This window comes from Bosea beijingensis, from assembly GCF_030758975.1.
GTDB classification, from domain to species: Bacteria; Pseudomonadota; Alphaproteobacteria; order Rhizobiales; family Beijerinckiaceae; genus Allobosea; species Allobosea beijingensis.
In genome coordinates this window covers 4,608,191-4,662,406 of record NZ_CP132359.1, presented here as the reverse complement: position 1 = coordinate 4,662,406, position 54,216 = coordinate 4,608,191, and the positions used below count along the sequence as shown (strand labels likewise).

At 67.2% G+C, this 54,216-nt stretch carries 56 protein-coding genes and 3 pseudogenes (2 of these 59 only partly in view); 43 read left to right on the top strand and 16 right to left on the bottom strand.

The window, feature by feature from the left end:
* A protein-coding gene (locus Q9235_RS22235) for an ATP-binding protein (RefSeq protein WP_306223960.1) crosses the window boundary here: on the top strand, window positions 1–797 show its 3' end. The gene continues 1,189 nt to the left of window position 1, outside the view; the window shows 797 of its 1,986 coding nt (coding positions 1,190–1,986); its start codon lies beyond the left edge, outside the window; it ends in the stop codon at window positions 795–797.
* Between the two features lie 154 nt (window positions 798–951).
* Here the strand turns inward: Q9235_RS22235 and Q9235_RS22230 are convergent, their stop codons facing one another.
* Entirely contained in the window at window positions 952–1,797 is an 846-nt protein-coding gene (locus Q9235_RS22230) for an aminoglycoside phosphotransferase family protein (protein WP_306223959.1), read from the bottom strand.
* On the bottom strand, window positions 1,794–2,561 hold the full coding sequence (locus Q9235_RS22225; protein ID WP_306223958.1) for an SDR family oxidoreductase: 768 nt from the start codon (window positions 2,559–2,561) through the stop codon (window positions 1,794–1,796). The genes Q9235_RS22230 and Q9235_RS22225 overlap by 4 nt, the downstream gene beginning before the upstream one ends.
* 213 nt (window positions 2,562–2,774) lie before the next feature.
* Here Q9235_RS22225 and Q9235_RS22220 point away from each other — a divergent pair, with 213 nt between their 5' ends.
* Window positions 2,775–3,212, top strand: coding sequence for a DUF1489 family protein (locus Q9235_RS22220; protein ID WP_306223956.1), 438 nt, complete (start codon window positions 2,775–2,777; stop codon window positions 3,210–3,212).
* 5 nt (window positions 3,213–3,217) lie between these two features.
* On the opposite strand, the gene panC is transcribed toward Q9235_RS22220, so the two are convergent.
* On the bottom strand, window positions 3,218–4,066 hold the full coding sequence (panC, locus tag Q9235_RS22215; RefSeq protein ID WP_306223954.1) for a pantoate--beta-alanine ligase: 849 nt from the start codon (window positions 4,064–4,066) through the stop codon (window positions 3,218–3,220).
* A 92-nt stretch (window positions 4,067–4,158) separates the two neighbouring features.
* On the opposite strand from panC, the gene Q9235_RS22210 reads away from it, so the two are divergent.
* Window positions 4,159–4,911, top strand: coding sequence for a VWA domain-containing protein (locus Q9235_RS22210; protein ID WP_306223953.1), 753 nt, complete (start codon window positions 4,159–4,161; stop codon window positions 4,909–4,911).
* Window positions 4,908–5,627: a J domain-containing protein gene (locus tag Q9235_RS22205; RefSeq protein WP_306223951.1), complete on the top strand. Its 720-nt coding sequence runs from the start codon at window positions 4,908–4,910 to the stop codon at window positions 5,625–5,627. The genes Q9235_RS22210 and Q9235_RS22205 overlap by 4 nt, the downstream gene beginning before the upstream one ends.
* A 58-nt stretch (window positions 5,628–5,685) precedes the next feature.
* Here Q9235_RS22205 and Q9235_RS22200 read toward each other — a convergent pair whose 3' ends face one another.
* Window positions 5,686–7,338: an SPOR domain-containing protein gene (locus Q9235_RS22200; protein ID WP_306223950.1), complete on the bottom strand. Its 1,653-nt coding sequence runs from the start codon at window positions 7,336–7,338 to the stop codon at window positions 5,686–5,688.
* Window positions 7,339–7,633: 295 nt separating this feature from the next.
* Between Q9235_RS22200 and Q9235_RS22195 the strand changes: the two genes are divergently transcribed.
* Both Q9235_RS22195 and Q9235_RS22190 read left to right on the top strand, forming a co-directional pair.
* Complete coding sequence (locus Q9235_RS22195; RefSeq protein ID WP_257735153.1) at window positions 7,634–7,981, top strand: phasin family protein; 348 nt, start codon at window positions 7,634–7,636, stop codon at window positions 7,979–7,981.
* A 190-nt stretch (window positions 7,982–8,171) separates the two neighbouring features.
* Window positions 8,172–8,798: a LysE family translocator gene (locus tag Q9235_RS22190; protein WP_306223949.1), complete on the top strand. Its 627-nt coding sequence runs from the start codon at window positions 8,172–8,174 to the stop codon at window positions 8,796–8,798.
* A gap of 200 nt (window positions 8,799–8,998) precedes the next feature.
* Here the strand turns inward: Q9235_RS22190 and Q9235_RS22185 are convergent, their stop codons facing one another.
* The 3 genes from Q9235_RS22185 to Q9235_RS22175 form a co-directional block, all read right to left on the bottom strand.
* Entirely contained in the window at window positions 8,999–9,697 is a 699-nt protein-coding gene (locus tag Q9235_RS22185; protein WP_306223948.1) for a L,D-transpeptidase, read from the bottom strand.
* A 161-nt stretch (window positions 9,698–9,858) separates the two neighbouring features.
* Window positions 9,859–10,569: a L,D-transpeptidase gene (locus Q9235_RS22180; protein ID WP_306223946.1), complete on the bottom strand. Its 711-nt coding sequence runs from the start codon at window positions 10,567–10,569 to the stop codon at window positions 9,859–9,861.
* 94 nt (window positions 10,570–10,663) lie between these two features.
* On the bottom strand, window positions 10,664–10,885 hold the full coding sequence (locus tag Q9235_RS22175) for a GDCCVxC domain-containing (seleno)protein (protein ID WP_306223945.1): 222 nt from the start codon (window positions 10,883–10,885) through the stop codon (window positions 10,664–10,666).
* 221 nt (window positions 10,886–11,106) lie between these two features.
* On the opposite strand from Q9235_RS22175, the gene Q9235_RS22170 reads away from it, so the two are divergent.
* Complete coding sequence (locus Q9235_RS22170; protein ID WP_306223944.1) at window positions 11,107–12,636, top strand: UxaA family hydrolase; 1,530 nt, start codon at window positions 11,107–11,109, stop codon at window positions 12,634–12,636.
* 18 nt (window positions 12,637–12,654) lie between these two features.
* On the opposite strand, the gene Q9235_RS22165 is transcribed toward Q9235_RS22170, so the two are convergent.
* Window positions 12,655–13,629: a VOC family protein gene (locus tag Q9235_RS22165; RefSeq protein WP_306223943.1), complete on the bottom strand. Its 975-nt coding sequence runs from the start codon at window positions 13,627–13,629 to the stop codon at window positions 12,655–12,657.
* Window positions 13,630–13,840: 211 nt separating this feature from the next.
* Here Q9235_RS22165 and Q9235_RS22160 point away from each other — a divergent pair, with 211 nt between their 5' ends.
* Window positions 13,841–14,233, top strand: a complete 393-nt coding sequence (locus tag Q9235_RS22160) for a hypothetical protein (protein ID WP_306223942.1) — start codon at window positions 13,841–13,843, stop codon at window positions 14,231–14,233.
* Between the two features lie 134 nt (window positions 14,234–14,367).
* Here the strand turns inward: Q9235_RS22160 and Q9235_RS22155 are convergent, their stop codons facing one another.
* On the bottom strand, window positions 14,368–15,552 hold the full coding sequence (locus Q9235_RS22155; RefSeq protein ID WP_306223941.1) for an aminotransferase: 1,185 nt from the start codon (window positions 15,550–15,552) through the stop codon (window positions 14,368–14,370).
* Window positions 15,553–15,659: 107 nt separating this feature from the next.
* On the opposite strand from Q9235_RS22155, the gene Q9235_RS22150 reads away from it, so the two are divergent.
* Complete coding sequence (locus Q9235_RS22150) at window positions 15,660–16,415, top strand: SIR2 family NAD-dependent protein deacylase (RefSeq protein ID WP_306223940.1); 756 nt, start codon at window positions 15,660–15,662, stop codon at window positions 16,413–16,415.
* Here Q9235_RS22150 and Q9235_RS22145 read toward each other — a convergent pair.
* Window positions 16,412–17,041, bottom strand: a complete 630-nt coding sequence (locus Q9235_RS22145; RefSeq protein WP_306223939.1) for a LysE family translocator — start codon at window positions 17,039–17,041, stop codon at window positions 16,412–16,414. The two genes, Q9235_RS22150 and Q9235_RS22145, sit on opposite strands and share 4 nt — an antisense overlap.
* Window positions 17,042–17,239: 198 nt before the next feature.
* Here Q9235_RS22145 and Q9235_RS22140 point away from each other — a divergent pair, with 198 nt between their 5' ends.
* Together Q9235_RS22140 and Q9235_RS22135 are read left to right on the top strand one after the other, a co-directional pair.
* Window positions 17,240–17,857, top strand: a complete 618-nt coding sequence (locus Q9235_RS22140) for a cold-shock protein (protein ID WP_306223938.1) — start codon at window positions 17,240–17,242, stop codon at window positions 17,855–17,857.
* A 234-nt stretch (window positions 17,858–18,091) separates the two neighbouring features.
* Window positions 18,092–19,129: an HD-GYP domain-containing protein gene (locus Q9235_RS22135; RefSeq protein ID WP_306223937.1), complete on the top strand. Its 1,038-nt coding sequence runs from the start codon at window positions 18,092–18,094 to the stop codon at window positions 19,127–19,129.
* A gap of 49 nt (window positions 19,130–19,178) precedes the next feature.
* Here the strand turns inward: Q9235_RS22135 and Q9235_RS22130 are convergent, their stop codons facing one another.
* Window positions 19,179–19,529, bottom strand: coding sequence for a HesB/IscA family protein (locus Q9235_RS22130; protein WP_306223936.1), 351 nt, complete (start codon window positions 19,527–19,529; stop codon window positions 19,179–19,181).
* An 86-nt stretch (window positions 19,530–19,615) separates the two neighbouring features.
* Between Q9235_RS22130 and Q9235_RS22125 the strand changes: the two genes are divergently transcribed.
* From Q9235_RS22125 to Q9235_RS22055, 15 genes are all read left to right on the top strand, one after another.
* Window positions 19,616–20,869 carry a deoxyguanosinetriphosphate triphosphohydrolase gene (locus Q9235_RS22125; protein ID WP_306223935.1) on the top strand — a complete coding sequence of 418 codons (1,254 nt, stop codon included), beginning with the start codon at window positions 19,616–19,618 and terminating at the stop codon, window positions 20,867–20,869.
* Window positions 20,870–21,045: 176 nt separating this feature from the next.
* Entirely contained in the window at window positions 21,046–22,812 is a 1,767-nt protein-coding gene (gene argS / locus Q9235_RS22120; protein WP_306228403.1) for an arginine--tRNA ligase, read from the top strand.
* Window positions 22,813–22,911: 99 nt separating this feature from the next.
* Entirely contained in the window at window positions 22,912–24,486 is a 1,575-nt protein-coding gene (locus Q9235_RS22115) for an SPOR domain-containing protein (RefSeq protein WP_306223934.1), read from the top strand.
* 183 nt (window positions 24,487–24,669) lie between these two features.
* The gene (locus Q9235_RS22110; RefSeq protein ID WP_306223933.1) at window positions 24,670–25,764 is read left to right on the top strand and encodes a TRAP transporter substrate-binding protein; all 1,095 of its coding nucleotides are present in this window, start codon (window positions 24,670–24,672) and stop codon (window positions 25,762–25,764) included.
* Window positions 25,765–25,881: 117 nt separating this feature from the next.
* Complete coding sequence (gene nagZ, locus Q9235_RS22105; RefSeq protein ID WP_306223932.1) at window positions 25,882–26,892, top strand: beta-N-acetylhexosaminidase; 1,011 nt, start codon at window positions 25,882–25,884, stop codon at window positions 26,890–26,892.
* A 48-nt stretch (window positions 26,893–26,940) separates the two neighbouring features.
* Window positions 26,941–27,771: a segregation and condensation protein A gene (locus tag Q9235_RS22100; protein ID WP_306223931.1), complete on the top strand. Its 831-nt coding sequence runs from the start codon at window positions 26,941–26,943 to the stop codon at window positions 27,769–27,771.
* Window positions 27,772–27,776: 5 nt separating this feature from the next.
* Complete coding sequence (scpB, locus tag Q9235_RS22095) at window positions 27,777–28,466, top strand: SMC-Scp complex subunit ScpB (protein WP_306228401.1); 690 nt, start codon at window positions 27,777–27,779, stop codon at window positions 28,464–28,466.
* A 113-nt stretch (window positions 28,467–28,579) separates the two neighbouring features.
* Window positions 28,580–29,620: an ABC transporter ATP-binding protein gene (locus tag Q9235_RS22090; RefSeq protein WP_422678393.1), complete on the top strand. Its 1,041-nt coding sequence runs from the start codon at window positions 28,580–28,582 to the stop codon at window positions 29,618–29,620.
* An 81-nt stretch (window positions 29,621–29,701) separates the two neighbouring features.
* Window positions 29,702–29,950 carry a twin-arginine translocase TatA/TatE family subunit gene (locus tag Q9235_RS22085; protein ID WP_047577664.1) on the top strand — a complete coding sequence of 83 codons (249 nt, stop codon included), beginning with the start codon at window positions 29,702–29,704 and terminating at the stop codon, window positions 29,948–29,950.
* Window positions 29,951–29,994: 44 nt separating this feature from the next.
* The gene (gene tatB, locus Q9235_RS22080; protein ID WP_306223928.1) at window positions 29,995–30,690 is read left to right on the top strand and encodes a Sec-independent protein translocase protein TatB; all 696 of its coding nucleotides are present in this window, start codon (window positions 29,995–29,997) and stop codon (window positions 30,688–30,690) included.
* Window positions 30,687–31,499, top strand: coding sequence for a twin-arginine translocase subunit TatC (gene tatC / locus Q9235_RS22075; RefSeq protein WP_306223927.1), 813 nt, complete (start codon window positions 30,687–30,689; stop codon window positions 31,497–31,499). Before tatB ends, tatC begins: the two co-directional genes overlap by 4 nt.
* Window positions 31,500–31,697: 198 nt before the next feature.
* Window positions 31,698–32,999 carry a serine--tRNA ligase gene (gene serS / locus Q9235_RS22070; protein WP_306223926.1) on the top strand — a complete coding sequence of 434 codons (1,302 nt, stop codon included), beginning with the start codon at window positions 31,698–31,700 and terminating at the stop codon, window positions 32,997–32,999.
* Window positions 33,000–33,002: 3 nt separating this feature from the next.
* On the top strand, window positions 33,003–33,764 hold the full coding sequence (surE, locus tag Q9235_RS22065; protein ID WP_306223925.1) for a 5'/3'-nucleotidase SurE: 762 nt from the start codon (window positions 33,003–33,005) through the stop codon (window positions 33,762–33,764).
* Window positions 33,765–33,783: 19 nt separating this feature from the next.
* Complete coding sequence (locus Q9235_RS22060; RefSeq protein ID WP_306223924.1) at window positions 33,784–34,446, top strand: protein-L-isoaspartate O-methyltransferase family protein; 663 nt, start codon at window positions 33,784–33,786, stop codon at window positions 34,444–34,446.
* Between the two features lie 281 nt (window positions 34,447–34,727).
* A complete protein-coding gene (locus Q9235_RS22055; protein WP_306223923.1) occupies window positions 34,728–35,987 on the top strand; it encodes a LysM peptidoglycan-binding domain-containing M23 family metallopeptidase in 1,260 nt (419 codons plus the stop codon).
* 214 nt (window positions 35,988–36,201) lie between these two features.
* Here the strand turns inward: Q9235_RS22055 and Q9235_RS22050 are convergent, their stop codons facing one another.
* Window positions 36,202–37,080 carry an ATP-binding protein gene (locus Q9235_RS22050; RefSeq protein ID WP_306223922.1) on the bottom strand — a complete coding sequence of 293 codons (879 nt, stop codon included), beginning with the start codon at window positions 37,078–37,080 and terminating at the stop codon, window positions 36,202–36,204.
* A 340-nt stretch (window positions 37,081–37,420) separates the two neighbouring features.
* On the opposite strand from Q9235_RS22050, the gene yajC reads away from it, so the two are divergent.
* The 5 genes from yajC (at window position 37,421) to Q9235_RS22025 (ending at window position 41,744) form a co-directional block, all read left to right on the top strand.
* On the top strand, window positions 37,421–37,696 hold the full coding sequence (yajC, locus tag Q9235_RS22045; protein ID WP_306228400.1) for a preprotein translocase subunit YajC: 276 nt from the start codon (window positions 37,421–37,423) through the stop codon (window positions 37,694–37,696).
* 63 nt (window positions 37,697–37,759) lie between these two features.
* Complete coding sequence (gene secD, locus Q9235_RS22040; RefSeq protein WP_306223921.1) at window positions 37,760–39,370, top strand: protein translocase subunit SecD; 1,611 nt, start codon at window positions 37,760–37,762, stop codon at window positions 39,368–39,370.
* A gap of 33 nt (window positions 39,371–39,403) precedes the next feature.
* Window positions 39,404–40,363: a protein translocase subunit SecF gene (gene secF / locus Q9235_RS22035; protein ID WP_306228398.1), complete on the top strand. Its 960-nt coding sequence runs from the start codon at window positions 39,404–39,406 to the stop codon at window positions 40,361–40,363.
* Window positions 40,364–40,372: 9 nt separating this feature from the next.
* The gene (locus Q9235_RS22030) at window positions 40,373–40,750 is read left to right on the top strand and encodes an Mth938-like domain-containing protein (RefSeq protein WP_306223920.1); all 378 of its coding nucleotides are present in this window, start codon (window positions 40,373–40,375) and stop codon (window positions 40,748–40,750) included.
* Window positions 40,751–40,856: 106 nt separating this feature from the next.
* Window positions 40,857–41,744, top strand: coding sequence for a phytoene/squalene synthase family protein (locus Q9235_RS22025; protein WP_422678392.1), 888 nt, complete (start codon window positions 40,857–40,859; stop codon window positions 41,742–41,744).
* 45 nt (window positions 41,745–41,789) lie between these two features.
* Here the strand turns inward: Q9235_RS22025 and trmFO are convergent, their stop codons facing one another.
* Window positions 41,790–43,196, bottom strand: coding sequence for a methylenetetrahydrofolate--tRNA-(uracil(54)-C(5))-methyltransferase (FADH(2)-oxidizing) TrmFO (gene trmFO, locus Q9235_RS22020; RefSeq protein WP_306223918.1), 1,407 nt, complete (start codon window positions 43,194–43,196; stop codon window positions 41,790–41,792).
* 185 nt (window positions 43,197–43,381) lie between these two features.
* Window positions 43,382–43,537: a DUF1127 domain-containing protein gene (locus Q9235_RS22015; RefSeq protein WP_082009515.1), complete on the bottom strand. Its 156-nt coding sequence runs from the start codon at window positions 43,535–43,537 to the stop codon at window positions 43,382–43,384.
* Between the two features lie 561 nt (window positions 43,538–44,098).
* Between Q9235_RS22015 and Q9235_RS22010 the strand changes: the two genes are divergently transcribed.
* Entirely contained in the window at window positions 44,099–44,452 is a 354-nt protein-coding gene (locus Q9235_RS22010) for a hypothetical protein (RefSeq protein ID WP_306223916.1), read from the top strand.
* A 153-nt stretch (window positions 44,453–44,605) separates the two neighbouring features.
* On the opposite strand, the pseudogene Q9235_RS22005 reads toward Q9235_RS22010, so the two are convergent.
* A pseudogene (locus Q9235_RS22005) lies at window positions 44,606–44,809 on the bottom strand (hypothetical protein); the annotation flags it as partial.
* Between Q9235_RS22005 and Q9235_RS22000 the strand changes: the two are divergent.
* The 7 genes and pseudogenes from Q9235_RS22000 to pcaF all read left to right on the top strand — a co-directional run.
* Window positions 44,771–45,202: pseudogene (locus Q9235_RS22000) on the top strand (CoA-transferase); the annotation flags it as partial. The pseudogenes Q9235_RS22005 and Q9235_RS22000 overlap by 39 nt on opposite strands.
* Window positions 45,199–45,285: pseudogene (locus tag Q9235_RS26915) on the top strand (hypothetical protein); the annotation flags it as partial. The pseudogenes Q9235_RS22000 and Q9235_RS26915, both read left to right, overlap by 4 nt.
* A gap of 139 nt (window positions 45,286–45,424) precedes the next feature.
* A complete protein-coding gene (locus tag Q9235_RS21995) occupies window positions 45,425–46,012 on the top strand; it encodes a dioxygenase family protein (protein WP_465248467.1) in 588 nt (195 codons plus the stop codon).
* The gene (pcaG, locus tag Q9235_RS21990; protein ID WP_055727178.1) at window positions 45,996–46,712 is read left to right on the top strand and encodes a protocatechuate 3,4-dioxygenase subunit alpha; all 717 of its coding nucleotides are present in this window, start codon (window positions 45,996–45,998) and stop codon (window positions 46,710–46,712) included. Before Q9235_RS21995 ends, pcaG begins: the two co-directional genes overlap by 17 nt.
* 55 nt (window positions 46,713–46,767) lie before the next feature.
* Window positions 46,768–47,865 carry a lyase family protein gene (locus Q9235_RS21985; RefSeq protein WP_306223915.1) on the top strand — a complete coding sequence of 366 codons (1,098 nt, stop codon included), beginning with the start codon at window positions 46,768–46,770 and terminating at the stop codon, window positions 47,863–47,865.
* A gap of 9 nt (window positions 47,866–47,874) precedes the next feature.
* Window positions 47,875–49,065: a bifunctional 3-oxoadipate enol-lactonase/4-carboxymuconolactone decarboxylase PcaDC gene (gene pcaDC / locus Q9235_RS21980; protein ID WP_055727179.1), complete on the top strand. Its 1,191-nt coding sequence runs from the start codon at window positions 47,875–47,877 to the stop codon at window positions 49,063–49,065.
* A gap of 18 nt (window positions 49,066–49,083) precedes the next feature.
* Window positions 49,084–50,292, top strand: a complete 1,209-nt coding sequence (gene pcaF / locus Q9235_RS21975) for a 3-oxoadipyl-CoA thiolase (protein WP_055727338.1) — start codon at window positions 49,084–49,086, stop codon at window positions 50,290–50,292.
* A 74-nt stretch (window positions 50,293–50,366) separates the two neighbouring features.
* On the opposite strand, the gene Q9235_RS21970 is transcribed toward pcaF, so the two are convergent.
* Complete coding sequence (locus tag Q9235_RS21970) at window positions 50,367–50,870, bottom strand: MarR family winged helix-turn-helix transcriptional regulator (protein ID WP_306223914.1); 504 nt, start codon at window positions 50,868–50,870, stop codon at window positions 50,367–50,369.
* Window positions 50,871–51,186: 316 nt separating this feature from the next.
* On the opposite strand from Q9235_RS21970, the gene Q9235_RS21965 reads away from it, so the two are divergent.
* The 4 genes in view from Q9235_RS21965 to Q9235_RS21950 are tightly spaced (at most 1 nt apart) and all read left to right on the top strand, a layout consistent with a single transcriptional unit that may run on beyond the window.
* Window positions 51,187–52,122 (top strand): ABC transporter permease, encoded by a 936-nt coding sequence (locus Q9235_RS21965; RefSeq protein WP_055727181.1) that lies wholly within the window; start codon window positions 51,187–51,189, stop codon window positions 52,120–52,122.
* 1 nt (window position 52,123) lies between these two features.
* Window positions 52,124–52,981 carry an ABC transporter permease gene (locus Q9235_RS21960; protein ID WP_055727182.1) on the top strand — a complete coding sequence of 286 codons (858 nt, stop codon included), beginning with the start codon at window positions 52,124–52,126 and terminating at the stop codon, window positions 52,979–52,981.
* Window positions 52,978–53,976 (top strand): ABC transporter ATP-binding protein, encoded by a 999-nt coding sequence (locus tag Q9235_RS21955; RefSeq protein ID WP_055727183.1) that lies wholly within the window; start codon window positions 52,978–52,980, stop codon window positions 53,974–53,976. Before Q9235_RS21960 ends, Q9235_RS21955 begins: the two co-directional genes overlap by 4 nt.
* On the top strand, window positions 53,973–54,216 hold the start of the coding sequence (locus tag Q9235_RS21950; RefSeq protein WP_055727184.1) for an ABC transporter ATP-binding protein. 815 nt of this gene lie beyond the right edge of the window; 244 of the gene's 1,059 nt are visible here — the first part of the coding sequence; the start codon lies at window positions 53,973–53,975; the stop codon falls past the right edge of the window. The genes Q9235_RS21955 and Q9235_RS21950 overlap by 4 nt, the downstream gene beginning before the upstream one ends.

The window sequence follows — 54,216 nt, the reverse complement described above, 5'->3', positions numbered from 1 at the left end:
CCAAGGTGATCGCCCACGGTCCTACGAGGGATGCGGCGCTCGACCGACTGGGCGCGGCTCTTGGCGAGACGGTAGTCGCCGGCCCCCGAACCAATCTCGCCTTCCTGAAGAAGCTGACCGAGGCGGAAGGCTTCCGGAAAGGGCCGTTCGATACCGGCTTCATCGACCGCAATATAAGCGCGCTCGGCGCCGAGCCGCAGCCGCTCGATGCGGCGGCGGTGGCGGCGGCCGCCTTGCAACTCGAGGAGGAGCGGCAGGCGGCAGGCATGATCGCGGCGGCCGGCCGGACGGAAGGCGAAGCGCGCTCGCCCTGGCTCGACCCGGACGCCTTCTCGCTGATGCCGCGCCAGCCGCTGGGGTTGCCGCTGACGGTCGATGGAGAGCGCATCGACGCCCGGATCGAATGGCATGGCGAGGACGCGCGCGTCAGCCTGCCCGGTCACGAGATCGGCGAGGGCGAGCATGAGATCGCTCTTGCCGAGGGCGAGGGCGGGACATGGTTCGCGCTGCATCGCGGCCGGCAGACGGCGGTCTCGCTGTTCGATCCGTTCGGCGTCGATCTGGATGCGGCCGCAGGCTCGGGCGGTGTGGTCAAGGCGCCGATGCATGGCAAGCTCGTGGCGCTCTTCGTCGCGCCGGGCGAGGCCGTCACCAAGGGCCAGCGCCTCGCCATCGTCGAGGCGATGAAGATGGAGCATGTGCTGACCGCTCCGCGCGACGGCACGGTCAGCGAGGTCGCGGGAGAGCCGGGCGCGCAGGTCGCCGAGGGCGCGAAGGTGGTCGTGCTGGGGGAATAGGCGAGTCAGCCGAGTAGCTTGCGGGCGGCCATTGAGATTCTGATTCAGGCCGCTTTCGTCATGGTCGGGCTCGTCCCGGCCATCCACGTCTTCGCTGGTCGAAGCCCGTGCTCAAGGCGTGGATGCTCACCACAAGGGCGAGCATGACGGCGTACTAGGCGTCCAGCGCTGCGGCCGCCTTCGCCAGGATCGTCAGATTGATCTCCGCCAGCGGGTCATCATCGCCCATGAACCAGGCTGCCGACAAGCCACACCAGGCGATGATCCAGCGCAGCAATCGTTGCCGTTCCAGCCCCGATTTCGCCAGCACGATCTCCAGCCGGCGCTCGAAGGCGCCGGGCGCGACGGCGACCTGCGGTCGCGGATCGGCGAGATCGGGGTCGCAGAACAGGATCGTGTATTCGAAGGCGCGGTCGCCGATCACCGATTTCGGATCGATGGCGAGCCAGCCACGATCCTCGAAATCGAGGACGTTGTCGTGGTGCAGGTCGGCATGAAGCGGCAGAATTTCCTGCTGTGCGGGCAACAGTGCGTTTGCCTCCACCGCGGCACGGGCGACAAGGCCGCCATGCCGGGCCGCCGCCGGAAACAGGTCCTTGAACCAGATGTCGAGCGGGATCAGCCCGGTGGGAACCGGGCCGCGTGGCTTCTGCAGGGCCGCGATGGCGTCGCAGAGGATGGAGGTGGCTTCGTCGTCGCCCTCGGCGCCGCTGCGGGCCATGGAAGCGAGCGAGCGCCCGCCGGTGGCGCGTTCGATCAGCATGGCCTCGCCGCCGTCGCTGCGGGCGAGCAGGCGGGCGGCACCATCGCCGTTCCAGTATTCCAGCGGCAGGTAGCCGCGCCGCTCGTCCTCGACTTCCGGCAGCTTGAGCATTGCTGGCGCGCCGCTTTGCGACACAGGCAGCAGATGGCTGGCGTGGGTTCGGATCGGCTCGCCGTCGGACACAAGACCCCAGCGGGTAAGCCAGGGCTCGAAAACCTCCCGGGAAATCCAGCTCATCCGCGGCCGATCACCGGGAACTGCTCGGCCTCGTAGATCTGGCCGGAGACCGGCGCGCTGTCCTCCGAGAGCCAGAAGGCGGTGTGGGCGGCGATCTCCTCCGGCTGCATGATCCGGCCGGTCGGGGCGTCGCGCAGTGGGAGATGGTTCTGCCAGCCGGCTTCACGGCCTTCGCGCTGCTGCGTCGCGTCCTCGTTGGCGGTCCAGGTCCAGCCGACATTGAGCTGGTTGGCACGGATGCGCTCGGCGCCGAGCGTATTGGCGAGATTGCGCGTCATCGTCATCAGCGCGCCCTTCGACATCGAATAGACTGTGAGGTTCGAGAGGCCGCAATAGGCGTTGATCGAACCGACGGTGACGATGGCGCCGGGCGATTTCTGGGCGCGGAAGGCGCGGATCGCGGCCTCGGCGCAGAGCAGGGGCGCGCGGGTGTTGATCGCGAACATATAGTCGAAGAAGGCGGCGGTGGTCTCGGTCAGGATGCCGCGCGGATAGATGCCGGCATTGTTCACGAGGCCGTCGATGCGGCCGAAGGCAGCGGTCGTGGCGTCGACGATCACTTGGGCGGTCGCGGGCTCGGCGAGATCGCCGGTCGCGCCGGCCGTCGCCGCGCCGAGCTTCGCCACGGCCGCATCGACTTCCGCCGCATCGCGGCCATGGATCAGCACCTTGGCGCCCTCAGTGACGAGGCGCTCGGCCATCGCGAAGCCGATGCCGGTCGAGGAGCCGGTGACGAGAATGACCTTGCCTGCTAGTCCGCGCATGGGAAGCGTCCGTGTCTGGTTCGGGAGGTCGGAATGATCGTGAAGCGAATCGTGGCCAACATCGCAACCGCGGAACCCAAGCTGGCGCAAGCGTTCTATGGCGATCTCTTCGGCCGGCTCGTCAACGTGCCGGCCCATCGGGACTGAAGGTCGGGCTGTGGAGAAGCGCGACGGGGACTGGTCCGCCGTCGGGCGCGGGCCTATTTTGCGGCCATGTCCCTTCACTTGCTCAAGCTCTGCGTCGGCGCGGAATCGATCAGCGATCTCGAGGACTGGATCGCCGAGCGCCAGGCACAGCGCCGCGCCCGCGGCGAGCCGGCCGAGCAGTTACACACCACGCGCATGGTGCCGAAGAAGATCGAGGAGATCCTCGATGGAGGCTCGCTCTACTGGGTAATCAAGGGCCAGATCTCGGCACGCCAGCGGCTCACCGACATCCGCCCCTTCACCGATGGCGAGGGTATCGGCCGCTGCCATCTGGTGATGGAGCCGATCGTGGTGCCGGTCGAGCCGCGCCCGTTCCGCCCCTTCCAGGGCTGGCGCTACCTGCAGGCGAAGGACGCTCCGCGCGATCTCTCGGAGCATGGCGGCGATGTCGGCGAGATGCCGGAGGAGCTGCGGCGGGAGCTGGCCGGGCTGGGGCTGTTGTAGGCGGCCTAGACCGGAATATTGTCGAGCAAGCGCGTGCTGCCGATGCGGGCCGCAAGGATCAGGCGGATCGGGCCATCCGACAGCGAGGTGACCGGCGCCAGCCTCTCGGCATGGCGCGCTTCCAGATAGTCGAGCTCGAAGCCGGCGGTGATGATCTCGTTCTGGGCGTCTGCGACTGCCTTGAACAGGTCGTCGCGGTTGCGGATGCGGGCGGCGAGGTTCTGCATCACACGGTGCAGCAGCGGCGCCAGCGCGCGATGTTCGGCTGAGAGGTAGCGATTGCGCGAGGACATGGCGAGGCCGTCCGCCTCGCGGATCGTCGCGAGCGGTACGATCTCGATGCCGAGGTCGAGATCGGCGGCCATGCGGGTCACGACCTTGAGCTGCTGATAGTCCTTCTCGCCAAAGATCGCGCAGTCGGCACGTGACTGTGTGAAGAGCTTGCAGCAGATCGTCGCGACGCCCTCGAAATGCGTCGGGCGGAAGCGGTCTTCCAGGCCGACGGCAGCCGGGCCGAGCAGCAGCACGCGTGTGGCGAAGCCGGCCGGGTACATCTCCTCGACCGATGGGAAGAACGCCGCATCGGCGCCGGCCGCGACGAGCTTGGCGCAATCGTCATCGAAGGTGCGCGGGTACTTCTTGAAATCCTCATGCGGGGCGAATTGCGTCGGATTGACGAAGATCGTGACGATCACTCGCTTCGCATGGCGCTGGCCTTCGCTGACCAGCGCGATATGGCCTTCGTGCAGCGCGCCCATGGTCGGCACCAGCGCGACCTTATCACCGGCGGCGTGCCAGCCGGCGACGGCCTCACGCATCGCGGCGACCGTCTCGAAGATCGTGATGCCGGCCATTCGCGCGCCTCCGTCCGGCGCACGGGTAGCAAATGCCGGCGTCATGGCCAATATCAGGGCGTGGAGATGATTCAGGCGGATCGAAGGGGCCGATGAGCGAGAGGAAGGACCGGGCCGTCGGGAAGGTGGGAGCGACCGCGCCGGCGACGCATTCGCAGCCGGGCGAGATCGACCGTTTTCTTGGCGCCGCGAAGCAGCTCGCGCCCCTGGCAACGGGGCAGGCGGGGCGATTGGTCTTCGCGCTCGATGCCACGATGAGCCGCCAGCCGACCTGGGACCTCGCCTGCTCGCTGCAGGCCCGGATGTTCGACGTGACCTCCAGGATCCCAGAATCCGGCGGCGGCCTTGCAGTGCAGCTCGTCTACTTCCGGGGGATCGGCGAATGTCGCGCCTCAGGCTGGGTCGGTGAGCCGGCGCGCCTGACCGGCCTGATGCGCAAGATCGCCTGCGAAGGCGGGCAGACCCAGATCGCCCGCGTGTTGCGCCATGTCCGCGACGAGGCGAAAGCCGTTCCGGTCAGGGCCTTCGTCTATGTCGGCGATGCGATGGAAGAGGATGTCGATTCGCTGTCGGCGCTGGCCGGTGAGCTTGGCCTGCGCGGCATCCGCGGCTTCGTCTTCCAGGAGGGGCACGATCCGGTGGCGAGCAACGCCTTCGCGACGATCGCGCGGCTGACCGGCGGCGCCCATGCCCGCTTCGACGTGACTGCGCCGGCTTCGCTGCTCGATCTCCTGCGCGGGGCTGCCGCCTATGCGGCCGGCGGGCGCGCGGCGATGTTGCGTTTGGCCGGCTCGACCCCTGCGGTGAAGGGGCTGATCGCCGCGATGGATGGAGGCAAGCGGTGAGCCTGCTCTACGGCGCTGCCGTCCTGATCCTGGTCTGGTGGCTGGCGAAGCTTTTCGCGGGAGCCAATCCAAAGGTGCTGGCGCGCTTGGCGAAGACCGGTGGTGGCATCGCTGCGCTCGGCGTCGCCGGGCTGCTGATGGTGCGCGGCCGGATGGATATGGCGATCTTCCTCGGCGGTATCGGCGCCTGGCTGCTTGGCTGGAGTGCGACCGGACCGGGCGGCATCCGCTTTCCGTGGGCCGATCGTTCCGGCCCGACGCCGGGCGCGACCTCGAAGGTCAAGTCGGCGCTCCTGGAGGTGGAACTCGACCATGACAGCGGGGGGATGGCCGGCACCGTCGCCGCCGGCCCCTATGCGGGGCGGGCACTCGACAGCCTGGATATGGCTGAGCTTGCCGCGCTGATGCGCGACTGCCTCACGCGCGACCCGGACGGCGCGCGTTTGCTAGAGGCATATCTCGACCGCCGGACGCCCGGCTGGCGTGAAGACGCTCAGCGTGATCGCGACGCGGGGCAGCGCGGCGCGCCGGGCGCGGGCGCGATGACGCAGCAGGAGGCCTACGATATCCTGGGGCTTCAATCGGGGGCGGGCGAGGAGGCGGTCCGCGAAGCCCATCGGGCCCTGATGAAGCGCATCCACCCGGATGCCGGGGGCACCAGCGGCCTTGCCGCTCGCGTCAACCAGGCCAAGGACGTCCTTCTGAAGCAGCGCTAGCGAAGGGGTCGGGGAGTGGGTCTGCGACATGTCGTGAACTCCTTTCCCGGGTCCCTGGTCAGCTTCGGGTGGCGAAGCAGGAGAAGCCGCCGCGCTTCAACTGGTTGCAGGCGTTCTGCGCGTCCTTCGAGTCGTCGAAGCCGGCGAAGCGGGCACGGAAGAGGGTGGAGCCGCCCTTCGCGACCTTCTCGGTGAACGGCGAGGCGCTGGCGAGCGAGGTCGAGGCCCTGGCCTTGGCGCGGGCCAGGATTTCCTTGGCCTTGCCCTCGTCATCGGTGGCGCCGAGCTGGATCACCCATTTGCCGGAGGCGACGATCGCGGCCTGATGCGACATGGCGGGAACCGGCTCCTGAACCTGAGCCTTGGCGGGGGCGGCCTCGACCTTGTAGGCGACCGGGGCGGCCGGAATGTCGATCCTGGCTTCGGCGAGTTTCACAGGCTCGGCGGCGGGCTCCGGCACCTTTGCGATCGAAGAGGTGACGTCGACATTCGCCGGCGGGCGCAGGACCTTGGCATCGGCCGGCTGGGCGCCGATCGACCAGCGCATGGCGGACGGCGTCGTCGTGGCGGCGACCGGGCGCATGCCGGAAATCTGTAGCGGCTGGCCTCCGGCGACGGCGATCGGGCGCGGCGGCGCGATCGGCGTGGTGGTCGGCATCGGAGCGTAGGCGCGGGCGGCGGCCGGAAGGGCCGGCTGCTCCTCGACCTGCGGCTGCTGGCGCGGACGCGGCACCGGGATCGGCGCGGGCTCGGCCACGGCGACCTGCTGGACCGAGAGGGAGCGGGGGCGCTCCTCCGGCTCCGGGGCCTCGGCGACCATCACCGAGGAACGGCCGCTGGTCGAGGCGCGCGGCAGGCTGGCAAGCACGAGATCGGTCATGATCTGGTCGCGCGAGGCACCGGAACGGCCGCCGAGCACGATCGAGACCACATGGCGGCCTTCCGCCTTGGCCGAGGTCATCAGGTTGAAGCCGGATGCGCGGGTGTAGCCGGTCTTGATGCCGTCGACGCCCTCGACCTTGCCGAGCAGGCGGTTGTGCCCGCGGATCGTGCGGCTGCCGTACTGGAAGGCGCGCATCGAGAACAGGGGATAGTACTTCGGGAAGCGCTCCTGGATGGCGCGGGCAAGGATGGTGAGGTCGCGCGCGGTCGTCAGGTTCGGCGGGGAATGCGGCAGACCGTGCGGATTGTAGAAGCGGGTCGAGCTCATGCCGAGCGAGCGCGCCTTGCGCGTCATCTGCTCGGCGAAGGCGTCCTCGGAGCCAGCGATGTTCTCGGCGACGACGACCGAGGAGTCGTTGGCCGAGAGCGTGATCATGCTCTTGATGGCGTCCTCGACCGCGATGGTCGAGCCGGGGCGCAGACCGAGCTTGGTCGGCGGTTGCGAGGCCGCATAGGACGAGACCTTGAGTTCGGAATCCATGGTGAAGCGGCCGCGCTCCATCTGCTCGAAGAGCATGTAGAGCGTCATGACCTTGGTCAGCGAGGCCGGGATGCGGGCTGCATCCTCGTTCACCGCGTGCAGCGTGCGGCCGGTCTTCGCGTCGACCACCATCGCGGCATAAGGGGGCGTGTAGCCGCCGCCCGCGTTACGGCGCTTGCGCGCCTCGGCAGGGGAGGAGGCGATCGTGGCCGCAACGGCAACGACACCGATCAGACCCGCAACGGTTCGCAGACGCGACCGCCGCAACCCAACGCAACCAGACAACATGAACCCGCCTCGAACTCACAACCATGGGCCGATCCCGCGCCTGGCGCATCGTGGCGCAGGGGACACAGTTGGAGAGGTTAGGAGGATGCGGTTACGGAGCCGTTAAAACTTGAACGGTTGCCAGTGGAACGATCTGCGTTTGGTGCATTGCAGCGTTCTCTTGACATTCATGTTGCAATGCACAATATGCAGTCAGTCCCCGGTGGTGATCATGTTCACACAGCCTTGGGGCAGCTAACAGGCCGATCCGGCCCACTCACCTAAGGCGGCACCGCAGAGTGCCAGGAGACGACCCATGATCCAGCAGTTCGAGACCATCCAGAAGGCTTCCAAGGACAACGTCGACGCCGCTCTCAAGGCTTTCGGCACCACCTCGAAGGGTGTGCAGGCGATCGCCGTCGAGACCACCGACTATGCCAAGAAGTCCTTCGAAGCCGGCACCGCCACGCTCGAGAAGCTCGCTGGCGTGAAGACCTTCGACAAGGCCCTGGAGATCCAGGCCGACTTCATCAAGACCTCGTTCGAGGGCGCCGTCGCCCAGCTCACCAAGATGGGCGAGCTCTACACCGCTCTCGCCAAGGACGCCTACAAGCCGTTCGAAGGCATCGTCGCGAAGGCCGTCCCGACCGCCCCGAAGGCGTGATCCGGGCCGGCAGCCGACAGGCTGCCGTGCTTCCGTGAGTTGAGTTGCGTTTGCGAACCCCGGCCGCGAGGTCGGGGTTTTTCGTTTGAGCGGAGCTGGGCGGGCAGGGCTCCTGCGGATCGCTGGTCTCTTGCCGCTTGCCATTCTTTCCGGTCAGTGGCCTTGGTTCTTCGCCACGGAGAAACAGCCGATGATCGATCTCGCAACCTTGACCGCTTATGTGCTCATCGTGCTGGGCTTCGTCTTCATTCCGGGCCCGGCGACATTGCTGACGGTCGCCCGCGCGACGGCTTCGGGTTCGCGGGTCGGCATCGCGACCGGTGCTGGCATCGCGGTCGGCGACCTGATCCATACGATCACCGCGATCATCGGCATCTCGGCTGTGATCGCGGCTTCGGCGACGCTGTTCAGCGCGATCAAGTATCTCGGCGCCGCCTATCTGCTCTATCTCGGCATCCGCGCCCTGATCGAGAAAGCGCCCGTCGAGCTGGCTTCCGGAGTGCCAGCCATCTCTGCGAGCGCCGCCTTTCGCCAGGGCCTGCTGACCGAAGTCCTCAACCCGAAGACGGCCCTGTTCTTCCTCGCCTTCCTGCCGCAATTCGTGCGGCCCGAGAATGGTGCGGTGTCGCTGCAGATGGCCATTCTCGGCGGCATCTTCATTCTGCTCGGCCTCGTCAGCACGGTTGCCTTCGCGCTCGGGGCCGGCCGGCTCGGGCAGTTTCTGCGCCGCCATCCGGCCGTGCTCAAATGGCAGGGCAAGGTGGTCGGCGGCATCTATTGCGCTCTGGGTATCCGCCTTGCGATGCAGCAGCGCTAGGCGTCTGCGCCCCTGCTTCCGCTCGTCGCGGTGCCGATCGGGGCTTGAGGCTCTCGTGGCTTCAGCTTGCAGACGGGAGCTCTCGCCGCCGTTTCGAGCTCGGTCATGCCGGCAGGGACAGACCATCCCGCCGCTCATGAAAAACCCCGGCCGAGGGCCGGGGTTTTCAATGCAGCAGAATATGGCCGAGGTCTGCGGCTTCAGGCCGGAAGGACGACCACCTTCGTCTTGACCGGCGTCTGATCGTAGAGATCGATCATGTCCTGGCTGAGCAGGCCGACGCAGCCGCTGGTGATGCCGGAGCCGATCGATTCCTCGTCGCTCGAGGCATAGATCGTGTAGAGCGTGTACTTGCCGTTCTGGTAGAGATGCAGCGTGCGGGCGCCGAGCGGATTTTCGAGGCCGCCCGGCATGCCGCGCGCGTATTTGGCGGCTTCGGGCTGGCGCTTGATCATTTCCGGCGGCGGGGTCCAGGTCGCCCATTCCGACTTGCGCCCGACATAGGCATCGCCGTTCCAGCGGAAGCCGTCGCGGCCGACATTGGCGCCGTAGCGGGTGGCGTTGCCGTCGCCCTCGATGCGATAGACATAGTAATTGGCGGGATCGACGATGATCGTGCCGGGCTCTTCCTTGCTCTCGTAGCGGACGGTGCGGCGCCAGTATTTCCGATCGACCTTGGTGACGTCCGCGGCGGGAATCGCGAATTTCTTGTCGGGCACGGGCCCGTACATCTGCTGCGCTTCGGCGAGGCTCATGCCGTCGCCGGCGCAACCGCCGAGCCCCAGCGCGCCGAGGCCGACGGCCGAACCGACCAGAAACGAGCGGCGGTCGACAAGGCCGGGCCGGCGTTCCAGCGAAGCCGTCGTACCGGCGCCGCCATTCCTACCATCGATGATCATGATCGGGGATTTCCCATGTGCTACTGCCGGACGAGAGCGGTTGCCGGCATACAGTCGTTGAACGCATAGCCGGGCGGAGATTGCCGTCTCTCCGTCCGGCTGGCAAGCTTGAGGCTTCGCGGCACCCGATGTGGAAGCCCTGCGCGAAGCCGGAAACCGGCTCACACCGGAAGCACGGTCACGGGCGTGCCCAGCGATACACGCGCGTAGAGATGGGCGATGTCCTGGTTGATCATGCGGATGCAGCCGGACGAGACGTTGGTGCCGACCGTGTAGGGCTCGAAGGTGCCGTGGATGCGGTAGCCGAGGTCACGCCCCTCGCCGAAGAGATAGAGCGTGCGGGCGCCGAGCGGGTTTTTCGAGCCGCCGCGCACGCCGAGCCCGCGCGGGGTCTGCTCGAGCTGGGACCTGATCGCCGGATCGCGCGCGATCATCTCCGGCGGCGGGACCCAATCGGCCCAGTCGCGCTTCATGTTGATCCGGGCTGAGCCAGACCAGCCGAAGCCCTCGCGCCCGACGCCGACGCCGTAGCGCGTCGCGACACGCGGGGATTCCACGAAATAGAGGTGATACCCTGCCGGATCGACCACGATCGAGCCCGGCTTGTCGTCGCGCGGAAACGCGACCGTCTGCCTGAGATAGCGGGCGTCGATGCGCTGATAATCGATCGCCTGGATCGGAAAGCGCTCGCCGGGATAGTCGGTATAGACCTCGGCATAGTTCGGCCGCGAGAGCGTGCGCGTGGCGAGACCCTGCGGGGCCTGGCCGACGCCGGTATCTGGCAGCGCGACGATGCTGCGCGAGCCGCACCCGGCCAGGCCCGCTGCCGCGACGGAGAGGGCGGGAAAAGTAAACGAGCGGCGGGTCAGCATCGGGTATCTCTCAGGAAGGCCTGAGGAGATACATCGGCTTGGATGGTTACTGTTGCGTGAACCGGTGGTTCGGGCGCTCCGATCCCGGCACTGCCTAGCCGCAGCAATTCGACGGTTGCCCGGTCAGCCGGGCCTCCTGGATCGGCGGGCAGGGCATGTCGCCATAGGAGCAGTAGACGCAGCAATCGCCCGATTTCGGCCGGAGAACGGTATTGCAGCCGGCGCATTCATAGAAGAACTGGCAGGCATCGGTCGGCATCGTTTCGGTCGCTTGGTGACTGCAATGCGGGCAGGTGAGCGTGGAACGAAGCTGCATGATCACCATCCTGTCGATCGAGACCCTCTAGATAGTTCAAAGCATCGGACAAGTCTGCACGAGAGCGAGCCTGCAGCCGGAATGACATGAGCAGGCAAAGGGAGCGGGCCGGGCCGAAGCTGCCGATCTTCTGATTTGAACCGATTGAAAAGACCGCCGGTTGGGGGCATCTCTAGGAGCGCGCGCTGCCGTCGCGGCGCCGAGAGGTTCCGGTTTCCGCCATGCTCGACAAATCCGCGCCGCCCCGCACGCTGAAGCTCAACGCTGCCGACAATGTCGTCGTCGCCGTCGATCCCGTCGATCTCGGCGTGACCGCCGCCGGCGTCGAGGCGCTGAAGCGCATCCCGCGCGGGCACAAGATGGCGATCGTGCCGATCGCCAAGGACCAGCCGATACGCAAATTCGGCCAGATCATCGGCTTCGCCACAGCCGATATCGTGCCGGGCGACTGGGTTCACGAGCACAATACCGGCTTCCACGCCTTCGATCGCGATTACGCCTTCGCGCAGGAGGCCAAGCCCGAATTCGTCCTGCCGGTCGAGCAGCAGGCGACCTTCGAGGGCTTCCGCCGCGCCAATGGCAAGGCCGGCACCCGCAATTACGTGGGCATTCTGACCTCGGTGAACTGCTCGGCCTCGGCCGCGCGCTTCATGGCCGAGGAGGTCAAGCGCTCCGGGCTGCTCGCCGATTATCCGAATGTCGACGGCGTGATCGCGCTGACCCACGGCACGGGCTGCGGCATCGACTATAATGGCGAGAGCTTCGAGGTGCTGAAGCGCACCACCTGGGGCTATGCCTGCAATCCGAACATGGCAGCGGTGCTGGTCGTCGGGCTGGGCTGCGAGGGCTTCCAGATCAGCCGCATGAAGGAGGCCTATGGCGTCACCGAGAGCGACGTCTTCCGCACGCTGACGATCCAGGAGACCGGCGGCACGAAGAAGGCGGTCGCGGCCGGCATCGAGGCGCTGAAGGTGATGCTGCCGATCGCCAACAAGGCGGTACGCGAGACCGTGCCAGCCTCCGAACTGATGCTCGCGCTACAATGCGGCGGCTCGGACGGCTATTCCGGGATCACTGCCAATCCGGCGCTGGGCGCGGCTGTCGATATCCTCGTCGAGCATGGCGGCACGGCGATCCTCTCCGAGACGCCCGAGATCTATGGCGCCGAGCATCTCCTGACGCGGCGCGCCGCCACCCGCGAGGTCGGTGAGAAGCTCGTCGGCATCATCAAATGGTGGGAGGACTATACCGAGCGCGCCCGGATGAGCATGAACAACAACCCCTCGCCGGGGAACAAGGCGGGGGGCTTGACCACCATCCTTGAGAAGTCGCTGGGCGCGGCGGCCAAGGGCGGCACCAAGACGCTCTCGGCGGTCTACCATTATGCCGAGCCGGTGAAGGCGAAGGGCTTCGTCTACATGGACACGCCCGGCTACGATCCCGTCGCCGCGACGGGGCAAGTCGCCGGCGGCTCGAACATCCTCGCCTTCACCACCGGGCGCGGCTCGGCCTATGGTTGCAAGCCGACGCCCTCGGTGAAGCTCGCGACCAATACGCCGATCTACCAGAAGATGATCGACGACATGGACATCAATTGCGGCGACGTGCTCGACGGCGTCTCGCTCGAAGCGAAGGGCCGCGAGATCTTCGAGACGCTGCTCAAGATTGCCTCGGGCGAGCGGAGCAAGTCCGAGCAGCTCGGCTATGGCGATGCCGAATACGTGCCGTGGCAGATCGGCGCGACGATGTGAGGGCCGGGCAGGGCGCGCCTAGCCCTGCAGCAGTCTGACGCGTGTTCCCCAGGGATCGAGGCTCTCGAAACCGCCGGAGATTGGCGCTGCCGTCAGCTTCGCGCCGGCGAGGCGTTCGGCCTGCGCAGCCATCAGTTCCGGCTTCTGCGTCATCAGCGAGAACCAGGCGAGCCCGGTGCTGGCCTCGTCGCGCAATCCAGCGCCGGCGCTGTTCCAGGTATTGAGCGCGAGATGATGATGGTAGCCGCCTGAGGACAGGAAGCTTGCCGTGTCCCGCCGGCTGGTCGGGGCGAGCCCAAGCAGGTCCTTGTAGAATTTGTCGCCTGCATCGACGTCGCCGACGCGCAGATGGATATGCCCGATGCGAAGCCCGTCCGGCGCCTTCGCATAGTCGCTGATGCCGGTATTCGTCAGGGACAGGATGCCGTCGACATCGAGCCGGTGCGTGCCCATCACCACACGGCCGTTGTCCCAGCGCCAGTTTTCGGCCGGGCGGTCGGCATAGACCTCGATGCCGTTGCCCTCGGGGTCGTTGAGATAGACGGCCTCGCTGACGCTGTGGTCGGCGAAGCCGGTCAGCGGAGTCTGGTTGCGCGCGACATGGACCAGCCAGCGCGCGAGGTCCCGCCGGCTCGGCATCAGGAAGGCGATGTGGAAGAGGCCGGCAGCGGTCGGCGGCTCCAGGGCGGCGCCTGGCTTCGGCTCCAGTGTCAGCAGGGCGCCTTCGGCGGTGCCGAGCGTAACGGAGGCGGCGCCGCGCGCCAGCACCGATAAACCGATCACGTCGCGATAATAGCTGGTTATCCGTTCGATATCGCGCACCTTGAGCGCGGCGGCGCCGATCCGGATCGGCGTCTTGCTGGCAAAACCCGGTCCGGCCGCGGGAGCGGCGACCGGGCCGCCTTCGGCGCGAGCGGCGAGGCTGGCCGCTCCTGAGAGTGAAGCCGCCCCGGCAAGCTGAAGCAGGAAGCGGCGGGTCTGGGCGCTGTTCATCGGTCGAGGCATGGGTCTGGCGTGGCTGCTGCTGTCCTCATGAACGGGAGAGGGCGCCGACGCATCTCACAAGCGCGTGGGCGGGTTTGCTGGGCAGGCCGGAATTGTCGCCGCATCGATTGAACCGGAACGCTGCGAGCCGCGACGAAGGATGGCTCCGGCGCTGGTTACCAGCATTGCCGGGGCGCTTCTTCCATCGGCCTGGATTCCCATGAAGACCTTCTTCCTCGTCACCATCCCGCGCGTCCTGCTTGGGGTGATCTTCCTGATCAGCGCCGTCGACGGCTTCTGGTGGCTCGCTACAGGCGTGAACCTGATCCATCCGCCGACCAGCCCGCGTGGGGTCGTCTTCGAGACCGCCTTGCAGGATTCCGGCTTCATCTGGCCCTTCATCAAGGCAATCAACCTCACCGGCGCGCTGAGCCTGATCTCCAATGTCGTGCCGGCCTTCGGGCTCGCGCTGATCGCGCCTGTGATGGCGGTGATCGTGCTGTTCCACGCCACGATCAACCCGCAGGGCCTGCCGGTCGCGGTCATTCTGGTGGTGCTGGGCTCGATGCTGGTCTGGGCCTATCGCGACCGGTATGCGGAACTGTTCCGGTAGGACGGGCCTAACATCCGCACGTCATTCCGGGCGCAGCGCAGCGAAGACCCGGAATCCATCAAAGGGCGATGCGCTCTACGATGGATCCCGGATCGGCGCCGCTTCACGGCTTGTCCGGGATGACGGCGGTGAGGTCAGAGCGAAAACCCTGTCAACCGCTCGCGCAATTCTTCGATTCTGTCGGCCGTGACATTGGCGATGGCGATGCGCAGGTGGTTCTCCTGACCGGGGCCGAAATAGGGGCCGGGCAGGGCGAGCACGCCGCAATCCTCGACGAGACGGCGCGCCACCTCAGCCGCCTTCACGCCTTCGAACGGGTGGGCGACATAGGCGAAATAGGCGCCGGCCGAGAGCACGCGCCAGCCATTGAGCGGCGCCATCGCATTGCGGAAGAGGTCGGCGCGGGCGTTGATCTCAGCGCGATTGCGCTCGCGCCAGTCGCGGATGCCGTCGATGCCCCAGGTCACCGCCGCCTGGCCGGCCCGGACCGGGCTGATCTGGACGCAATCGAGCACCTTGCCGATCTGCGCGAGCGCCGGCTCGCCGGCCGTGATCGCGCCGAGGCGCCAGCCCGGAATCGCATAGGCCTTCGAGAAGCTGTAAAGGCCGATCACTGAATCCCGCCAGCTCGTTGCCGAAAAGACTTCATGCGGCTTGGCAACATCCGCGGGTAGGAAATCGCGATAGGTTTCGTCCAGCACCAGCCAGATGCCGCGCCTCGCACAGAGCGCGGCGAAGGCGGCGATGGTCTCTGGCGGATAGACCGCGCCGGTCGGGTTGTTGGGGGTGACGAGAACGATGGCGCGGGTGCGCTCGTCGATCAGTGCCTCGGCTGTCGCGGCATCCGGAACGAAGCCGGCTTCCGGCGCACAGGGGAGCGGGCGGGCCTCGACCCCGAGCATGGTCAGCGTCATCTCGTGGTTGAAATACCAGGGCGTCGGCAGCAGGACGTTGTCGCCGGCCCGCGCCAGCGCCATCATCGTCACGACATAAGCCTGATTGCAGCCCGAGGTGATCGCGACCTCGGCCGGCTTGAAGGCCGTGCCGTAGATGCGGGAGATTTCGTTGGCATAGGCTTCGCGCAAGGTCGCATCGCCGGTGATGCCGCCATAGCGCGTGCTGCCGGGCTCGGCCGCGGCCGCAGCGAGCTTCTCCAGCAGGGCGACTGGCGGAGGGGCGCCGGGGACCGCCTGCGAGAGGTCGATCAGCGGGCCGCGGACGCCGCCATAGGCACGCGCCCAGCCCTGCGCCTCCGGGATCGGCGGCGTGCCGGTGTCGATGAGATCGGGATTGAGGGCGGCGCTGGCGGTCGTCGGCATGGTGCATCTGATTTGCGGCGTGCGCGCGTTTCCGTCAATCGCCTTGGAAGCGCAGCAAACCCGCGCCATATCTGGAAGGACTTCCAATCCAGCGATCGGACGGGTGCATGCAGGACGAGACCGAGGATGCCATCGCGGCGCTGCATGCGCTGCTCGACCGGGCGGACAGCATCGTCAGCTTCACCGGCGCCGGCATCTCGACGGAATCGGGCGTGCCGGATTTCCGCACGCCGGGCTCGCCCTGGATGGTCAACAAGCCGATTCCCTACGATGCCTTCGTCCAGAGCCGCGAGGTCCGCATCGAAGCGTGGCGCCGCAAGTTCACGATGGACGACCATTATCGCGGCGCGGCGCCGAACAGCGGTCATCGCGCGCTGGCGCGGCTGGTCGCGGACGGGCGCTCGCCGGCCATCGTCACCCAGAACATCGACGGCCTGCACCAGGCGTCCGGCGTGCCCGAGGACAAGGTGATCGAGCTCCATGGCAACGGCACCTATGCGACCTGCCTGACCTGCGGCTGGCGGCATGAACTGGCGGCGATCCGGCCGGCTTTCGAGGCCACCGGCGAGCCACCGGCCTGCACGATCTGCGCCGGGCCGGTGAAATCTGCGACGATCTCCTTCGGGCAGGCGATGCCGCAGGAGGCGATGAAGCGAGCGCAGATGTTGGCGCTGGAATGCGAACTGTTCCTCGTCGTCGGTTCGTCGCTGGTGGTCTATCCGGCGGCGACGCTACCTGTGATCGCCAAGCGGCAGGGCGCAAAGCTCGTCATTCTCAATCGCGAACCCACCGAACTCGACCCGATCGCGGACCTCGTGATCCGGGCCGAGAGCGGGGCGGTGCTGGGCGCCTTGCCGGGCTAATCGCGCGAGGCGAGAGCCAGCCTGATCGCGAGGCCACCGAAGACCGCGCCCATCAGTCGTTGCGGGAGGCGCGCCAAGGCCGGCCGGCTGGCCAGCGCCTGGCCGATGCGGCTGGCCGCGAGGATGACGATGCCGTTCATCAGCAGGCCCATGAGGTTCAGGATCGTCGCGAGAACGACGACCTGGAGCGCGATCGAACCCAGTTCCGGCTTCAGGAATTGCGGCAGCAGCGCCAGCATGAACAGCGCCATCTTCGGATTCAGCAGATTGGTCCAGAGTCCCTGCAGGAAGATGCGGCGCAGCGGGACGGCGGCGACGCGCCCCGGCGCGAAGAGCGGCGTCCGCGCCCGCAAGGTCGTCCAGGCGAGATAGGCGAGATAGGCCGCGCCGAGCCAGCGCAGCACGTCATAGGCCGTCGGCACGAGGATGAAGAGCTGGGACAGGCCGAAAGCGGCGGCGAAGGCTTGAAGATAGCTGCCGATCGCGATGCCCGCATAGGTGAGGAGGCCCGCCATCCGCCCTTGGCTCAGGCTGCGCGAGGCGATCAGCAGCATGTCGGGGCCGGGCGTGGCTGTCAGGACCGCCGCCGCGGCGGTGAAGAGCGCGAGCGTGGACAGGTCGAGCATTGCGAATCTCGTGACGTGGCGTTCCGGCATCATGCCACGGCCCTGACTTCAGCCGTTACGCATCTTCCGATGAGCTGATCCGTCCGGCTGTCAGGGCGCCGGATGGTGTGGACGAATTTTTCGGGGCTGTATCCTGAATCGGCAGCAATGGTATCGTGACAACGCGAATCAAGCGTTGCGCGTGGGGGTGAGCGGCACATGTCCGACGAATTCGGTGAGAGCGGGCGGCCACCGATGGGTCCCATCCAGTCACTCAATCGAGTCGTGCGGCTCGATGGGCCGAGCAGCCACACGTCGGAAGTGCCGGTCGAGATCACCGGCTACGTGAAATGGTTCGATGTCTCCAAGGGCTACGGCTTCGTCGTGCCGGAGGCGGGCGGCGCCGATGTGCTGCTCCATGTCACGATCCTGAAGCGCGATGGATTCAATACGATAGCTGAAGGCGCTCGCATCGTGCTCGAAGCAGTCGAGAAGGCGCGAGGCCGCCAGGCCGTGCGCGTGCTCTCGATCGACACGACCTCCGGTCGCCATCCGGCCGAAATGCCGATGGCACGCACCAATGTCGCGGTCACGCCGACGAGCGGACTGGAGCGCATGGTGGTGAAGTGGTTCAACCGCCTGCGCGGTTTCGGCTTCGTCTCGAAGGGCGAGGGGGCGCCCGACATCTTCGTGCATATGGAGACGCTGCGCCGCTACGGCCTCGTCGAGTTGGTGCCGGGGCAGACGGTTCTCGTCCGCTACGGACCGGGACCGAAGGGGCTGATGGCCGCGGAAATCCATCTGGAGCAGGATGTGGCCGCGACCGCGGCGCACTGAGGCGTGAAAGGCCGACGCGGCAGCCGCAACCCGGTTCGTGCCTGAACAATCGCTCTCCTGCATGTTTTTTATTCGCGGTAGACCCGGGTCCCGGCGATGGGCTTTACGGTTCATCAATCCGCGCGGCTTTGAGATGCTGGCTTCTTCGGAGGCCACGTCATCGTTCTTCTGCTCAGTGATCACGACGATCGCCGCCAGGCGCTGCAACGGATTCTCTCCATCTGGGGTCCGTGCATGGCGCTGTCGCCCGGCGATGGCGGAGATGTCCGGCATGAGGGCAGCCCGCTTGTCGTCGTCGATTGCGATCTTTCCGACCGGCTGAGCATCGAGGCCATGCGTGCCGTGCTGGCGCCGTTGCGGGCTTCCAGTCCGCATTGTCTTTTCCTGCTCCGCGACATGTCGAGCCGCTGCCAGACCCAGGCCAATGCGCTTGGTGCGACGGATATTCTGCCGGTGGAGGTTTCGGCGGCCGGGCTGCTCGACAGGATCGGGCTGCTGCTGGCGCCGCCGAGCCAGTCCGACAGCGCGGCTGTGCTGGGGCGGCGCTTCGTGGCAGCCTCTGCGGGGCTCTCGGACCTGATGGCGGCCGCTGAAGCCGGCGCCGGATTGCCGCTGCAAGCGATCGATGACAGCGTCACCGCCCTCAACCGAGCGGCCGATGGCGGGGATCTCAACGCCTGGCTCGACATGGTGTGGCGGCATGACGATGCCACCTACCAGCATTGCCTGCTCGTCTCGGGGCTTGCCGCGGCCTTCGCCCATCGGCTCGGCTTCCGCGAGGCCGACCGGCGACTGATTGCCGAGGCGGCGATCCTGCACGATATCGGCAAGGCCCATGTTCCGCTCGATATCCTGCGCAAGCCCGCAGGGCTGTCGCCGGCCGAGCGCGAGGTCATGCGCCGGCATCCCGGCATCGGCCATGACATGCTGGTCGCGCAAGGCGGTTTCGCGCCGATGGTCCTGACCGCGGTGCTCTCGCATCACGAGTATCTCGACGGTTCGGGCTATCCGCAGGGGCTCGGCGGCGATGCAATTCCCGATCCTGTCAGGATCATCACGATCTGCGACGTCTATGCCGCATTGATCGAGCGGCGCAGCTACAAGCCGCCGATCCCGCCGGGCGAGGCCTATGCGGCGCTCGTCGCGATGGGCGGCAAGCTGGACCGCGATCTCGTCAGAGTCTTCGGCGAGGTCGTGCTCGATGCCGCTATCATGCGGCTCGGGCAATACGGGAAACCCGTCCTGAAACGCGCGGCGGAGCACGCCGCCTGAGCCCGAACGGGCTGTTCAAGCCAGAATCGTTTGCTTGCTTGCTCGGGTCTCAGACCGCGAAGGAGGTGCCGCAACCGCAGGAGCTGGTCGCGTTCGGATTGGTGATGCGGAAGGACTGGCCGATCAGGTCGTCGACGAAATCGATCGTGCAGCCTTCGAGCAGGTCGAGCGAGGTCTCGTCGATCAGCACGGTCGCGCCGTCGCGCTCGATGACGAGATCGTCGGGCGCCTTCTCCCGGTCGACGTCGAAAATGTACTGGAAGCCCGAGCAGCCGCCGCCGGCGACGCTGACGCGCAGCATCGAGCCCGGCGGCTCGTTGGCCATCACCGAGAGAATGCGCTTGGCGGCGTTTGCGGTCACCGCGATGCCGCGCGGGTTGACCGCAAGATCGGTCGACATGGTCAGATGCTCCTTGCACCCTGGTTACCCGGGAAGGTAATGGCCCGGCAGCGCCTCCACAAGGACGGGCGCGCGACGGGGCAGCCATGCCGCATCCACAGAACCCGCCTTCCGCCTTCTCCTTCGCGCCCGGCACCGAGCCGGGAGAGCGGTGGCGCGCGCCCTATGCCTGCCGCTCGACGACGAGCCGCGGACGCCTCGTGGCGGAGCCGGCCTCGGCGACGCGCGGCGAATTCCAGCGCGACCGTGACCGCATCATCCATTCGACGGCCTTCCGCCGGCTGAAGCACAAGACGCAGGTCTTCGTCTCGCATGAGGGCGACCATTACCGGACGCGCCTGACCCATACGATCGAGGTAGCGCAGATCGCTCGTGCCTTGGCCCGCGCGCTCGGCCTCGACGAGGATCTGGCCGAGGCCCTGGCACTGGCACATGATCTCGGCCACACGCCCTTCGGCCATACCGGCGAGGACGCGCTGGAAGAATGCATGGACGGGTTCGGCGGCTTCGATCACAACGCCCAGACGCTCCGGATCGTGACGCGGCTGGAGCGGCGCTATGCCGATTTCGACGGCCTCAACCTGAGCTGGGAGACGCTGGAGGGGCTGGTCAAGCACAATGGCCCGCTGCTCGATCACGAGGGCAGGCCGACGGCGCGCTATGCCAAGAGCGGCATCCCGGTCGCGATCGTCGAATACCAGCAGCGTCAGGATCTCTGGCTCGACAGCTATGCCTCGGCCGAGGCGCAAGCCGCGGCTTTGGCCGACGATATCGCCTATAACGCTCATGATATCGATGACGGGTTGCGGGCCGGGCTGTTCGGCCATGCCGAACTCCGTGCCGTGCCGTTCCTCGCCGAACTGCTCGACGAGATCGAGCGCCTGCATCCGGGGCTGGAGCGGGCACGGGCCACCAACGAGCTGGTGCGGCGGGTGATCACCCGCTTCGTCGAAGACGTGATCGCGGAATCGCAGCGACGCCTGACAGCGCTCGCGCCGGATGATGCCGATGCGATCCGGCGGGCAGATGCTCCCGTCATCGCCTTCTCCGCTGCGATCGAGGAGGCCGATCGCGACATCAAGAGCTTCCTCTATCCGAACATGTACCGCCACCCGCGTATCGCGCCTGTTCGGGCCGATGCGGCGCAGGTGGTGCGCGAGCTGTTCCAGCGCTTCAGCGCCGATCCGGCGGCGATGCCGGAGGAATGGGCGGCGGGCTGCGATCCGCTCGACGAACACCGCCGCGCCCGGCGAATCGCCGACTACATTGCCGGGATGACCGACTGGTACGCGCTCGACGAGCACCGCCGCCTGTTTGACGCCACCCCCTCGCTGCGATAGGGCCGGGCGGCCGAAAAGAATGATCTGGATTGCATAGCCCTCATCCTGAGGAGCCGCGAAGCGGCGTCTCGAAGGATGCTCCAGTTTTCAGAGCCTTCTGGAGCATCCTTCGAGACGCGCCTGCGGCGCTCCTCAGGATGAGGGCTGATGAACCGATACAGCCGAAGATGACCACGATGAACCTGTTCGAGATCTATTCCGCCCGTCTTCACACCGCGCTCTCGGCTCTGGCCGAGCGAGGCGCTCTTCCGGCCGGCCTCAATCTCGCGCGCGTCGTGGTCGAGCCGACCAAGGACCCCGCCCATGGCGATCTCGCCACCAACGCCGCGATGGTGCTGGCCAAGGATGCCGGCACCAACCCGCGCGCGCTTGCCGCGCTGCTGGTCGAGGAGTTGGCGAAGGACCAGGAGATCACCAAGGCCGAGATCGCCGGCCCCGGCTTCATCAACCTGACGCTGCAACCGGCCGTGTTCACGGCGGTGCTGAAAGCCGCGATCGAGGCGGGGCTGGATTACGGGCGCGGTGCGCCGAAGCCCGAGCCCAAGGTGAATGTCGAGTACGTCTCGGCCAATCCGACCGGGCCGATGCATGTCGGCCATGGCCGCGGCGCGGTGTTCGGCGATGCGCTGGCGAGCCTGCTCGCCTTCGCCGGCCATGACGTCACCCGCGAATACTACATCAACGATGCCGGTGCGCAGGTCGACGTGCTCGCCCGCTCCGCCTTCCTGCGCTATCGCGAGGCGCTGGGGGAAGATATCGGCGCGATCCCCGAGGGACTCTATCCCGGCGACTACCTGGTCTCGGTCGGCAAGACACTGGCCGAGCAGTATGGCGACACGTTGCGCGACAAGGCGGAATGGGACTGGCTCCCGCTCGTCCGGCAGGCGGCGATCGACGGCATGATGGCGATGATCCGCGACGATCTCGCCGCGCTCGGCGTCGTCCACGAGCTCTTCTTCTCGGAGCGCTCGCTGCAGGGGCGGGACGGCAATTCCAACGCCGTGCACCAGACCATCGAGGATCTGCGCGCACGCGACCTCGTCTATGAAGGGCGCCTGCCGCCGCCGAAGGGCCAGAAGGACGAGGACTGGGAGGATCGCGAGCAGACGCTGTTCCGCGCCACCAAGTTCGGCGACGATGTCGACCGGCCGCTGCTGAAGTCGGATGGCAGCTACACCTATTTCGCCAACGACATCGCCTATCACCGCTCCAAGTTCATGCGCGGCTTCCCCGAGATGATCGACGTCTGGGGCGCCGACCATGGCGGCTATGTCAAGCGCATGCAGGCGGCGGTGAAGGCTGTGACGAACGGGCAGGGCTCGCTCGACGTCAAGCTCTGCCAACTCGTGCGTTTGCTGCGCAATGGCGAGCAGGTGCGCATGTCGAAGCGCTCCGGCGATTTCGTCACCCTGCGCGAGGTCATCGACGAGGTCGGCCGCGATGCGGTGCGCTTCATGATGATCTTCCGCAAGAACGACGCGACGCTGGATTTCGATCTCGGCAAGGTCGTCGAGCAGTCGAAGGACAATCCGGTCTTCTACGTCCAGTACGCGCACGCGCGCTGTGCCTCGATCTTCCGGCAGGCGCGCGAGGCTTATCCCGATCTCGATCTGTCGACGCCAGCGCTGGCCGGGGCCGACCTCTCGATCCTGACCGACGAGGCAGAAGTCGGCATCGTCAAGATGCTCGCATCCTATCCGCGAATCATCGAGGGCGCGGCCGCCGCGCATGAGCCGCATCGCGTGGCGTTCTTCGTGCATGAACTGGCGAGCGCCTTCCATTCGCTCTGGAACAAGGGCAAAGACTCGCCGCAATTACGGTTCGTTAATCAAACTGATCGAAAGTCGACCCTGGCAAGACTGGCGTTCGTGCATGCGGTGCGCAGCGTTCTTGCTTCCGGTCTGGCTGTCGCCGGAGTTGCGGCGCCGGAAGAGATGCGCTGACGGAGAATTTTCCGGCGGCGCGCACAAGGTCAGGTTGACCGCACAGAGTTCCCGGTTCTTCCATAGGGGGAAGCGGCTTGTGCTGGAATGGATCGTACCATGAGTGAGCCAGCTAGGAATCGTTTCGCGCTCGATCTCGAAGATCTCGAGCGCCAGCTCCGCGGAGCAGGGCAGGCGCCCCGCTCCGGGCAGCAGGCCGATCCGCTTGCGGAACTGACCCGCATCGTCGGGCAGGACGACCCGCTCAAGGATATCTTCGCCGAGCGGCGCCAGCCGCCGCGCCCGGCGATGCGTCAGGAGCCGAGCTTCGAGGTCGTGCCGCCGCAGCCCGCGCCGGCCGTTCCCGAGGTCAGCCAGCCGCCGGCCGAGATGCGCGGCGCGCTCGACGAGTTCGAGGCGCTGCTGCGCCGCACGGAGCCGCGCCGGGCGGAAGCGCCCGCGCCGGTGCCGGCACAGCCTGCTCGCCAGCAGGACTATCAGCCCGATTTCGATCTGCCGGAACCGCTGCCCTACGCTCGGCCGGCCCCCATTCAGGGCGCGGCTCCGCCGCGCGATCTCGATGAAGGCGCGCAGTATCGCCAGGCTCCGGCCGCCTATACGCCGGAAGAGCCAGCCTACGACTATGGCCATGCCCAGCAGGGCGCGCCGATGCCGGATTACAGCGAAGACGATCTGCCCGACCTGGAGCCGCGCCGTTCGCGCAAGGGGCTCTGGGCGGCTGCAGCGGTCATCGCTATCGGCCTCATTGGTGTCGGCGCGGCCTTTACCCTGCGTGGTGGCTCTGCGTCCAAGGACGGCCAGCCGCCGGTGATCACGGCCGATGCCGGGCCGGTCAAGGTCGAGCCGGTCAACCCCGGCGGCGCCGAGATCCCGAATCAGAACAAGCAGATCTACGAGCGCAGCGCCGATGCCTCGCCGGCCCAGAGCAAGGTCGTGAACAACGAGGAGCAGCCGGTCGACGTCCAGCAGGCGGCTCGCTCGATGCCGCCGCGCGTGGTCATGCCGGGGCCGATCTCCAGCGCGGGCAACGCGCTCGCCGCGGCCCCCAGCACGCCCGAGCGCAGCATTCTGCCGGCGGAACCGGCGCTGACCCCGATGCCGCCCGTTCCGGGCCTCGGCGAGCCGCGCAAGGTCCGCACGGTCTCGATCCGCCCGGACGGCACGCCGGCGCAGAACCCGGTCGTGGTCGACAGCAACCAGCCGATCGCCACGGGCTCGGCCCCGACCCGCTCAATCGCCAATCAGGCGACAAATCCGGCACCGCAGCGTCAGGTTCCGACTGTGGCCGCCGCGCCGAAGGTCCAGGAGCGTGCCACGACGCCGCCGGCTGCCACGACCCCGGTCGCGCCAACACGCCTTGCCAGCGCCGCGCCGGCTCCCGCGGCCGCGCCGCCGGCCCCGGCGACCGCTGCGGTTCGCGCCGGAACCGGCGATTTCGTGGTGCAGCTCGGTGCGCCCGGCAGCGATGCCGAGGCTCGCGCGACCTTCGCGGCGCTGCAGCGCAAATACCCGCAGCAGCTCGGCGGGCAGGCGCCGATCATCCGCAAGACGGAACTCGCCGGTGGCAAGACCGTGTTCCGCCTGCGCGTCGGGCCTTATTCCCGCGAGGATGCGACATCGATGTGCTCGGGGCTCCAGGCGGCAGGCGGACAGTGCTTCATCGCCAAGAACTGATCTGACCGATCCGCAACAGGACATGACGGCGGTGCCCATCGGGCGCCGCCTTTTTCATTTGAATCAGACGCATGACAGGGTGTGCCGCCCCGCTTGTTTCACGCGTTGAGCCATGCGAGTAGCCTCCCCAACAACGCGAGGCCTGCCCCTACGGGCAGGCCGTCCGAACGCTGGAGGTAGTCCATGGATCGCCGCAAATTCGTCAAGGTCGCCGCCGCCGGCGCGGCCGGTAGCGCCGCCATCGCCGCGCCCGCCATCGCCCAGTCGCAGCCCAAGATCAACTGGCGCCTGACCTCGAGCTATCCCAAGAGCCTCGACACGCTGTTCGGCATCTCGACCCATGTCGCGAAGCGCGTGGCCGAAGCGACCGACAACAACTTCCAGATCCAGGTCTTCGCGCCGGGCGAGATCGTGCCGGCCCTGCAGGCTCTCGACGCCGTGCAGAACGGCACCGCCGAGTGCAGCCACACGCTGGCGAGCTTCTATATCGGCAAGGACCCTGCCTTCGCCTTTGAGACCTCGCTGCCCTTCGGCTTCAATGCCCGCCAGCAGAATGCCTGGCTCTATCAGGGCGGTGGCCTCGAGCTCTGCCGCGCCTTCATGAAGGGCTACAACGTCCACACCATTCCGTCGGGCAATACCGGCGCGCAGATGGGCGGCTGGTTCCGCAAGGAGATCAAGTCGCTCGAGGACCTCAAGGGCCTGAAGTTCCGCATCGCCGGCCTCGGCGGCCGGATCATGGCCCGCCTCGGCGTCGTGCCCCAGACCATCGGCGGCGGCGACATCTATCCGGCGCTGGAGCGCGGCACGCTCGATGCCGTCGAGTTCTCCGGCCCCTATGACGACGAGAAGCTCGGCTTCGTGAAGGTCGCCAAGTACTACTACTATCCCGGTTTCTGGGAGGGGAACGCCAATGTCAGCTTCCTCGCCAACCAGGACAAGTGGAACGAGCTGCCGGCCTCCTACAAGGCGATCGTCGAGGCCGCCTGCGCCGAGGCCAACATGAACTGCCTGGCCAAGTACGACCACAACAACCCCGACGCGCTGATTCGCCTCGCCGGCACCGGGGCGGAGTTGCGCCCCTTCCCGCAGGAGGTGATGACGGCCGCGTTCAAGGAGGCCTTCGCCATGTATGGCGAGCTCGCCGCCAGCAACGCCAATTTCAAGACCTTCTACGATTCCTTCCTGCCCTACTGGAAGAAGGAGCAGCTCTGGTTCCGCATCGCCGAGCTACCCTTCGACGCGTTCAACGCGCAGGCCTATCAGCAGGTGAAATGAGGATTTGTGCGGGCGCGGTTGGCCTTTGACCACGCCCGCACTGCTTTCTGTGGCCCTGTATCGGCATTGTCCGAAAACCGCATTTCCCTTTTCGGGCCGATGCCGTAACCCGATGTCATGACATCGCGCGCCTTCATCGCCGGCTGCCTCGGCACGAGTCTCACTGCTGACGAGCGGGCCTTCTTCCGCGACGCAAGGCCCTGGGGCTTCATCGTCTTCAAACGCAACACGCAGTCGCCCGAGCAGGTTGCCGCGCTGACCGCCGAGATGCGCGAGACGGTCGGCTGGCAAGCGCCGATCCTGATCGACCAGGAGGGCGGACGCGTCCAGCGCATGGGGCCGCCGAACTGGCCGAAATACCCGTCGGCCCGCGCCTTCCTCGCGATCAACGATCCCATCCGCCAGCGCGAGATCGTTCGACTTTCGGCGCGATTGATGGCGCACGACCTGAAAAGCGTCGGTATCGATGTCGACTGCCTGCCGGTGCTCGATGTGCCGGTCGCCGGCAGCCATGACGTGATCGGCGACCGCGCCTATGCGCATGATCCCGATCAGGTGGCGCGGCTCGGCCGGGCCGCGGCCGAGGGGTTGATCGCCGGCGGCGTGCTGCCGGTCGTCAAGCACATGCCCGGCCATGGCCGGGCGCGGGCCGACAGCCATCACGACCTGCCGGTCGTCGATGCCTCGCTGGACGAGCTCCGGGCGCATGATTTCCGGCCGTTCCGGCATCTCGCCGATATGCCGCTGGCGATGACCGCCCATCTCGTCTTCACCGCGCTCGACGCCAAGAACCCGGCGACGATCTCCCGCAAGATCGTGCGCGAGATCATGCGCGGCGAACTCGGCTTCGACGGGCTGATCATGACCGACGACATCTCGATGAAAGCGCTCTCGGGCTCCTTCGAGGCGAAGTCGCGTGCCGCGATCCGGGCCGGCGTCGACGTGATCCTGCATTGCCACGGCATCATGGACGAGATGATCGCTGTCGCCGGGGCCGTGCCGGAGATGACGGGCGCCCGCGCCCGCCGCGCCGCCGCCGCGCTCGGCCGCATCCGGCACGAGCCGGAGCCGGTCGATCTGGAGGCCGCGCGCGCCGAGATCGCCGCCGCGCTTGCTTTGCAGGGCTGATCAGCCGAATCTGCGCCTTCGGGGATGACAGGTGGGGCAGGGCCTTCGATGACGGCCGAATTGCCATTCGAGGAAGACCGCGCGGAGCGTGCGGGCGAGCCTTCGCTCGTCGTCGATGTCGACGGCTATGAAGGGCCGCTCGACCTGCTGCTCGACCTTGCGCGCCGGCAGAAGGTCGACCTGCACCGCATCTCGATCCTGGCGCTGGCCGAGCAGTACCTCGCCTTCGTCGAGGAGGCGCGGGCGCTGCGGCTCGAACTCGCTGCCGATTATCTCGTGATGGCAGCCTGGCTCGCCTATCTCAAGTCGCGCCTGCTGCTGCCCGAGCCCCCCAAGGGCGAGGAACCGAGCGCCGCCGATCTCGCGACTGCGCTCGCCTTGCGCCTGCGCCGGCTGGAGGCGATCCGAGCCGCCGCCAACAAGCTTTCGGCGCGCGAGCGGCTGGGGCAGGACGTCTTCGCGCGCGGTGCGCCCGAGGAGATCGTGGCTGGCGCCCGGCCGGTCTGGGAGGCCGAGCTCTACGATCTGCTCACAGCCTATGCCCAGCAGCGGCAGAAGCGGGTGCAGGGCCATATTTCGGTCGGTCATCGCGCCGTCTGGTCGCTGGTCGAAGCGCGCGAGGCGTTGCATCGGCTGGTCGGCGAAGCCGGCGACTGGACCGAACTCGACGGCTATCTCACGCAATACATGGCGTCGCATGGCCTGCCGGTGCGCGAGATGCGGGCGACGGTCCGAGCTTCTGCTCTGTCCGCGATGCTGGAGATGGTGCGGGAAGGGGTCCTCGACCTCAGGCAGGACGAGCCGTTCACGCCAATCCAGGTGCGCCGTCGCTCGGCCCGGCCGGCAGGGCTGCCTTTCGCCGCCAGGGACGCTTCATGACCGGCATGGCGGTCGACCCCGACGATGCCGAGGCCGACGGTGGGGCGGAGGCCTTTTCGCAGGCGCTGCGCGTCGTCGAAGCGCTGCTGTTCGCTTCGGTGGCGCCGCTGGCCGCCGATGCGCTCGGCCGTGCCATTCCGGCCGGCATCGCGATCGAGCAGGTGCTGGCCCGGCTGGTCGAGAGCTATGCGACGCGCGGGGTCAATCTGCGTCAGGTCGCCGGCGGCTGGGCCTTTCGCACGGCACCTGACCTCGGCTACCTGCTCGCCGCCGAAGCGGAGCCGCCACGGCGGCTGTCGCGGGCGGCGCTCGAAGTGCTGTCGATCATCGCCTATCACCAGCCGGTGACGCGGGCCGAGATCGAGGAGATCCGCGGCGTCGCCACCGCCAAGGGCACTCTCGACATCCTGCTGGAGGCGGGCTGGGTGCGCCTGCGCGGGCGGCGCCGCTCGCCGGGCCGGCCGATTACCTATGGCACGACGCCGGGCTTCCTCGACCATTTCGGGCTCGACCGTATCGACGACCTGCCGGGGCTGGAGGAATTGAAGGGCACGGGTTTCATCGAAGGGCGATTGACGCGTGACCTCGCCGTGCCGGTGCCCGACGACGATCCGTCCTTACGCGACGACGAGGACCCGCTCGGCGACCTGTTCAGCCCGCTTGACGACGGCGAAGGCGGACCGCAACAGGGGTGAGGGACCCGGCCACCGGCCGGGACGGAACGGCCGGAGCGGGATCGACCTTGGCGGAAACCAAATCAGGATGGCTCGGCTGGGGCCGGCGCGGCACGGCCGGCGCCGCGATCCCGATGGCGCTCGGCTTCGAGAGCGTGACGCAGCGCTTCGGTGTGGTGACGGCGCTGTCCGACGTCTCGCTCTCCGTCAAGCCGGGCGAGATCGTCGCGCTTCTCGGCCAATCCGGCTGCGGCAAGACGACGCTGCTCCGGCTCGCCGCCGGAGTAGAGCGGCCGAGCGCGGGCCGCGTCCTGCTGGAAGGGCGCGACGTTTCGTCAGCCGATCGCTTCGTCGAGCCCGAGCATCGCGGCGTCGGCTTCGTCTTCCAGGATTATGCGCTGTTTCCGCATCTCAGCGTGCGCGACAATGTCCGTTTCGGCCTGCGTGGCCAGGCGCCTGCGGCGGCCGAAGCCACCGCATTGCGGGCGCTGGCGCGTGTCGGCCTCGCCGAACTCGCCGATTCCTATCCGCATATGCTCTCGGGCGGCGAGCAACAGCGCGTTGCGCTGGCGCGCGCCATCGCGCCGCGGCCTGGCGTGCTGCTGATGGACGAGCCGTTCTCCAATCTCGACCGGCGCCTGCGCGACGTGGTGCGCGACGAGACCGCAGCCCTGCTGGAAGAGACCGGCGCGACCTCTATCATCGTGACGCATGATCCCGAGGACGCGATGCGCATCGCCGACCGGATCGTGCTGATGCGAGCCGGGCGGATCGTCCAGATCGGCACCGGCGAGGAGCTTTACCGGCGGCCCAACAGCCTCTTTGCCGCCCGATTTTTCTGCGATCTAACCGAAATCGAGGGTCGGGTTTCCGACGGAGCCGTCGAGACGCCGTTCGGCCGCTTCGCGGCGCCGGGGATCGCGGAGGGCGTGGCGGCGATTGCCTGCATCCGGCCGCATCGCGTGCGCATCGTGCCGAAGGGCTATTATCTGCGCGGGAGGCTGATCGGCCGGCGCTTTCTCGGCGAGGCCGACCATCTGCAGGTGACGGTGGATGGCTTCGACCGGCCCCTGTCGGTTCGCGCCCCGCTCTCGGACGAGATCGCGGTGGGCGACGAGATCGGGGTCGAGATTCCCTCGGACGAAGTCCTTGTGTTTCCGGCTGCGGATCAATAGGTTCCGCCGCCGAACAATCGACCGGGCCAGGATTTGGTTGGGGCCATTCCCCGGTCGAGATCATTTCGGAGGAGTTTCGCCATGGGTGGCGTGAGCATTTGGCACTGGATCGTCGTCGGCGTCATCGTGATGCTGCTGTTCGGACGCGGCAAGGTTTCCGAGTTGATGGGCGACGTCGCGAAGGGCATCAAGTCGTTCAAGAAGGGCATGGCCGAGGATGACGAGGCGGCGGCGCCGACCGCTACCAATGTCGACCCCAAGGTGATCGACCAGACCAAGGCCGACAACGCCGCCGCCCAGGCCCAGGCCAAGGCCGAGCACAAGGCCTGATGCCGCTGCCCCCTCAGGGGCAGGCTTGAGAGGACGAGCCGTCGATGTTCGACATCGCCTGGAGCGAGATGGTGCTGATCGGCGCGGTGGCGCTGGTCGTCATCGGCCCGAAGGACCTGCCCAAGGCCCTGCGCACGGTCGGCCAGACGGTCGCTCGTGTCCGCCGCATGGCCTCGGAATTCCAAGGGCAGTTCAACGAGGCGATGCGTGAGGCCGAACTCGCCGACCTGAAGAAGCAGGTCGAGGATGTCGGCGGATCGGTCTCGAACTCGCTGAACACCGATTTCAAGCCGATCGACTCGATCAAGGATTTCGAGGCTTCCAAGACGGAAACCCCGAAGCCTGACGAGGCCGCGCTGAAGGAGGCCGAGGCCAAGCTCGCTGCGTTGCCGCAGCCCGAGCCGCTGCCGCCCGTCCAGATCGAGACGCCGAAGCCTGCCGACAAGCCGAAGCGGACGCGCAAGACTGCGGCCGAGCCGGTTGCGCCCATCGTCGAGGCTCCGGTTGCCGTGGCCGAGCCTGTCCCGGAAAAGCCGGTCCGCAAGCGCAGCGCCAAGGCGGCCGAAGCTCCGGCCGCCGTCGAAGCGCCGGCTCCGGTCGTGACTGTGCCCGTGAAGGCGCCGAAAGCTGCCGTCGCGCGCAAGCCGAAGACTGTGGTTGCCGCCGCTGCCCCGGCTGAACCGGCCAAGCCTGCCGCCCGCAAGCGCAAGACCGCCAAGGGCGAGGAGAATTCCGCATGAGCGTCGCCAATCCTCGCGAGGGCGAGGACGAGATCGAGGCCTCGCGCGCGCCGCTCATCGAGCATCTCGTCGAATTGCGCTCGCGGCTGATCAAGTCGCTGATCGCCTTCCTGATCATGTTCTTCGTCTGCTTCGGCTTCTCGACGCAGATCTACAACATCCTGGTGCTGCCCTATGTCTGGGCCGCCGGCAGCGCTGCCAATGCCCAGTTGATCTATACCGGCCCGCTCGAGCTGCTGTTCACCCATATCAAGGTGGCGGCCTTCGGCGCCGGCTTCTTCGCCTTCCCGGTGATCGCGACGCAGATCTACAAGTTCGTCGCGCCCGGCCTGTACAAGAACGAGAAAGCGGCCTTCGCGCCCTATCTGGTGGCGACACCGGCGTTCTTCACGCTCGGCGCCATGCTGGTCTTCTTCTTCGCCATGCCGGTGCTGATGAAGTTCTCGCTCGGCATGCAGCAGGCCGCGACCGAAACCCAGGCCGGCATCGCGCTGCTGCCGAAGGTCAGCGAGTACCTCTCGCTGATCATGACGCTGATCTTCGCCTTCGGCATCGCCTTCCAGCTTCCGGTGATCCTGACCCTGCTTGGGCAGGCCGGCATCATCGATTCGAAGTTCCTGAAGGAAAAGCGCCGCTACGCCATCGTCTTCGTCTTCGTCGTGGCGGCTGTGCTCACCCCGCCGGACGTGATCTCGCAGCTCATGCTCGCGATCCCGATGATGCTGCTCTACGAGCTCTCGGTGTTCTCGGTGCGCCGCGTCGAGAAGAAGGGCGAGGCCGCGAAGGCAGAAGCGGACGCGGCGGAGTAAGGCTCCGCCGTCATGCTCGCCCTCGTGGCGAGCATCCACGTCTTGAGCGCTGCATCGATGAAGACGTGGATGGTCGGGACAAGCCCGACCATGAAGGGGCTGTTGCGTCGAATGCCGATCTCGGTGGTTCCCTCGCGCGCGATCCCGGTCTAGAGCATGCGACGCTGCATTCCGCAGCGATGGCATGGCCGGACGACGATGTACGACATCAGATGGATTCGCGAGAACGCCGCGGCGTTCGACCAGGGGCTTGAACGCAGGGGCCTGGCGCCGCTGTCGTCCTCGCTGCTCGCACTCGATGACGTCCGCCGCTCGTCGATCGCCAAGGCGCAGGCCACGCAGGAGCGCCGCAACGCGCTCTCCAAGGAGATCGGCAAGGCGATGGGCGCGAAGGATGTCGCGCTCGCCGACACCCTGAAGGCCGAGGTCGCTGCCCTCAAGGAGCAGCAGCCGGCGCTGGAGGCCGAGGAGAAGGCCGCGAAGGACAAGCTTGATCGAGAGCTTGAGGCGATCCCCAACATCCCCTTCGACGATGTGCCGGATGGCGCCGACGAGGATGGCAATGTCGTGCTGCATGTCCATGGCGTGAAGCCGGAGGAGCGTGGCTTGCTCAAGGGCGTCAACGCTCCCAAGCAGCATTTCGAGCTGGGCGAGGCGCTGGGCCAGATGGATTTCGAGAAGGCGGCCAAGCTTTCAGGTTCGCGCTTCGTCGTGCTGCAGAGCCAGATCGCGCGGCTGTCGCGGGCGATCGGGCAGTTCATGCTCGACACGCACACGGAGGAGCACGGCTATACCGAGGTCAATCCGCCGCTGCTGGTGCGCGACGACGCGATGTTCGGCACGGCGCAACTGCCGAAGTTCCGCGAGGACCAGTTCCGCGCTGGCGAGGAGCATTGGCTGATCCCGACCGCCGAGGTGCCGCTGACCAATCTGGCACGGGAATCAATCCTCTCCGAGGAGGAGCTGCCGCTTCGATTCACCGCGCTCACGCCTTGCTTCCGATCGGAAGCCGGCTCGGCCGGTCGCGACACGCGCGGCATGCTGCGCCAGCATCAGTTCGAGAAGGTCGAGCTCGTCTCGATCACCGCGCCGGAGAAGTCGCGCGAGGAGCATGAGCGCATGCTCGCCTGCGCCGAGGCCGTGCTGAAGAAGCTCGGTCTGCATTATCGCGTGATGACCCTGTGTACCGGCGATATGGGTTTCGCCTCGCAGAAGACCTGGGACATCGAGGCCTGGCTGCCCGGCCAGAAGACCTATCGCGAGATCTCGTCCTGCTCGGTCTGCGGCGATTTCCAGGCGCGCCGCATGAACGCCCGCTACAAGACCAAAGACGGCAAGGGGCCGTTCTTCGTGCATACCCTCAACGGCTCGGGCACGGCGGTCGGCCGCGCGCTGATCGCGGTGATGGAGAACTATCAGAACGCCGACGGCTCGATCACCGTGCCGGACGTGCTGGTGCCGTATATGCGCGGCGTGACGCGGATCGAGAAGGCGGCCTGAGACATGCGTATCCTCGTCACCAACGATGACGGCATCCATGCCGAGGGCCTGGCCGTGCTGGAGCGCATCGCACACCAGCTCTCCGACGATGTCTGGGTCGTGGCGCCCGAGACCGACCAGTCGGGCGTGGCGCATTCGCTGTCGCTGTCCAATCCGCTCAGGCTGCGCCAGATCGAGGAGAAGCGCTTCGCGGTCCAGGGCACGCCGACCGATTGCGTGATCATGGCGGTGCGCGCCGTCATGAAGGAGGCGCGGCCCGATCTCGTGCTCTCCGGCGTCAACCGGGGCTCGAACGTCGCCGAGGACGTGACCTATTCCGGCACCATCGCGGCGGCGATGGAAGGCACGCTGCTCGGCGTGCCCTCGATCGCGGTGAGCCAGGCCTATATGCCGGGCAATCGCGAGGCGATCCGCTGGGACTGCGCCGAGAGCCATGCGCCGGGCATCATCCGCCGCCTGCTGGAGGAGGGCATTCCGGAAGGCGTGCTGTTCAACCTAAACTTCCCCAATGCCGGGCCGGACGAGGTCGAGGGCGTCGCCGTCACCGTGCAGGGGCGGCGCGACCAGGGCATCGTGCAGCTCGAACCGCGCAAGGACGGCCGCGGCAATCCCTATTACTGGATCGCCTTCCAGCGCAGCGGCAAGGAACCGGCCAACGGCACCGACCTGAAGGCGCTGGCGGAGAAGCGCATCTCGGTCACGCCGCTCGAGCTCGATCTGACGCATGAGCCGACGCTGACGCGCTTCGCGCAGCTCTTCGCCTGAGCCGGGAGCGGGGAGGGGCATGAGCGAGGACGCGCCGGCCAGCGAAGGCGAGCGCACCGTCGCCTTCCTGCTCTCGCTCCGGGCGCGGGGCGTGCGCGATCTCGCGCTGCTGCGCGCGATGGAGCGGGTGCCGCGCGACCGCTTCGCGCCGGCCCGCTTCGCCGATCTCGCCCGGCAGGACGTCTCGGTGCCGCTGCCCTGCGGCCAGACGATGACGGCGCCGCATACCGTCGCCAACCTGCTCGGCGCGCTCGACATGCAGCCGGGCGCGCGCGTGCTCGAGGTCGGCACCGGCTCCGGCTATGTCTCGGCGTTGCTCGCCGCGATGGGTGGGGAGGTCGTCTCGCTGGAGCGCTATCGGTCGCTCGCACTGGCTGCGCATGAGCGCGTCTCAGGCAGCGGCTTCGGCGGGGTCGTCGACCTGCGCCATGCCGATGGCTTCCAGCCGGACCGGACGCTGGGCCGTTTCGACCGCATCCTCGTCAACGGCGTCACGCAGGCTGTGCCGGAGGCGTTGCTGGCGCGACTTTCGCCGGGCGGTCGTCTCGTCGGCGCGCTGCGTATGGAGGGCGCCGCGCGGCGGGTGGTGGTGACGCATCTCGAAGACGGACAGTTCGACCATGCGACCGGGCCGGCCTTGCGCCTGCCGCCGCTGATCCCAGGGCGTTCGCGCGCGCTGTAAAGCCACCGTGATCCCGGCAGCCGGCCGTGTCCGCGCCTATTGCCGCGCGATCGGCGGGCTGTGCCGGAGCGATCGAGCGACGACAGATCCTACCCAAGTTTCTCAGGGCGTTTACGCGAAATTAAGCTCAACGGGACTTTAATCCCGGTCATCGAGTTGCGTCGTTCGCGAGTACTCAGTTCATGCGTAGCCAAGCCGGATCGATCAATCCCCGCTCTCTCCGTCGTTTGTCCACGGTGTGCCTGTTCGCCATCGGCGTCAGTGCCTGCTCGTCGGATACGATGCGTTTCACCGAGACGCCGTTCGACAGTCCGTTCAAGTCGGCTCAGGCGCCGGCTGCGGTTCGTGATCCGGTCACGACCGGCTCCATCGGGCAGGTGTCGAGTGCGCCGCTCCAGCCGGTGGCCTCCGCGCCGCTCGTCCGGGCGCAGCCTCTGCCGCCGCCGCAGTCCTCCGTCGCGCTGGGTTCGCCGGCTCCGCAGGCCGTCTCCGGCGGCTCTGCCGGTTGGTCCGCGCAGGGCGGGACTCCGGTCGTTCTCGCCCAGGGCGAGACGCTCGATACGATCTCGTCGCGCTACGGCGTCCCGCGCGCCGCCATCATGTCGGCGAACGGGCTGAACAACGCCAATGTCACTCCCGGCACGCGGATCACCATTCCCGTCTATAACGCATCGGGCTCCGCTTCCGCCGCTGCTCCGGTGCCGGCTCGCCAGGTCGCCCAGGCGCCGGCCGAGACGCAGCGCTTCGTCGCCGGGCCGTCCGCAGCCCCCCGCGTCGCGCATCCGGCTGCCGTCGATACGAAGGCGCAGGCCAAGGCTTCCGCCGAGGCCAGGGCCGCTGACGCCGCTGACGCCAGGACGAAGGCCGCCGCCGACGCGCAGGCCATGAAAGAATCGCGCGCCCGCTTCGCCGCCGAGGCCAAGGCGAAGGCTGACGCCCGCAAGACCGCTTCCCTGCCGACCCCGGCCGCCAAGCCGGCGGCTGCCGTGAAGCCGACGCCCGAAATGACGCCCGTGAAGACCGCTGCGCCGGCTGCCAAGCCCGTCGTGGTCGCGAGCGCTCCGGCGGCCGAGCCGAAGCCGACTGCGATTCCCCGGTCCGAGCCAGTCGCCGATCCGAAGACCACCGCCAGCATCCCCAAGCAGGAAGAAGAGGCGGCCTCCGCATCCGACAAGGCGGATTTCCGCTGGCCGGCTCGTGGTCGCGTCATCGCTGGCTATAGCGGCAAGGGCGGCAACGAGGGCATCAACATCGCGGTCCCCGAGGGCACGCCGATCAAGGCGGCCGAGGGCGGCACGGTGGCTTATGCCGGCAGCGAGCTGAAGGGCTACGGCAATCTCGTCCTGATCCGCCACCCGAACGGCTATGTCTCGGCCTATGCCCATAACGGCGAGCTCAAGGTGAAGCGTGGCGACACCGTGAAGCGCGGCCAGGTCGTCGCCAATTCCGGCCAGACCGGCAACGTCTCCTCGCCGCAGCTCCACTTCGAACTGCGCAAGGGTTCCGCGCCGGTCGACCCGACGCCCTACCTGAACAACTGATATCGGAGCCGCGGACGAGGTTTCACCCTTCGATCGGTTCCGCGAGACCCTCCCGATCGAAAAGAACGGGGCTGCCCCAGAAAAGGGCGGCCCCGTTTTCGTTTATCCAGCTTCGTCATGCTCGCCCTTGCGGCGAGCATCCACGTCTTGAACGCCGCCTTTGATCGGTGAAGACGTGGATGGTCGGAACAAACCCGACCATGACGTGGAGCGCTTACCCCTCCAGCTTCCGGCCCAGCCGGCCGGCGAGGTCCTGGATATACTGCCAGGCGGTACGGCCGGAGCGGGAGCCGCGTGTCGTCGACCATTCCAGCGCGTCGCGGCGTAGTTCTTCCGGCGCGACATCCAGCCCGAAATGGCCGGCATAGCCGTCGATCATCTCCAGGTACTCGTCCTGGCTGCATTTGTGGAAGCCGAGCCAGAGGCCGAAACGGTCCGAGAGCGAGACCTTCTCCTCGATCGCCTCGCCCGGATTGATCGAGGTCGAACGCTCATTATCCATCATGTCGCGCGGCAGCAGGTGGCGCCGATTCGAGGTGGCATAGAAAACGACATTGTCCGGCCGGCCCTCGACGCCGCCGTCGAGCACCGCCTTCAAAGACTTGTACGAGGTGTCGTCGCTGTCGAAGGACAGATCGTCGCAGAAGACGATGGCGCGATGGGGATCGTTGCGCAGCAGGCTCATCAGCGCGGGCAGGCTCTCGATGTCCTCGCGGTGGATCTCGATCAGCTTCAGCGGCAGCGCGTCCTTGGCGAGGCGCAGGTTGGTATCGGCATGGACCGCCTTGACCAGCGAGGACTTGCCCATGCCGCGCGCGCCCCAGAGCAGCACGTTATTGGCCGGCAGGCCCTTGGCGAAGCGCTCGGTATTCTCGGCCAGCGTGTCGCGGACGCGGTCGACGCCGCGCAAAAGCGAGAGCGAGACGCGATTCACCTTCGGGACGGGCACCAGTTCCGAGCCCGCCGCCTGCCAGACAAAGGCGTCGGCGGCCTTGAGATCGGCCGCCTTGCGGCGGGGCGGGGCGATGCGCTCCAGCGCGTCGGCGATGCGCAGCAGCGTGGCGAGCGTCTGGTCGGTCTCGGTCGTGGTCATGGCGGCGGGCCTTCGTTGCGTCCTGCTGAACCGTACCGTACCGTCCGGTACGGTTCTTGCCGCTACCTAAACCACGCCGTGGATCGTGCGCAAGGGGCATTGCGCGAATGGCAGCCAGCCCATAGGTGAGGGAGCGCGCTTGGGCGACCGGGCGCTTCCGATTGATTTCACGGCGTCGCTGGCTATAGTCCGCGCGATTTTGCGGCCGGGCGGTGGTTTTGGCCTTACGTCTTTCCATCAGAGATTCGCGGTCGGCGGCGTGCCGCCGCCGTACCAGAGGAGTGTATTCGTGATCACCCCCGCTTTCGCCCAGGCCACAGGAGCCGGTGGCGGCGCCGACATGCTGATCCAGCTCGTGCCGTTCCTGCTGATCTTCGTCATCATGTGGTTCCTGATCATCCGGCCGCAGCAGCGTCGGGCCAAGGCTCATCAGGAGCTGATCAAGAACGTGCGCCGTGGCGACACCGTCGTCACCTCCGGTGGCATGATCGCGAAGGTCTCGAAGGTCGTCGACGATGGCGAGCTGGAAGTCGAGATCGCCGACGGCGTGCGCGTGCGCATCGTGCGCGGCATGATCCAGGACGTCCGCTCCAAGGGCGAGCCGGTCAAGAACTGAGAATGCGGTGGCTAGGGCTCCCGATTCGGGAGCCCGGGCACGATAACAAGGCTGTTCACGCAGATGCTTCGTCTCCAGGCCCGCAAGGTCATTCTCGTCCTGCTCGTGCTGTTCATCGGCTGCGGGCTCGCCGTGCCGAACCTCTTGTCGCCTGAGACGCGCAAGGCCATCGAAACCAACGCGCCGTCCTGGATTCCGCGGGCCCTCCTGCCGATCCACGCGGTGGTGCTCGGCCTCGATCTGCAGGGCGGGTCCCACGTCCTGCTCGAAATCGACCGGGCCGAGCTGGTCCGCAGCCAGATCGTCCAGCTCCGCGACGACGTCCGTCGCATCCTCCGCGAAGAGCGTGCCAACCCGCAGGGCGGCATCCAGACCACGACGCGCGGTGTGCAGGTGCGTGTTCCGGACGCCACGGAGCGCGCCCGCGTGCTGCCGAAGCTGCGCGAGCTCTCCCAGCCGATCGGTACGCTCGGCGCCTTCGGCCCCTCCGGCAACCAGTCCATCGCCATCACCGAGCAGCCGGACGGGCTGATCCAGCTCACGGTCACGGAGGCTGGCTCGAACGAGCGTGTCCGCCGCGCTGTCGAGCAGGCGATGGAGGTGCTGCGGCGGCGCGTCGACGCGCTCGGCACGACAGAGCCGAACATCCAGCGCCAGGGCCTCGACCGCATCCTGGTCCAGGTGCCGGGCCTCCAGGACCCGCAGAAGCTCAAGGAAATCCTCGGCCAGACCGCGAAGCTCGAGTTCCGCCTCGTCGGCGATGCCAATAGCAACGATGCCGAGATGCTGCCGTCGCAGGATTCCGGCGGCCAGATGGTCCCCGTGCTGCGCGCCCCTTCGGTCGACGGCGCCGATCTCGTCGACGCCCAGCCATCCTTCGATTCGCGCAGCGGCACGCCGATCGTGAATTTCCGCTTCAACATCCGGGGTGCCCAGCGCTTCGGCCAGATCACCACCGAGAATCTCGGCCGCGCGCTGGCGATCGTGCTCGACAACAAGGTGATCTCGTCGCCGGTGATCCAGTCGCCGATCACGGGCGGCTCCGGCCAGATCTCGGGCAGCTTCACGGTCGAGCAGGTCAACAACCTGGCGATCCTGCTCCGCGCCGGCGCGCTGCCCGCCAAGATGACGATCGTGGAAGAGCGCACCGTCGGCCCCGGCCTCGGCGCCGACTCGATCCAGGCCGGCAAGATGGCGACCCTGATCGCGACCGTGCTGGTGGTGATCTACATGCTCTTGACCTACGGCATCTTCGGCCTGATCGCGAGCATCGCGCTGCTCGTCCATGTCGGCCTGATCTTCGGCCTGATGTCGTTCCTCGGCGCGACGATGACGCTGCCCGGCATCGCCGGCATCGTGCTCACCATCGGCACGGCGGTGGACTCGAACGTGCTGATCTACGAGCGCATGCGCGAGGAAGAGCATGCTGGCCGCAGTCTCGTCTCGGCGCTCGAAGCGGGCTTCCAGCGCGCCTTCGCGACGATCATCGACTCCAACGTCACCATGCTGATCGCGGCGGTGGCGCTGTTCTCGCTCGGCTCCGGCCCGGTGCGCGGCTTCGCGGTCGTGTTCATCCTGGGCATCCTGACCACCGTCATCACGGCGGTGACGCTGACCCGGATGCTGATCGCGATCTGGTATCGCTGGGCCAAGCCCAAGCATCTCCCGTTCTGACGCTGCCAACCCCTCAGGAGATTGGCCATGCGCATGCGCCTGCTTCGTATCGTTCCCGACAACACCAATTTCAAATTCGTCTGGTTCCGCCGGTTCAGCTATCCGCTATCGGCCGCCTATTCGATCCTCGTCCTCGTGCTATTCCTGACGATCGGCCTGAATTTCGGCATCGACTTCAAGGGCGGCACGCTGATCGAGATGCAGACGAAGAGCGTGGCCGTCGACATCGCCCAGATCCGCCAGACCGCCAACGGACTTGGCTTCGGCGAGGCCGAGGTGCAGGAATTCGGCTCCGGTGGCGAGGTTTCGATGCGCTTCGGCATGCAGCCGGGCGGCGAGACGGCGCAGCAGGCGGTCGTCGTGAAGGCGCGCGAGGCCTTCGCCGCCAACTATGATTTCCGCCGCGTCGAGACGGTCGGCCCGCGCGTCTCGGGCGAGCTGGTGCAGGCCGGCACGCTCGGCGTCGTGCTCGCGATCGTCGGCGTGCTGATCTATCTCTGGTTCCGCTTCGAGATGCCGCTGGCGATCGGCGCGATCCTTGGCACGCTGCACGATATCGTGCTGACGATCGGCTTCTTCCTGATCACGCAGCTCGAATTCAACCTGACCTCGATCGCGGCGATCCTGACCATCGTCGGCTACTCGCTGAACGAGACCGTCGTGGTGTTCGACCGTACGCGCGAACTCCTGCGCCGCTACAAGACCATGCCGGTCGCGGAGCTGCTCGACCTCTCCGTGAACTCGACCCTGTCGCGCACGGCGATGACGGCGACCACGACCTTCCTGTCGCTGCTCGCGCTCGTGCTGTTCGGCGGCACGGCGATCGAGGGCTTCGCGCTGGTCATGCTGTTCGGCGTCGTGGTCTGCACCTATTCGGCGATGTTCGTCTCGACCCCCGTGCTGCTCTACATGGATGTCCGCTCGGCCGGCGCCCGCGAGGAGGCACAGGAGGCCGCGCGAGCCAAGTCTTCCGCTGCCAAGGCCAAGGCCTGATCGCGGCCGATGCCGCGCTTCGAGGGCTTCATTCCCGGACGGTTTCCGCTCGACGCCATCGGCGCGGGCGGGTTCCGCTTCGCCGAGATGAGCCACAAGGGCTCGATCATCGCGATGCCGGCCGGAATCCGCATTTGGCCGGTGACGCGCTTTTCCGAGGTGACGATCGAGAGCCTGCAGCCGGTGCTCGACGAGGCCGGAACGATCGATTTCCTGCTGATCGGCACGGGACCGGATATCGCCTTCATTCCGCCTGCTCTGCGTGATCCGCTGAAGCAGGCTGGGATTACCGTCGAGGGCATGGCGACCGGGGCGGCGGCGCGGACCTACAATGTCTTGGTCGGCGAGGACCGGCGTGTGGCCGCGGCGCTGATCGCGGTCGACTAGGATCGCTTCGTAAACCGGCCATGTGAGCGGAGCGTAGCGATGACACCGCGCTTGGCCTAGACTGGGCTTGGGCCGAGGGCGAATGATGACGGGCCGAGGCGGGACGATGCCGCAGACCGAGACAGACGACCGCAGGGAGATCGCGCCGGCGCGCCTGCCGGAGGCCTATGCCCATTGTGCCGAGCTGGTTCGCGAGCAGGATCAGGATCGCTATATCGCCGGGCTCTACGCACCCGAGGACCGCCGCGCGGCGCTCTATGCGCTCTATGCCTTCAGCCTGGAGATCGCGCGGGTGAGAGCGCTGGTCAGCGAGCCTCTGCCGGGCGAGGTCCGTTTGCAATGGTGGCGCGACGTGCTGGAGGGGCAGGCCGGCGGCGAGACGCAGGCGCATCCGGTCGCCGCGGCGCTGCTCGATACGATCCGTCGCTACCGGCTGCCGGTCGCGCCACTGACGGCGCTGATCGATGCGCGCATCTTCGACCTCTATGACGATCCGATGCCGTCGCTGCGCGATCTCGAAGGCTATGCCGGCGAGACGGTCGGCGCGGTGATGCGGCTCGCCTGCATCATCCTGGCCGGCGGGCGCGATCCCGGCGGCGCTACGGCCTGCGGCCATGCCGGCGTCGCCTATGCGCTGACGGGGTTGATGCGCGCCTTTCCCTGGCACGCGGCCGAGGGGCAGGTCTATCTGCCGGCCGATATCCTCGCCCGCAACGGCGTCACGCGCGACGACATCGTCCGCGGGCGCGGCGGGCCGGGCGTGCTCTATACGCTGAAGGAATTGCGCGAGATCGCGCGGGGGCACCTGAAGAAGCTCACGAGCCTCAGCGAGACGATCCCCTCGGGGCTCAAGCCTGCCTTCCTGCCGGTCGCGCTGGTCGAGCCATATCTCAAGCGGATGGAGGTCGGCGGATACGATCCCTACCGCACCATCATCACGCTCCCGGCCTGGCGCCGGCAATGGGTGCTGTGGCGGGCGGCACGGCGCAAGTAGCAGGCCGTCATGCTCGGCTTCGCCCGAGAATGACGGCAGAGCATTTTACTCTGCCGCCTTCGCCTCGACGCCACCCGCCCACTCGTCCATGACCTGCTTGGCCCGCGCCGTCAGCGCCTGCTTGCGCGCGAGGCTCTTGGCCGGGCCTTTCAGGCGCTTGCCGTCGGGGCCGGTGGTCGCCACGCCTTCGATCAGCGGGAACAGGCCGAAATTGATGTTCATCGGCTGGAAGGAGCGCGGTCCCTCGTCGATCGTGACGATATGGCCGCCGGTGATGTGGTTGACCAGCGCGCCGAGCGCCGTCGTCGCGGGCGGCAGCGGCAGCTCATGGCCCAGCCGTTCGGCCGCAGCCATGCGGCCGGCGAGCAGGCCGGTGGCGGCGCTCTCGACATAGCCCTCGCAGCCGGTGATCTGGCCGGCGAAGCGCAGACGCGTATCGGCCTTGAGGCGCAGGCGCTCGTCGAGCAGCTTGGGCGAGTTCAGGTAGGTGTTGCGGTGGATGCCGCCGAGCCGGGCGAACTCGGCGTTCTGGAGGCCGGGAATCATCCGGAAGATCGCGGCCTGCTCGCCATATTTCAGCTTGGTCTGGAAGCCGGTCATGTTGAAGAGCGTGCCGAGCGCGTTGTCCTGCCGGAGCTGGACCACGGCATAGGCCTTGACCGTCGGGTTGTGCTTGTTGGTCAGGCCGACCGGCTTCATCGGGCCCCAGCGCAGGGTCTCGCGGCCGCGCTCGGCCATGACCTCGATCGGCAGGCAACCGTCGAAATAGGGCGTGCCCTCCCATTCCTTGAACTCGGTCTTCTCGGCGGCGAGCAGCGCGTCGATAAAGGCTTCGTACTGGTCGCGGTCGAGCGGGCAGTTGATGTAGTCGGCACCGGTGCCGCCGGGGCCGGCCTTGTCGTAGCGCGACTGGAACCAGGCCTGGTCCATGTCGACCGAATCGAAATGGACGATCGGGGCGATGGCGTCGAAGAAGGCGAGCGAATCCTCCGATGTCAGCGACTGCAGACCCTGGGCCAGCGCCGGCGAGGTCAGCGGGCCGGTGGCGATGATGACATTGTCCCAGGCGGCTGGGGGCAGCCCGGCGATCTCGCCGCGATCGATGGTGACGAGCGGATGGGCTTCGAGCGCGGCGGTGACGGCCTGCGAGAAGCCGTCGCGGTCGACCGCGAGCGCGCCGCCGGCGGGGACCTGATGGGCATCGCCCTTGGCCATGATCAGCGAGTTCAGCCGGCGCATCTCCCAATGGAGCTGGCCGACGGCATTGCTGGAGGAATCGTCGGAGCGGAAGGAGTTCGAGCAGACGAGCTCGGCCAGCCCCTCGGTCTTGTGGGCATCCGTGCCGCGGACCGGGCGCATCTCGTGGATGATGACGGGGATGCCGGCCTGCGCGACCTGCCAGGCGGCTTCGGAGCCGGCGAGACCGCCGCCGATGATGTGAACGGGTTCCATGGCTGGGGATGTGTCCGCAGCGGGCCGCGAGGTCAAGGGATACGCGGCCTGAAATGCAAAATGCCCGCCGTGAGGCGGGCATTCGCTCTTCGACCGAAGCTCGAGGGGAGGGGAAACACGAGCCTCAGGAGAAACTACACGGAACGCGCCGCACCCTGTGCGCAGCGGTTCTTATTCCAGAGCCTTCAGGCCGCAGCGTGCGAACGCGCGATGAAGGAGATCTCCGAGCGCGACAGGCCGAGATCGTCGAGCTCGCGGTCGGTCAGACGGGAAAGCTCGCGAACGGTCTCGCGATAGCGAAGGTAGGCGCGGATTTTGGCAGCGATCATGGTGACGAACATGGTGGTTTTCCTTAGCGATATTCCGGACCGGGGCGGTGCCCACAGCGATAATTTCGTTGTGCGCTGCATATAAACCGGACAGCCTGCTTCCAACAGTGGCACAGCATCAGCTCCGATATGCAATCGATGCATAGCGAGTTAAGATTCCGGTCATTTTCGCGGTATCGTCCTGCGTTGAGCGTAACGCTTGCGGCGAAATTGAGGAAATGAGCGGCCTCTTATTTGTGCAGATCGTCGCCTGGAGCCGGGCTGTATCAGATTGTAGCTCATTTTGTGGGCATGTTGCGGGCGCTAAATGGCGAGCGTGCGCCTCATGACAATTTTGCGTTGCAACATAAGCCGGCGCGACTGCCGTCCTGATGACGGCGGAGGCCGGGGCTGCGACCGGGAGTGATCCGCTTGCGGCAGCGTTTGCCGGGCAGAACTTGCCGATTCCAGAATCGTTGCCCCATCGCCGCCTGCGTCGAGGCCCAGTCAATTCTTTGAAATGAATGGCGTATTTCCATCGGGCACTGGCGGCCCGGAGCTTGCCTGCCAGTGGTTAACAGAAAGGAGCGCGCGATGACCGTCTCGTTCTCGACCTCGAACTGGCCCGTCAACCTGCCCAAGACCTACGCCACCAAGCAGGCGGCCGATGACGATTCGAAGGGGGATGCCGGCGTCTCCGCCTCATCCTCTGCTTCGTCGTCCTCGACCGAAGCCGAATTCCTGAAGATTGCACGGATGTCGCCGGAGGAGCGGGTTCAGGCTGCGCTCCTCGCCAAGCTCGGCATGACCGAGGAGGAGTTCAACAAGCTCGACGCCCAGGCCAAGGCCGACGTCATGACCAAGATCCGCGACGAGATGCTGAAGCAGATGGAAGCCAAGGGCGAGAACGCGACCAAGACCGGCGCGCTCGCCGATATCAAAGTCTGAGACGCGCTTCGAGGCCGGCGGAGAGCCGGCCTCGCTTTGACTGTTCCGGCGCCTCCCGGCCTTTTAGTGGAAACGTGGGTCATCCCGGCCGGAGCGAAGTGCCGACCGGGATGAGCTGCGCGGTTCCGGCGCGAAATCGGCAACGCCCCGCCGTCAGCCCACCTTGCCGGCGTCGAAGCGCAGCAGCCGCAGAGCGTTCGCCGTCACGATCACGGTCGCGCCGGTATCGGCGAGGATCGCGACCCACAGGCCGGTAAAGCCGAGCACACTGGTGACCAGGAATATCGCCTTCAATCCGAGCGCGATCGTAATGTTCGTCCGGATGTTGCCCATCGTTGCACGCGCGAGGCGGATCATATGATCCGCGGCGGCCATATCGACCTGACCATCCTCGGCGCGATGGAAGTCGCGGCCAATGGCGACATCGCCAACTGGACGATTCCCGGCAAGATGGTGAAGGGCATGGGCGGCGCCATGGACCTCGTCGCCGGCGTCAAGAAGGTCATCGTCGTCATGGATCACGCCAACAAGGCCGGCGAATCCAAGGTTTTGGAGCGCTGCGCCCTGCCGCTCACCGGCGCGGGCGTCGTCGACATGATCATCACCGATCTCTGTGTCTTCGTCTGCGACAAGGCGAAGGGCGGGCTGACCCTGATCGAACTCGCCCCCGGCGTCGATCTGGCGGAGGTCAAGTCCAAGACGGCCGCCTCCTTCGCGGTTGCCACCGAAAAGCAGGACAAGGCGGCGTGAGCAGGCTCATCTTTCCCTATTCACCCAACGACGAGGGCTCTCCCCCCTCTCACTGGCCGGACTACCGCTCCACGGTAGCGAGAAGCCCGCGGCAGGCGCCGCTCGCGATCCCGCAGACGCTGACGGAAGTGACCGGGCCTGGCGACTGGGGCCGGCTGATGGGTCCTGCGATGCTGGACCTGACGACGCAGCACAAGGCCGCACCGCAGNACGCTGACGGAAGTGACCGGGCCTGGCGACTGGGGCCGGCTGATGGGTCCTGCGATGCTGGACCTGACGACGCAGCACAAGGCCGCACCGCAGGGCCAGCGCATCGTCGTCACCGGCCGCGTGCTCGACGAGGACGGCCGGCCCGTGCCGAACACTGTCGTCGAAATCTGGCAGGCCAATGCCGCCGGCCGCTACATCCACGCCAAGGACGACTGGCCCGCGCCGCTCGACCCCAACTTCACTGGCGTCGGCCGCGTCATTACCGATGCCGAGGGCCGCTATCGCTATGTCACGATCCGCCCCGGCGCCTATCCCTGGGGCAATCACAAGAACGCCTGGCGACCGGCCCATATCCATCTCTCGCTGCTGGGGCCCGCCTTCGCGACCCGGCTGGTGACGCAGATGTATTTCCCGGACGATCCGCTGATCGAGATCGACCCGATCGCGAATGCCGTGCCGATGCCCTATCGCCAGCGCATGGTCTCGCGCTTCGACATCGACGCTACCGTGCCGAACTGGGCGCTGGGCTATGTCTTCGACATCGTGCTCAAGGGCCGCGACCAGACGCCGTTCGAGGACGACCATGACGACGACCACTGAGCCGACAGGCAGAGATCTGGAGAGCCGCAACGCCGCGCCGCGGCAGGACAGCCAGAACCCGTCGATCTTCGGGCAGACGCCCTGGCAGACGGTCGGCCCCTATTTCCATTACGGTCTGCCCTGGAAGGGCGGCGCCGATCTCGTCGATCGCTCGGAGATGGGTGCCCGGCCCGATCTGATGCCGCCGGAGCATTTCCTGCTCTCGGAATCCAACCTCTCGGGCACGCCGCAGGGCGACGTCATCGAGATCGCCGGCTCCATCCTTGACGCCGAAGGCCAGCCGATCCCTGACGCCATGATCGAAATCTGGCAGGCCAATGCCGCCGGCCGCTATGCAAGCGCGGACGACGCCCGTGAGGATGTGCCGCTCGACCGGCATTTCGTCGGCTTCGGCCGCAGCTCGACCGACAGGGACGGCGTGTTCCGCTTCCGAACGATCCGGCCCGGCCGCGTGCCCGGCCCCGGCAACACGCTTCAGGCCCCGCATATCGCGCTCTCGGTGTTCGGCCGCGGGCTGCTGAAGCGCCTGCCGACACGGCTCTACTTCGCCGATGGCGAGGGCAACGAGACCGATCCGATCCTCAATCTCGTGCCGGAAGCCCGCCGCCACACCCTGATCGCCCAGCGTAAGCCGGACGGGACATGGTGGCTCGACATCAACCTCGCCGGCGAGAGCGAGACGGTGTTCTTCGATCTGTAAGCGTCTCGCCACTATGGGTCTCATGCTCAGGCTGCGGCCAGCGACGACCGATGCGATGCTGGCCGTCTTTGCGGACGAGGCCACGCTGCGGCATGCGCTCGCCTTCGAGGCCGGGCTCGCCCGCGCCGAGGCGGCGGAAGGGCTGATCGGCGCTCCGGAAGCCGAGGCGATCGCGAAACTCTGCGCCGGGATCGTCATCGATCCGGCCGAGCTCGCCGGGGAAGCGGCGCTCGCCGGCACGTTGGCGATCCCGCTGGTGGCGCGACTGCGCGCTGCCTTGCCGGACGCGCCCGCGAAAGTCGTACACAAGGGCGCGACCAGTCAGGACGTGGCCGACACGGTGCTCGCCTTGCAGATCCGCGCCGCCTTCAACCTGCTCGACGCCGATCTGAAGCGGACGACGGCTGCTCTCGCCATGCTGGCCGGACGTCATGCGACGACCCCCGCCATCGGCCGCACCCTGTTGCAGGATGCGCTGCCGATCAGCTTCGGCCTGCGCATCGCGCAATGGCAGGCCGGCATCGCCGAGGCCGCATCGCGGCTCGCCCGGGACGTGGAGACCGGCGCCACGCTTCAGTTCGGCGGTGCGGCCGGAACCCGCAGCGGCCTCGACGGCAAGGCAGGCGCCGTCGCATCCCGCCTCGCGGCGCAGCTCGATCTTCCGGATGCCGCTCCCTGGCAGAACCGCCGCGGCGGGATCGCCGGCATCGCGACGGCGCTCGCCATCCTGATCGGCGCGCTCGGCAAGATGGCGCGGGACGTTTCGCTGCTCGCCCAGAACGGCATAGGCGAGGCCCGTGAGCCTGCCATTGCCGGCCGCGGCGGCTCCTCCGCCATGGCCCACAAGCGCAACCCGACGGGTTGCCAGGTCGCGCTGTCCGCGGCGCTGCGCGCGCCCGGCCTCGTCGCCGGCATCCTCGCCGGGCTGCCGGCCGAGCAGGAGCGCGGCCTCGGCGGCTGGCAGGCGGAAGGCCCGGCACTCGCCGACCTGTTCCTGCTCGCCGCCGGCGCGGCCGAGGCGATGGCGACGGTCGCGGAAGGGCTGGAGATCGACGAATCCGCGATCGCCCGCAACCTCGCGGCGGCGGGCGTCGGCACTGAGATCGGCGAGAGCGCGGCCCTGATCGCCCAGCTTCTCGCCCGGAACGAATGAGGACAGCCCATGCCTTTTGCAGCAAGCAGCGGCGCCCGCATCTACTGGAAGCTGGAAGGCGCAGAGGACAGCCCGGCCCTCGTCCTGCTGAACTCGATCGGCGCCGACATGTCGCTCTGGGATGCGGCGATGCCCGGCCTGCTCGCCTCGTTCCGCACGCTGCGGATCGACACGCGCGGCCATGGCGCCTCCGACGCGCCCGAGGGTGAGTACACGCTGCCGATGCTGGCCGGTGACGTCGTCACCGTCATGGAAGCGGCCGGCATCGAACGCGCCGCGATAGCGGGCGTCTCACTTGGCGGCATGATCGCGATGGAGCTGGCGCTCGGCCACCCGGAGCGCGTGTCGGCGATAGCCCTGATCTGCACCTCGGCCACCATGGACGGCACCGTCTGGCGGGATCGCATTGCACAGGTGCGTGCCGGCGGCACCGCGGCCATCGCCGACGCCGCCCTGCAGCGTTTCCTCTCCCCCGCCTTCGCCGCGGGCCAGACGGCTATAGCCGCGAGCCTCAAGCGCAACCTTGTCGCGCAATCAGCACACGGCTATGCCGGAGCCGGCGCGGCCATCCGCGACATGGACCTGATCGGCCGGCTTTCCGGCATCGCCTGCCCGGTGCTGGTCGTCACCGGCGAGCGCGACGTCTCGACGCCCCTCGCCGGCCATGGCGAGAAGCTGCTGGCCGCCATTCCCGGCGCGAGCCATGCCCATCTCGACAGCTCCCATCTCCCTCCCATCGAGGCTCCGGCCGCGCTGGTCGGCGCCCTGCGCGCCTTCCTCGTGCCGGGGGCCGATACGGCCGACGCGGCGGAGGCGCTGTTCGAAGCCGGGCTGAAGAATCGCCGCCGCGTTCTGGGCGACGCCTGGGTCGACCGCTCTCTCGCCGGCCGCACCCCGTTCAATGCCGAGTTCCAGGCGATGATCACCCGCATCGCCTGGCAGGAGATCTGGAGCCGGCCGGGCCTCGACGACCGTACCCGTCGCCTGCTGGTGCTCGCCATCACCGCCAGCCTAGGCCGCTGGGAGGAATTCCGCCTGCATGTCCGCGCGGGCCTGAGCCGCGGCGGCTTCACGCAGGACGATCTCAAGGAAGTGCTGATGCAGACGGCGATTTATGCCGGCGTGCCCGCCGGCAACACAGCCTTCGCCGAGGCGGCAGAACTCATCGCCGAGATCGACGGCGAACGAACAACATCCTAACGAGTGACGGGGAAGATCATGCCCGAGGCCTATATCTGCGATTACATCCGCACGCCGATCGGGCGGTTTGGTGGGTCGTTGTCTGCTGTGCGAGCGGATGATCTTGGCGCGGTGCCGCTGAAGGCGCTGCTTGAGCGCAACGCCGGCCTCGATCCCGCCGCGATCGACGAGGTGATCTACGGCTGCGCCAATCAGGCGGGCGAGGACAACCGCAACGTCGCGCGCATGTCGCTGCTGCTGGCCGGCCTGCCCGAGAGCGTGCCCGGCACCACGATGAACCGGCTCTGCGGCTCTGGCATGGATGCCGTGATCACGGCCGCGCGCGCCATCAAGGCGGGCGAAGCCGAACTCGTCATCGCAGGCGGCGTCGAGAGCATGAGCCGCGCGCCCTTCGTCATGCCCAAGGCCGAGAGCGCCTTCTCGCGCCATGCCGAAATCCACGACACCACGATCGGCTGGCGCTTCGTCAATCCGCTGATGAAGAAGCAGTACGGCGTCGATTCGATGCCGGAGACCGGCGAGAACGTCGCGGTCGATTACAAGGTCTCACGCGAAGATCAGGACGCTTTTGCCGTCCGGTCGCAGCAGAAGGCGGTTGCAGCCCAAGCGAGCGGCCGGCTCGCAAGGGAGATCGTCAAGGTGACGATCCCGAGCCGCAAGGGCGATGCCACCATCGTCGACAGCGACGAGCATCCGCGTGGCGACACCACGATCGAAAAGCTCGCCAAGCTGCCGACGCCCTTCAGGAAAGACGGTGGCACCGTAACCGCCGGCAACGCGTCCGGCGTCAACGACGGCGCGGCCGCTCTGATTGTTGCCTCCGAAGCGGCGATGAAGCGCTTCGGCCTGACGCCGCTTGCGCGCATCGTGGCCGGCGCGACCGCTGGCGTTGCGCCCCGCGTGATGGGCATCGGGCCCGCACCCGCAACCCAGAGGCTCTGCAAGCTGATCGGCGTGCAGCCTTCCGTTTTCGACATCGTCGAACTGAACGAGGCCTTCGCCAGCCAGGGAATCGCGGTCCTGCGCGAACTCGGCATTCCGGAAGACGGCGCCTATGTGAATCCGAACGGCGGCGCCATCGCGCTCGGCCATCCACTCGGCATGTCGGGCGCCCGCATCGCGGGTACAGCGGCGCTGGAACTCTCGCTCACGGGCAAGAAGCGCGCGCTCGCCACCATGTGCATCGGCGTCGGTCAGGGCATCGCTGTCGCGCTCGAGGCGATCTAGCAACGCGCAGCGGCTCGATGCCAGATCAGCAGGCAAGTGGGCTCTGTTTCGGGGGTGACAATGGACCTTCAACACTAAGGCTGGCGAACCTCCTGATCGAGCCCGGCATTGATTTTCTCGACGATGGAAATGAGAAGGGCGACCTCCTCATCGGACAGGAACTGCAGCGCGCGCTCGTTCACGTCACTGACGCATTGCTCGATACGCGGCCGTAACGCACGCGCCTTGTCGGTCAGATGGATGTTGGCAACCCGCATATCCCGCTCATCGCGAACGCGCCGTGCAAGCCCGGCGCGTTCGAGCTGGTTGACCGCGCTGACGACCGAGGGGCCCACGGCCTTGACCGAACGTCCGAGGACCACCTGCGGTACGCCGTCCTTCTTGTAGAGGGCCCAAAGATAAGGCCACATCCCTATGTTGATACCCTGCTCTGCGAGCAGAACCTTGATCTGATCTCGGGCCCGCCGACTGACCGTTCGGATCAAATATCCGACATTCCACGGGCCGGAATACAGAGCCCGACGCTCCTCCTCCGACAGCCGTTGTCGACGGCAGCCGCCGGGAGCCAGCGGAGCCATGGCCATGTCCGATCTGTCACCCATGCGGGCCCTCCCCGACGTTCAAGTTTCGAGCGCCGCCCCAGCGCTATTGGCGGCAGGCGCTCTGATCAACCCGCCGGTGCCGGGTCGGAAGGACGCGACGCAACCTACACCGGAATGGCGTTCGGCGATTTAGACCAACAACCCGGATTGACAAGCCCGACTTCGCCGATAACTTAGTTAGCATAACTAACTTCTTCATGCGAGTAGGGGATCACCCCGCGGAGATGGACGTGCTGAGTAACCGCAGATCGCGCGCTGGAGCCAAGGAAGGCCGGCCTGTCCGGGTCGGGCCTTGCTGAAGGCCGTATCAGCCCGCCTCGTCCTGTCGATACCCGTCTTGGCGGGAGCCATCCTGTTCGGCTTCGTGCTGTTGCGGGTCGTTCCGGGCGATCCTGCCGCGCTGCTTGCCGGTCAGTCGGCCTCGGCACAGGTCGTGTCGCAGTTGCGGATCGAGATGGGGTTGGACAAGCCCTGGATCCTGCAGCTGTTTCACTATTTCGGGGATGTCGTCGTCGGCAACCTCGGCCGGTCGATCATATCAAACCGCCCGGTCCTCGAAGAACTGATCGAGGCTTTTGGCCCCACGGCCGAGCTGGTGCTGACCGCACTGCTGATCGCCGTGCCGATCGGCATCGGACTGGGCGTCGTTGCCGCCGTGCAGCGCGGCACGATCATCGACCGGGCCATCATGGCTCTGGCGGTCGCTGGCATCTCCTTGCCGGTCTTCTGGGTCGGCTACATGCTAATCCTCAGCTTCGGCGTGCAATGGGGGTTGCTGCCGTTCACGGGCCGGCTCGGCCCGATCTGGACACTCGAAGGGCTGCAAGGGCTTGCCCTGCCGGCCCTGACGGCCGCCTTCACGTTGATCGGGCCGATCGCGCGCATCTCCCGGACGGCGCTTCTGGAAACGCTGCATGCCGAGCACATCAAGCTCGCCCGGGCGAAGGGCGTTCCAGAATACCAGGTCGTGATCAAGCATGGCCTGCGCAACGCGTTGTTGCCGATCGTCACATTGATCGGAATGCAGATAGGGCATCTGCTCGGGGGCACCGTCATTATCGAGACGATCTTCGCATGGCCGGGGGTCGGACGGCTGATCGTCGGCGCGATCATGAACAGCGACTATGCAACCGCGCAGGGCGGATTGCTGCTGATGGCCTGTGTCTTCGTGATGGTGAACCTGACGGTCGATCTTCTCTACTCGGCCCTCGATCCGAGGTTGTCCTGAGATGGCTGTCGCGGCACGGCAAACGACGACAGGGCCGAAGTCGAAGCGGCGCCGGGTGCGGGGGCAGATCGCCACCATCGCCGCGGCGATGGTGATTGGCGTCATCGTCTTCGCAGCACTTTTCGCCCCACAGCTCGCACCTTACGATCCGTATCAGGTCGAGCTCCCGTCCGCCCTGCAGGAGCCGAGCTGGGAGCATTGGCTCGGCACCGACATGCAGGGGCGCGACCTGCTCAGCCGGATCATGTACGGCACACGCCTGACATTGCTCACAAGCCTGACGGCGCTGCTCATCGGCAGCGCCTGCGGCGGGCTTCTGGGCCTGGTGGCGGTCTTCTTTCCCGCCTCCGATGGAGCCATCGGGCGCCTGCTCGATATCCTGCTGTCTTTCCCGGCGGTGCTGTTCGGCCTGGCGCTGGGCGCAAGCCTGGGACCCGGACTCCTGCCCGTGACAATCGCCCTCGCGATCGCGACCATCCCGGAGGTCGGCCGCATCACCCGGGCGGCCGCCATGGTCGTGGCCCGTCAGGAATACATGCAAAGCGGCAAGGCTATCGGCCTCAGCCGAGCGACGCTCTTCTTCAAATACTTGGCATGGAACTGCATGCCGACCGTGTTCGTATTCCTGACCCTGAGGTTTGGGTTCATCATCCTGCTTGGAGCCGGGCTTAACTTCCTCGGCCTCGGCGCCGCGCCGCCAACGGCCGAACTCGGGGTTCTCGCCGCGGAAGGACGCAACGTGCTGGCATTCGCCCCGCATGTGGCGACCTATCCCAGCCTGGCGATCTTCCTCCTGGTGCTTTCGCTCAACGTGCTCGGGGACGCGTTGCGCGACAAACTGGACAAAAGGCTCCTATGAAGCCGGCGCTGCTCGACGTCGAAGATCTGACAGTCGTCCATGACGGCGAGCACGGCTCCCGGGTGGATCTGGTCGCGGGCGTCTCCTTCGCCCTACGCGCCGGCGAGACACTCGGACTCGTCGGCGAAAGCGGCAGCGGAAAGAGCCTTACCGCTCTCGCGGTGATGGATCTGCTCGGTCCGAACCTGGCTGCGGGGGGCACGATAACGCTGGCCGGGCGAGAGCTCGGAGGCCTTTCGAGCCGGCAGCGGCGCCGGCTGTGCGGGACCGAACTAGCTATGGTCTTCCAGGACCCGATGACAGCGCTGAACCCTGTCTACTGCATCGGCTACCAGATCGCAGAGGTCCTGCTGACCCACCGGCTGGCCTCGCGCGATCAGGCGCGGGCGCGAGCTGTCGATCTGCTGCGCCAGGTCGGCATTCCCGATCCGGCCCAGCGCGTCGATGCCTACCCCCACCAGCTGTCGGGCGGCATGCGGCAGCGCGTCGTGATCGCGATCGCCCTCGCGGGCGACCCTTCAATCCTGATCGCCGACGAGCCGACAACCGCACTCGACGTCACGGTTCAGGCCCAGATTCTGGAGCTGCTGCGTTCGCTGCGCGATCAGCGCGGAATGGGAACGATCCTGATCTCCCACGACCTGGGCGCCGTAGCCGAGATCGCTACGCATGTCATGGTCATGTATGCCGGCCAGGTGGTGGAACACGCGCCGGCCGCTGACCTGTTCCGGGAGCCCCAGCACCCCTACACGATCGGTCTGCTCGGCTCGCTGCCCAAGCTCGGCGCGCGCGAGCGACGCCTGACCACCATCGGCGGCAGGGTGCCGTTGCCCGGAACCGTCAAGTCGGGCTGCCGCTTCGCGCAGCGTTGCCCCTGGGTGCTGGAGACCTGCCGGCAGAAGGAGCCGCCGCTCATGGAGGTAGCTGCGGGTCACCGAGCTGCATGCTTCCGCGTGCCGCTGCCAACCGGCGCCCCGTTGGGAGATCGCGCATGACTGCCCGGGAGGAGCTTCTTTCGGTTCGCAATCTGGAGAAGGTGTTCGGCTCCCGGACGTTCTTCCGTCGCGGCGATCGCGGTGTCCATGCAGTGAACGGCGTATCCTTCGCGATCGACCGCGGTGAGACCCTGGGGCTGGTCGGCGAGAGCGGCAGCGGAAAGTCGACGGTCGGACGAATGCTGCTGGGACTGATGCCCGCCAGCGGCGGGTCGATTACCTTCGACGGCGACGATCTTG

Bases quoted from the DNA above. Each gene is read 5' to 3' on its own strand.
- Q9235_RS21985 (WP_306223915.1), top strand. From the start codon at position 46,768: ATGCTGGCCGTCTTTGCGGACGAGGCCACGCTGCGGCATGCGCTCGCC.
- Q9235_RS22140 (WP_306223938.1), top strand. From the start codon at position 17,240: ATGTCCGACGAATTCGGTGAGAGCGGGCGGCCACCGATGGGTCCCATC.
- Q9235_RS21970 (WP_306223914.1), bottom strand. From the start codon at position 50,870: ATGGCTCCGCTGGCTCCCGGCGGCTGCCGTCGACAACGGCTGTCGGAG.
- Q9235_RS22225 (WP_306223958.1), bottom strand. From the start codon at position 2,561: ATGCGCGGACTAGCAGGCAAGGTCATTCTCGTCACCGGCTCCTCGACC.
- yajC (WP_306228400.1), top strand. From the start codon at position 37,421: ATGCTGATCCAGCTCGTGCCGTTCCTGCTGATCTTCGTCATCATGTGG.
- Q9235_RS22170 (WP_306223944.1), top strand. From the start codon at position 11,107: ATGCTCGACAAATCCGCGCCGCCCCGCACGCTGAAGCTCAACGCTGCC.
- Q9235_RS22100 (WP_306223931.1), top strand. From the start codon at position 26,941: ATGACGGCCGAATTGCCATTCGAGGAAGACCGCGCGGAGCGTGCGGGC.
- serS (WP_306223926.1), top strand. From the start codon at position 31,698: ATGTACGACATCAGATGGATTCGCGAGAACGCCGCGGCGTTCGACCAG.
- Q9235_RS22085 (WP_047577664.1), top strand. From the start codon at position 29,702: ATGGGTGGCGTGAGCATTTGGCACTGGATCGTCGTCGGCGTCATCGTG.
- nagZ (WP_306223932.1), top strand. From the start codon at position 25,882: ATGACATCGCGCGCCTTCATCGCCGGCTGCCTCGGCACGAGTCTCACT.
- surE (WP_306223925.1), top strand. From the start codon at position 33,003: ATGCGTATCCTCGTCACCAACGATGACGGCATCCATGCCGAGGGCCTG.
- Q9235_RS22175 (WP_306223945.1), bottom strand. From the start codon at position 10,885: ATGCAGCTTCGTTCCACGCTCACCTGCCCGCATTGCAGTCACCAAGCG.
- Q9235_RS22195 (WP_257735153.1), top strand. From the start codon at position 7,634: ATGATCCAGCAGTTCGAGACCATCCAGAAGGCTTCCAAGGACAACGTC.
- Q9235_RS22155 (WP_306223941.1), bottom strand. From the start codon at position 15,552: ATGCCGACGACCGCCAGCGCCGCCCTCAATCCCGATCTCATCGACACC.
- Q9235_RS22210 (WP_306223953.1), top strand. From the start codon at position 4,159: ATGAGCGAGAGGAAGGACCGGGCCGTCGGGAAGGTGGGAGCGACCGCG.
- Q9235_RS21955 (WP_055727183.1), top strand. From the start codon at position 52,978: ATGAAGCCGGCGCTGCTCGACGTCGAAGATCTGACAGTCGTCCATGAC.
- Q9235_RS21960 (WP_055727182.1), top strand. From the start codon at position 52,124: ATGGCTGTCGCGGCACGGCAAACGACGACAGGGCCGAAGTCGAAGCGG.
- tatC (WP_306223927.1), top strand. From the start codon at position 30,687: ATGAGCGTCGCCAATCCTCGCGAGGGCGAGGACGAGATCGAGGCCTCG.
- Q9235_RS22025 (WP_422678392.1), top strand. From the start codon at position 40,857: ATGCCGCAGACCGAGACAGACGACCGCAGGGAGATCGCGCCGGCGCGC.
- Q9235_RS22090 (WP_422678393.1), top strand. From the start codon at position 28,580: ATGGCGCTCGGCTTCGAGAGCGTGACGCAGCGCTTCGGTGTGGTGACG.
- Q9235_RS22115 (WP_306223934.1), top strand. From the start codon at position 22,912: ATGAGTGAGCCAGCTAGGAATCGTTTCGCGCTCGATCTCGAAGATCTC.
- Q9235_RS22010 (WP_306223916.1), top strand. From the start codon at position 44,099: ATGACCGTCTCGTTCTCGACCTCGAACTGGCCCGTCAACCTGCCCAAG.
- pcaF (WP_055727338.1), top strand. From the start codon at position 49,084: ATGCCCGAGGCCTATATCTGCGATTACATCCGCACGCCGATCGGGCGG.
- Q9235_RS22180 (WP_306223946.1), bottom strand. From the start codon at position 10,569: ATGCTGACCCGCCGCTCGTTTACTTTTCCCGCCCTCTCCGTCGCGGCA.
- tatB (WP_306223928.1), top strand. From the start codon at position 29,995: ATGTTCGACATCGCCTGGAGCGAGATGGTGCTGATCGGCGCGGTGGCG.
- Q9235_RS22220 (WP_306223956.1), top strand. From the start codon at position 2,775: ATGTCCCTTCACTTGCTCAAGCTCTGCGTCGGCGCGGAATCGATCAGC.
- Q9235_RS22030 (WP_306223920.1), top strand. From the start codon at position 40,373: ATGCCGCGCTTCGAGGGCTTCATTCCCGGACGGTTTCCGCTCGACGCC.
- Q9235_RS22130 (WP_306223936.1), bottom strand. From the start codon at position 19,529: ATGTCGACCGATCTTGCGGTCAACCCGCGCGGCATCGCGGTGACCGCA.
- Q9235_RS22060 (WP_306223924.1), top strand. From the start codon at position 33,784: ATGAGCGAGGACGCGCCGGCCAGCGAAGGCGAGCGCACCGTCGCCTTC.
- secD (WP_306223921.1), top strand. From the start codon at position 37,760: ATGCTTCGTCTCCAGGCCCGCAAGGTCATTCTCGTCCTGCTCGTGCTG.
- Q9235_RS22110 (WP_306223933.1), top strand. From the start codon at position 24,670: ATGGATCGCCGCAAATTCGTCAAGGTCGCCGCCGCCGGCGCGGCCGGT.
- Q9235_RS22160 (WP_306223942.1), top strand. From the start codon at position 13,841: ATGAAGACCTTCTTCCTCGTCACCATCCCGCGCGTCCTGCTTGGGGTG.
- Q9235_RS22230 (WP_306223959.1), bottom strand. From the start codon at position 1,797: ATGAGCTGGATTTCCCGGGAGGTTTTCGAGCCCTGGCTTACCCGCTGG.
- pcaG (WP_055727178.1), top strand. From the start codon at position 45,996: ATGACGACGACCACTGAGCCGACAGGCAGAGATCTGGAGAGCCGCAAC.
- trmFO (WP_306223918.1), bottom strand. From the start codon at position 43,196: ATGGAACCCGTTCACATCATCGGCGGCGGTCTCGCCGGCTCCGAAGCC.
- scpB (WP_306228401.1), top strand. From the start codon at position 27,777: ATGGCGGTCGACCCCGACGATGCCGAGGCCGACGGTGGGGCGGAGGCC.
- Q9235_RS22050 (WP_306223922.1), bottom strand. From the start codon at position 37,080: ATGACCACGACCGAGACCGACCAGACGCTCGCCACGCTGCTGCGCATC.
- panC (WP_306223954.1), bottom strand. From the start codon at position 4,066: ATGGCCGGCATCACGATCTTCGAGACGGTCGCCGCGATGCGTGAGGCC.
- Q9235_RS22135 (WP_306223937.1), top strand. From the start codon at position 18,092: ATGGCGCTGTCGCCCGGCGATGGCGGAGATGTCCGGCATGAGGGCAGC.
- Q9235_RS22165 (WP_306223943.1), bottom strand. From the start codon at position 13,629: ATGAACAGCGCCCAGACCCGCCGCTTCCTGCTTCAGCTTGCCGGGGCG.
- Q9235_RS22145 (WP_306223939.1), bottom strand. From the start codon at position 17,041: ATGCTCGACCTGTCCACGCTCGCGCTCTTCACCGCCGCGGCGGCGGTC.
- Q9235_RS22125 (WP_306223935.1), top strand. From the start codon at position 19,616: ATGCCGCATCCACAGAACCCGCCTTCCGCCTTCTCCTTCGCGCCCGGC.
- pcaDC (WP_055727179.1), top strand. From the start codon at position 47,875: ATGCCTTTTGCAGCAAGCAGCGGCGCCCGCATCTACTGGAAGCTGGAA.
- secF (WP_306228398.1), top strand. From the start codon at position 39,404: ATGCGCCTGCTTCGTATCGTTCCCGACAACACCAATTTCAAATTCGTC.
- Q9235_RS22150 (WP_306223940.1), top strand. From the start codon at position 15,660: ATGCAGGACGAGACCGAGGATGCCATCGCGGCGCTGCATGCGCTGCTC.
- Q9235_RS22015 (WP_082009515.1), bottom strand. From the start codon at position 43,537: ATGTTCGTCACCATGATCGCTGCCAAAATCCGCGCCTACCTTCGCTAT.
- Q9235_RS22200 (WP_306223950.1), bottom strand. From the start codon at position 7,338: ATGTTGTCTGGTTGCGTTGGGTTGCGGCGGTCGCGTCTGCGAACCGTT.
- argS (WP_306228403.1), top strand. From the start codon at position 21,046: ATGAACCTGTTCGAGATCTATTCCGCCCGTCTTCACACCGCGCTCTCG.
- Q9235_RS22190 (WP_306223949.1), top strand. From the start codon at position 8,172: ATGATCGATCTCGCAACCTTGACCGCTTATGTGCTCATCGTGCTGGGC.
- Q9235_RS22185 (WP_306223948.1), bottom strand. From the start codon at position 9,697: ATGATCATCGATGGTAGGAATGGCGGCGCCGGTACGACGGCTTCGCTG.
- Q9235_RS22055 (WP_306223923.1), top strand. From the start codon at position 34,728: ATGCGTTTCACCGAGACGCCGTTCGACAGTCCGTTCAAGTCGGCTCAG.